Below are 52,689 nucleotides of genomic sequence, written 5' to 3' on the forward strand. Positions count from 1 at the left end.
TAAAGTTAGGAATAGACGGAAAACTGATACATTTCACAAGGAAGGAGTGGGATACATGAAACTCGGCATTAACACATTTTTCATCATGAAGTTCGGGTTTGAAGCAGGACTCAAATTTTGCCAAGATCTCGGGGTAAAGGCAGTTGAGGTGGATGCAACCGAATCCGACGTTAAGCGATACTGCGATGTGGACACGCTGGTGGTAAACGAAGGGGAACGTGACCGCTGGCTTGACATCTACGCCAGCCACGGTCTTGAAATCTATTCCTTCGCCGCGCACGGTGCGCCGCTGTCGCCGGACAAAGAGGTCGCCGCAGAGTATTCGCGCCAATTTCGGCAGGCGTGCGCACTGATGGAAAAGATTGGTGTCAGCCGTTTGGTGGTCGTTGCTGGAGTACCAGAGGGAGCGGAAGGGGACAAATCTCCGAATTGGATCGTCAACACCGATAAGGAAGGCTTTCCTGAAGCGCTCGAATGGCAGTGGGAGAAACGGTTGATCCCGTACTGGAAAGAGCATGGAAAAATGGCTGCGGATCACGGCGTGACGTTGTGCTTTGAGATGCAAATCCTCGATATGATCCATACACCGGCGAAACTGATGCGGCTGCGCGATGAAATCGGTCCCGTTGTCGCCTGCAACTTTGACATCTCGCACATGTGGGTACAGGGAATTGACCCCTTCGCAGCGATGCACTATCTTGGCGATCTCATCCAAAATGTCCATCTCAAGGACACGCTCATCCATGAACCCAACGCCCGACTCCACGGTCTTTTCGACTCAACAGATTCAATCTACCCTGAACAGCGCAGCTGGTCATTTACGCTGCCCGGCTGGGGTCACGATGATCAGACGTGGCGCGAGGTAATTACGACGCTTCGTCTTCTCGGATACGAAGGTATCCTCTCGCTTGAGATGGAAAGTGAATTCATCGAAATTGAGGAAGGTTTGAAAAAGACGGCGGCGTTTATCCAACCGATGGTGTTAGAGCAGCCGAAGGGGCCGTCGTGGTGGCAGGCTGAGGAATTGCATGAGCGTTGGAAGGCGGATCAGTCTTGAATTAATCATCGCTGATTTAGAAACATCCCCAAGGTAAAAATCATGGATACTGAAGTTTGGACACAAGTAATCGTGGTTGGGGCTGGCAACGCTGCCCTTTCAGCAGCAGTAGCGGCACGGGAGCGGGGCGCAGATGTCGTCGTGCTAGAGAAGGCACCGCGTCAACACCGAGGCGGAAACAGTGCGTTGACCGTGCACATGCGGTTTCCTTATGAGGGCATGGACGATTTGACACCGCTGCTGTCCGGCATATCTTCGGCAGACCTGAGCCGTATGGCTGACCGGATCGGCCGGTACACTTCCGCTGACTACTACGACGACATTATGAGCGTGACAGAAGGCAGGAGCGAGCCGGAACTCGCGGAGATTTTGGTCGCTGAAGCTGCTTCGGTTGTCCGGTGGATGAGTTCCTATGGACACACTTGGGTTCCAACTTATGCCAACCCGGTTTCTGCCAACGTGGTATCATTCAACGGTGGCGGCTATGGTCTCCAAGAACAGTGGTTTAGGACAGCTGAGCAGCAAGGGATATCTGTCCATTACGACACCAGCGCAATCGGTTTACTACAGGATTCCCAAGGCAGGGTGACAGGGGTACGGACGAAAACATCTCAGGGTCATCGTAACTTTCACGGTGGGGCGGTGGTTTTGGCTTGTGGCAGCTTTGAGTCAAGTCCGGAAATGCGCGCCCGGCACCTCGGTCCTGACTGGGAGAGGGTAAAACTGCGGGGCGTTCCCTACAACACCGGCGACGGACTCACTATGGCAATGGAGCGTGGGGCACTACCTTATGGGAGTTGGTCGAGTTGCCACGCCTCACCTCAGGATCTGAATCGTCCGCCCTTCGACGTTCCCGGCCCCGACATCAGAGGCGATTTCTGGAGTCGTTATTCCTATCCCTTCGGGATTATGGTCAATCTTGGCGGGCATCGATTCATAGACGAGGGCGAAACTTGGCGCGGACTTACTTATGCAAAGATTGGGAGAGCCATTCTCGCCCAACCGCAAGGTATAGCGCTCCAAATTTTTGATCGCAAACATCGAGAGTTGGAGGTTATCCGGGGGTACGAAAAAGCCACCGGCTTCGAGGCAAACACCCTAGAACATCTGGCACAACAGTTGGACATCTCAGACATCCCAGCATTCATCCACACTGTGCACAAATTTAACGCCACTGTCCAGCAGGGCGAATTTAACCCTTTTCACCTAGACGGGAAAAGTGCTGTCGGTATCACTCCACCTCGAAGTAACTGGGCGCTTCCCATAGACACGCCTCCCTTTGAGGGCTTTCCGGTGGTATGTGGGATGACATTCACTTTTGGCGGTCTGCGCATTACGTCCGAGGCACAGGTAGTCCACACCATGGGCTACCCCATTCCCGGTCTCTATGCTGCTGGCGAGATGGTGGGCGGACTGTGGCACGGAAATTACCCCTCCGGGGCCGGGATGATGGCCGGCACGGTTTTCGGGCGTATTTCTGGGACAAACGCTGCTGAGGAAGCACTTCAAACCAACAGATGAGCAAAACGCCCGATGATCACCGCCTTGGAACTCATTGCAACGTTGTCCATCTTCCTGGATCCGATGCGCTAAAGGGCCAACCGGATCCACCAACGACGTGGAACTCATCCTTTTTTCCACAGAGCCAGTAGAACATCTCCGCCACTCGTAACACCGACTGCCATTTCCGTGTCGCACCAGAAAAATAACTGTTGGTGTACGAGTAGTCGGCACCAGCGAAATCGAAGTTCGGATCTACAATCCAGTCCCGTCTGGGTGGGACCGTTCGCCAAAACTCCCACTTCAATAGGTTACGGGTTGACTGGTCAATCTTTTCGGATTGTCGATGCCAAATCGAATAGGCGGTAAAAAACACCGAACCCGCCGGTGCAACCGTTGCCGTTTGACCCGCCAAGTGACCGAAGTGATCCAGTTCCTCCCTTGCAACGGGGACGATGTGGGATCCCGGCAAAAACAGGGTCGGTCCCATCTCTTTGGTATTTGACTGAGGAATATAGAAAACTTGCAACAGATTGCATAATCGCTCAAATCCAGAACCGCCATCAACATGCCACTGTTTTGCTGGCATTGGTCCAACAAGACGATGGTTTGCCATCCAGTCCGGCAGCTGGACATTCTCTCCGAGCAGCGACCGCGCTGCGCCTGCGACCTCCGGATGCAACAGCACCTCCTTAATGTACCGTGGATCTCTAACTAACGCATTCGGGGTGGCATCTTCTTGGTCCAGATATTCGGTCACCCATCGGTTGGTTGCGTCTGGAATTACTCCTTCAAGCATGAAAATGCCCGTTTTACAAAAGTCGAGGACCATTTGGTCCGTCATTGTTGGCTTCACGCCGCTAGCTGCGCGCTGTATCTCAGGTGTCATTTGGTTTACTCCCATTTTTCGAGGATAAATTCACAGGTAATATGTGTGTCTTGGGTATGACCTACGGGTAACTGAACAGGAAACCGAATAACCCGCCAACCTTCGTTGATAGCGTCCAGCACGGTTTTGTACGGCCAATCGGCGTAATCGAACGGACCGTCGGAGACCGCTCCATCTGTGACCATTAGCATCCCAATCACTTCGGACGTGACTGCGGTGGTTGCAGTTTGCAGATACAGCAGATGCTGCAGTTTGGGCCTGTCGGTCGTTATCGCTGACCCCAAATCGCGCAGATGGGGCTCGGTTAATGTTCCTTGTCTCAACCGCTCGATACATTCCTCCAAGAGTTGTATGGCATTGGCACCCATAGTAGGATTCCTCCTGCATCAAATTAAAATCGACATTGCTGACAATGTAAATCGGGTAAACGTTCTCAGCAATGGATACTGCTTTGGACGCTGCTGCGCCATTTCGGTTCAACCCAATTTAGACTATTTCTTGACTTTCGGATGAGGTCATGCCAAAATAGATAATCAAAGGAATTTCCGCGATATCTCAGATCACAACGGCGATTGGAGAAACAAAATGTCAGAGGAAGATACTGTGAAAGGTATCTATGATGAAGCAATTGTGATAGACGCACTAAATGTCAGCAACTGGGAAAGTCCCGCTGTGTATCAAAGTTTGCATACCGGTGGAATCACGGCTATCAATGCAACCAGCGCTGTGTGGGAAAACTACCCACAGGCGATGGATAATATCGCAGCATGGTTGCGTCGGTTCAGAGAATACGATGAAATTTTGATTCCTGTCAAGACCGCAGACGACATCCTTCAAGCCAAGCAGGACGGGAAGGTGGGTATCATACTGGGGTGGCAGAACGCTTCCCCTATTGAGAATGATCTCTCTCGCCTTGACCTCTTTCATGCCCTCGGCGTTCGCATTATCCAGATTACCTATAATGAGCGGAACTTACTCGGCAATGGCTGCTATGAGCGCAGGGACGAAGGCCTGACTAATTTCGGCGTAGACGTTATCAAGGAGATGAACCGTCTGGGCATCCTGATTGACCTGTCGCACGTCGGCGATCGTACAACGGTAGAAGCGATTGAATTATCGGAGAAGCCGGTGGCGATTACTCATGCCAATGCCCGCGCCTTTGTCAACCATGTTCGGAACAAAACCGATGAGGCACTTTCGCTACTCGCTGAAAAGGGCGGTGTCATCGGAGCGAATGCGTTCCCTGCTTTCTTTGAAAACACATTCGACGCAACGCTCACGGATTATGTAGACGCTATAGATGACCTCGTGCAGCGTGTAGGAATTGATCATGTCGGAATTGGCACGGACTATACGCAAAATCAACCCAAGATGTTCTTTGATTGGATCTTTTCCCAGCAAGGAACAAAATATCAAGAACGCCCCATCGTCTATCCAGATCCGCTGATTCACCCTGAAGGAATGGAAACGCCCGACAAATTGTCAAACCTTGCAGCGGAATTGCTCAACCGCGGATACAGCGAGACGGACATAACCAGAATTTTGGGTAGCAATTGGCTCCGTCTGTTTCAGCAGGTGTGGGAGGTATAATCCTGTGGCTTATGTCAAAAGAAAGTGCAAAATGCAAATAGCGTGAGACGTAAAACGTGAAACGTGAAAACCATTGGTTCATTGATAAACTAGTGCGCTAATGAACTCAATCGGTTTCTGCTGCACGACTTCTTAACATGAGCCAATCCTGTTTTTCTTCTATTCTTCTACATCACACGAATTACTTATGAATTTATGTTTTGATAAAGGATTCATGTTGCAGTAAAGGAGTATACCATGCCCTCGATTGAAATTCTTGATACAGGCTGGATAGATAGACGCGATTCGGCGTTTCCCCAAGCCGTGCAATTGCCTAACGGCGACATCCTTTGTTCGTTCAATGTCGGAGGCGGTCCGAATGTTCATGGCGGCACAGATTGGGCGCGCTCCACCGATGGCGGTGCAACTTGGACGGTAGAAGGCACCATTTTGCCACTAACGAAAAATCCTGACACAACCAGCGCGCTCAAGCTGTCGCGCTCGGTCAATGGCGAAACTATTTTTGCGTACGGCTCACGAAGCTATCGCCAACCTGAAGAAAAGTTCGGTGAGGGACGCAACGAGCCAGTGCTCTGCCGATCCACTGATGGCGGACAGACTTGGTCTGCGCCACAAGTGGTCCCTATGCCAGCCGATTGTCCATTAGAGATTTCCCACGGGGTACTACCGCTCGCTTCTGGACGTATCCTGGCACCGGCAGCGACCCTTCCGTCCTCAGAGCGGCTGGGTGAGCAGGTTCTGTTGGCTATCTCCGATGACAACGGACAGACTTGGCAGCATACTGTAGCATTCCAAGACCCCGACGGGCAGCATGGCTACTTTGAACAGAAGTTCGCCGAGATCTCTCCGGACTATGTCATAGGTGTCTGCTGGACTGTGACGCTGGGCGATGTCGTTGATCTGCCGGATAGTTTCGTGCTTTCGCATGATGGCGGAGTCACGTGGAGCTCTCCACATTCGACAGGCATCCAAGGACAGACGATGACCCCAATCCCACTCGGCGATGACCGGCTGTTGGTATTGTACAATCGGCGTTATGGAGAGCAGGCTATCGTGATGTGTCTGGTAACGTTCACAGACGAGATGTGGACCCTCCACTACGAGGATATATTGTACGACGCAGGAACATCGCGTCAGCGACCGGAGGATATAGATTCCGGTGTGGAGGAACTGTATAGCTTCATGTTCGGTTTTCCGACAGCGATTCGGCTGCAGGATGGGACGTATCTGGCAACGCATTGGTGTCAGGAAGAGGGACCGTTCGGCGTCCGCTGGACGAAACTGCGAGTTGACTGGTGATTTAAGCAGCCCTAATTGACTAAACCTCTTCGAGGATTGCCCCTTCAATGCCTCGGTGATTGTCCGGATAATGGTGCCAGTAGGCGACCAATACCCGACCATCGTTGAGTTCTACCGACCAAGGATAACCACAGTCTGCGCTCAACCCCTTGTCTTCTATCACAAACTCAGGTGCCGTATCTAAATCACTTCCTTCCGGGTCTAATACCCTGCCGACGCAGCCGCGCTGTCCCTCCCATCGAGTACCTACGGTGAGGAAAATGCGGCCATCCCTTAATCCAAGCATGTGTCCCGGACTGCCGTGAATCATGGTTGGACGCCACGGCGACCATGTCTCTCCGTCGTCGTCAGAATAGACCAACACGAGGAGACGACCGACGAACGCTGGATCGTCTATGAAGGGACCTTCAAACCCCTGATCTCGAACGATGTCGGGTCCCAATCGTCCCGGATGACAACGAAAGAGTACCAAAATCCGGCCGCTCGGCGTCCTGTGGATCGTCGGCTCGCTGAAATGCGCAACCGGGTCTTCTGCAATCCGTCCGCCGTATTCCCACGTCTCACCCATGTCCTTCGACACGCGCATCATACCGAAATATCGAAATTCGCCGGTGGTGAGATCGGTTGCCTTGCTCGGCATCAGTAATCGTCCATCCGGCATTATCAACAAACCGCTGCGACTGACCCCTGAGTGCTGCGCGGGGTGCCCCCAGACTGCGTCAGGCAGCGGCGGAAAGCGTACAGGAGCGCTCCAAGTATGTCCATCGTCGCGTGATCGCACCCAGAACGGTTTGCCATGCTGCACGACCCAACTCCCGCCATGCTCTACCGCATCCTCAGCAGGAACCAACTCGGTACAAGATGAGTGTAGAAAGATACTTCCGTCCGGAAGGGTGTGGACGCCGCGGTCCATGACTCCGCCGCGGGGATCGACGGTTACAAGGTGTGGTCCACTCCAAGTTTGCCCTTCGTCCTCGGACCTGCATGCCTGCACATTGAACAGAGGGTGTTCATGATGGGAATACCCCAGATGTGTTGCTCTTTGGAATGTTATCAACAGGCTACCAGAGGAGGTGCGTGTCACAGTGGGGCTTAGGGCATACATACCCGATTCGTGATATATCGTCATGCGATCTACAACTTGCCAGCTCATGTGAATCTCCTTCCGCTTTCATCTTGCTGCCCACACAACGCCGCGCTGCGGGAACAGGATGTTTTTCTGTTTCTCAATAGGGGCGAACGGGTCAACGCCGTATTTTGTACGGTACTCCCGGTGCAGGCTTTCTTCGTATCCGGTGATTTCAGTCAGCGGCAAGTCAATCGGCTGCCCACCGGTCCGCGCAGACTCACGGATCGCGATAAGAATCTCTTGATCCGTGCGTCCGTTGACCGCACCGTATTCCGGCTCAACCCCTTCAACAATTGCCCGGTAGATACTATGCAGCTCCGTACCCCGTGCGACATCGTCCACATCCGCCAGTCCAAACGCTTTTAGCGGATTCTCCCAGATCACCGGCGGATCGGTGTCAACACGAGCATGGTCAACGATCTCCACACCATCCACCTCCGTTGTGACGGTCTGTATCGGATAGGTTTCTGCACCCGTATCTCGGTAGAGCAGCAGTTCGTTACCGACGATTGCCCCTTCCGTTCCATCGATTTCCCAATAGTTGCCCCGTCGCCGTGTCGGCATCTCGTAGACGAGCGAGGCATCGTTCTCAAACTCGACGACCCCGACCTCCCATGAACTACCGCCAATCTCTTTGGCGTGTCCAACGACGCGTACAGCTTGATTTTGCACAAGTGTCCGAATAGCATTCATACCGTGATACGATCCGGAGGTATACCAAAGATGCGCGTGGGTAATCTCGCCAATCAGACCTGCATCGACAATTTTGCGTTTGAGTCGCTCATGGGGCCAACGCCACACGTTTTCCGCGACCTCTAGCTTGACACCATATTGTCTGGCGGCATCAATCATACGATCTGCACAGGGGAGAGTTGTTGAAATCGGTGTCTCTGTGATGACATGAACGCCGTGGGACGCCGCAATCTCTGTGATGACGTGGTGTCCGTCGGGGCCCACTGTGATCAGGATCACATCCGGTGATTCCATCTCAATCAACGTCTCAATATCTGTATAGCCAGAGACCGACAGCCGTTGAGCTGTCTCCGTGGCACGCTCACTGTCAATGTCGCAGACGCCAACCAGTTGATAAATCGGTTCTAGCTTGGGGATGGTGCTCAGGTGGGCTCTTGCTCTGCCTCCCGTGCCGACTACGGCTATTTTTAACCTTTTCATGGTGAACTCCTTGGAACAACTTTGGAAATCCGCAAACGATGTCTATAGGATACTCATCAAACAGGAAAACAATCCTAGTAGATCGAGATTCATGTCTCGACACAAGAATGTCGATTTTGGAAAATTGACCTACAATATCGGTAGTCTTTTAGGAAATCGCCCTTCAAAACCTTAATTCTGCCGAGATAAAATCCGAAGCGAAATCAGGCTCATAGATGCGTGCATAATCAACCCGTATCCACCGCCAATCGAATCCCAATCCCAACGTCCACCACTGATCCGACCGGCCTCCCCGCACACGAACAAAGCGTTGTGCTGTCCACTCAATACCATAGTAAAGCCCTGTTTCGTTGAGGGGCCCTCGTGGCACCATAAGATCGACCGCAAACAGCAGATTTTTCCACTGATATGCGGTGCCAAGTGTCAGCCAGCGAATCCCACGCTCGCCCGGCAGGTGCCCCGCCAACAGTCCAAATCTGAGATCGGAACGTGGTTTGACAAGTAGAGCGAGATCGTAGGACGGGGAATGACCGAAAAATTGGTAATAATCGCTTGGGTGCTTACGTTTGAACTTCAGACTCGCACCAACTGCGACATACGGATGGATCTGGTGTGCGATCGAATAGTAGTTGAAGTCCGGTGTCCCCGATTCAACGCCGAGTGCAATCTTGTTGCCCCAGAATAGACCGTATCCACGATAAGCGTATCCGATCCCTTTCGGATCAAATCCGTAATCGGATCGATCGTGGAACTTATTAACACCAAAAAGCTTAACGCCCTGCCACTGAATCAATCCAGCGGGATTCCAAAACCCTGCCGTAGCGTCATCAGCGACAGCAGTAAACGCGTTGCCCATCCCCAAAGCCCGTGCTCCAACGTAGAGTGGACGGGCCGCTTCAAACGGAAACACTGAGGCGAAGACAGGGGACACAGCAAGGAATAACCCAAGGAACGTAAAGCGTGAAACGTAAAACGTAAAACTTAGGACATAGTGTGTTGAACCCTTGAACTTCATTGTTTCTGAATTCCTGTCTTTATTGCGCCTTTAGATCGAGACCGGATAACGACAGATCTGCCGCCTCCAACACATCTTCGACGGTAATCTCCTCCATACTTTCGCGAGCAATTATCGTGTGTGGCTTCCAGTGTGGTCCCCACTGCCGCGGATTCGACGCGCCAAATAGCGCAATCGTTGGGGTTTTAACCGCTGTGCTCATGTGCATTGGACCTGTATCGTTGCTGATATAGAGGCGACATTTTTGGAGTATCGCTCCGAGCTGCATCGGGGTAATTCCTGTCAGGATAACTGGTGAACAGGACATCAGATCTGCAACGTCGTGAGGCAGGGAGCCTTCCGCATCGCCGGCGGTGATAAAAATCTGGGCATCGTATTTCTGATGCAGTTCGTCCCCCACGTGTGCAAACCCCGCTTTCGACCAACGACGGGACTCAGACCCCGACCCAGGGTTTAACCCGATTAGGGGTCGATCCAAGGAAACACCGGCACTAGCGAGAAGATTGTCCGCCCACCTCTGTGCCGCTGGGTTCACAAACATCTCCGGCTCCTCGCTATCCGGCTCAATCCCAGCCCCGCGTACAACGTCAAGGTATCTAGCGGTCTCGTGCTGGTTAATGTTATTGGGAACAGCAACATGGAGCAAACGTCCTTTACCAGAGTTGGTTTCAAAGCCGATCCGAAATGGGATACGTGCAAGGAATGTGTGCATTACAAGGCGGAACGTCGGCTGAAGGATGACTACCATCTGAAATGATCTCTTGGCTATCCCGTAAATTAGCTTGGGAATCGACACGTTGTAAGTAATCACTTCGTCCAGATTCGGGTTTTCGGAAACGAGGTCTTCGCGCCCCGGGGCGACCATGTAAGCGATGTATGCCTCCGGAAAACGTCGCCGCAACGCTCGTATCACAGGGGTGGTTAGGAGTGTCTCGCCGAGGGGCCCCATGCGGAGGATTAGGATACGTCGGATCTGATCAAGATTGAATTGCTTGCTAGTTTGTTTATTCATTTCAGGACTTACGTCCTTCCGGGATTTGCTAGGGTGTGTATGTGGGGTGTGTCCGTAATCTCCGATAAGTGCCTAATCGTAGGGACGAAGTTTCCTCACCCAACGAGTTGGAAAACCCAACCCCTACGAGCTGCTATTAGGTTCTATATTTTAAGAATTAAGTATAAAATTCAATAACCAATTTCATTGAAAACTTTGATTCGCCTTCAACTTGCCCCATTTAGTGAGTTTGTGATGGCGCGGACTGACACTTGCTGGCTTTACCCCAATACAACACCAATCGGGAGAAAATCCATTGGCTTCATGGAGGCGGGTTAGCCGGAACACTTCCCGTGAATCTACTGTGATACGATAGAGATCCAACTTTCCCTCCTCTCTCTCGGATTGAAACACAATATGTTTTCCATCCGGCGACCAAGCGGAGTTGCGGCGATCCCCTTCGTCCTGAGTCACCTGCCTTTTATATCCATCGGCTAAACGCAGTGTGTGAAAGTGGCCATCCCATGAAGAATACAGGATATGCGTCCCATCCGGAGACCACGAGGGGACGCGTTCATGAATTTCCGGTGATTGGGTCAAATTGGTCAGATTCTCTCCCGAAACATCTATCACGAAAATGTCATCACGTCCGGGACGGTTGGAAAAGAAAGCGGTGCGGCTCCCATCCGGAGACCAAACTGGAAGGCCATCCTCTGTCTCCTGTAAATGTTGGGTACTTATCAGTAAACGCTGCCCGCTGCCATCGGCATTGATTATGAATGTTTCCGTGAATGGGTTTTTGCCCTGTGCTTTATCGCCGCGGTGGAAAACCGTAAACACAACCTGTCTCTCGTCCGGAGACCAACTCGGCTGAACCCCTTCAATACCTAGAGCGTGCTGATTGGTGCCGTCGGCGTTCATCGTCCATAACGCTCCCTTATGGCTGAAGATAATTTTACCGTCCGCCCCAGCAGCGGAGACTAGGGTTTCCGCTATCAACAGTAAGAAGATAGAAAAAACAAAATAGAATACCCCTTTGCCATGGACTATCTTAAACATGGTGATTCCCTCCTATTTAGAAGGACGTTCCAAGATTGACATGGATTTTCCCCTCCAAAGCGGAGCGTCCTTCGGCAAGTCCGTAATCCATTCGTAGCAGCCCGCCCTTTGACTCAAGCCGCATACCGAATCCGTACCCTACGCGGAGCGGGTCGAAGACGGTAGGTTGATCTACTTGGGTGACTGTCCCCAGATCGGTAAATACAAAGAACTGTGATGTGCGTCCAACCAACAGACGGTATTCGATGTTCGCATAGACGCGGCGGGGTCCGAAAAACCAGTCTTCGTCGTAACCGCGAAGTGTGTTGGCACCACCGAGATAAAAGAGCTCCGTTGGCGGGATGTTATCTCCCCACGCCGCCGCACCGTGTAAACCCAAGGCAATCACCTGCCGATGCCATGTCGGGAAGTATCCCCGCAGATCTATCCACAGTTTTCGCAGCTTGAAATCCCCTGTTGAAAACTCAAACGCTATACCGTCGAGCCGTCCGCGGGTTGGATTCAGAAAGTAATCCCTGCTATCGCGAGTCAGTCCCAAAGTCACACCGTATTTCACACCACTTTGTGATGTTGGATCTGCCATATCTGTGATCGGCAAATCGACGGGAGGGAAGGTGGCAGGGAGAAAGAGGTCGTTCGTGGGCAAACCGATCTGTTTATAGGAAAATCCTAGCGAACTTTCAAATAATCTTCGGAAACGGGCACTAACGGTCACAGCTGCGGCATTTTCATTTGACTCAGCATCGGTAAACTGGTTTCGCTGCTTTACCTGTGAGTATTCAACGCCGATTTTGATCGGCTTTCCAAACGCCCACGGTTCAACATAACCTATCCTTAACGTCCGAAGTAACCCAGATTTCCACAGAAAATTTACACCCCGCCCTGTGCCCAAAAGATTGGTTTCCGTCGCTTCAATCACGCCTGTCAGTTGTGGTGCACCTTCAAACTCTGTTGTTGGCGGGGCATAGCCGATGACACCGCTGAACCTGCCAGTTCGTGCCTCTGTCACCTTCGCATTAAAGATGATCTCCGCTGGCGTCTTACCCTCCTCAAGCAGGGAGGGACTGACCTCGTAAAAATAGCCGAGGTTCACCAAACGGTGGAAACTCTGATCGACTTTGCGCTGATCAAAAACGTCGCCTGCTTGCACAGGTAACTCGCGGAGGACTACTTCAGGCTTTGTTTTCTGTAGACCGGTCAGTTTCACCGCTCCGATCCGAACCTGATCGCCTTCACGAATTTGCAAACGCAGGTCAATCGTCCCTTGTTCCTCTGACAGATTGAAGTCGTTTGGCTCGATTTCCGTCTTGGGATAGCCGCGCTCGCTGTACAAGGTTAGAATCTTGTCGATCCCCCCCTCAAAGGCATCTTGACTGAAAGGTGCTCCTTTCCGCAAACCGAGCGTACGACGGAGGTCATTAGTCGAAAGTAGGTGGTTCCCTTCAACTGTGATCTCGCCTATGCGAGCCCGTGTTCCTTCGTGGATGTGGAGGTGGATCTGCACCTGATCGGGAGGGATGGTCGTAACTTTGGGTTCAATTGAGGCGAATACAAACCCGTCTTCACGGTATTTTTCCAGCATCCGATTGAAACCTTCAAGCATTTCCGCTTGAAGGTAGGGTTGTCCTGCATCAATACCGATTAGCTTGGATAGCTGCTTCCAATCAAGGCGATCAATCCCGTCAAAGGTGATCTGACGAATCAGGTAGGGATTTTCAGCGTTGTCAGAGGGTGTGGGAGCGAGCTGCTCTGAATCGCCAATTGCGAACGGGGAAAGGAGTAGGTAGAATAAAATGTGAAACGTGAAGAAAAATCGGTGAAATGGATTCACAACGACCTACCTCCCGCGTGGGCGGGGCAAGATGCCCCGCCTACCCACAAAACAGGCAGCATAGCGGGGGCAAGATTCCCTGTCTATCAGCAACTTTCATCAATCGGTGTGAATCCCAAGACGGTTTTGCGGTTCTCATCTGCCCCTCGATGCCAAAAGGTGGCTTTCACCGGCATCCCTATCTTTATCGTTTCAGGGTTAAGTGTGTCAACGCCTGCAATCTGTGCGACCACCCGCGGCCCCTCCACTAACTCGACCGCCCCTGAGCAGTATGGGTTGTTCCTATCATACCCCTCCGCGATCATCGCAGGGGGACCAATCGAGATACAGGTAAACGCGACCAGTCGCCCCTCTCCCTCTGTTTCCGCCCATTCCATCTCTGAGCCGTGGCATTTCGTACAGATGGCGCGTGGAGGAACGAAAAGCGCACCACACCCGGCGCACCGAGCCCCCATCAGTTTTTCTTCGTCCAAAAACCGCTCAAACTGGTAATCGCTTATCGGTCTGTCCGCCACGGTTATCTCCTCTCCAGAATGGTAAATGTACAGGTGCCGCCGGTTCCGCCCAAATTGTGAGCGGCACCGATACGCAGGTCTTCGATCGGCACGCCTCTGTCTTCTGCTTTGTACCTCAACTGCTCCCATACCTCTATTAACTGCGCCGCACCTGTTGCCCCGACCGGATGCCCCTTACATTTGAGTCCTCCGGATGTATTAATCGGCTTCTCGCCATCTAACTTTGTTAAACCGTCTGCCACCGCTTTGTACCCTTCACCCGGCTTAAAAAATCCGAGGTCTTCAATATGCAAGAGTTCTGCAATCGAAAAGCAGTCGTGCACCTCTGCAAACTGAATATCCGCCGGCACCAACCCGGACATTTCGTAAGCCTCGTTGGCGGCGTGTCGTGTCGCTTCAAAATATGTTAGATCATCGGCGGCATTAAGCCCCCGTCCACTTGCCTGACCAACCCCAGCGACATATAACGGGTCATCAGTAAAGTGCTTGGCAAGTTCTTCACCGACCAACAGGATGCACGCAGCGCCGTCGCTGATCGGGCAGCAATCGAAAAGGTGCATGGGCCAAGCAATCGCGGGATTGGCGATCGGGTCGCGCAGGAAGTCCTTCTCATCGCTCCAGTCTGGCACCGCACCCCCTTTCTCTTTCGCCCGTTTGACTTTTGACGCCATGAGATCACGGATTGTGGCTTTATACTGTGCTTTTGGATTCAACGGCGCGTTATCGTGACTCTTGATAGTAATGTCCATCAGGTTTTCGCGGGAGGCACCATATCTCTCAAAATATGCGGTCGCGATCGCTCCGAAAACCCCCGGAAACGTAAAGCCCGCCTTCCGCTCGTACGGGATTGCCGCCAGCGCTAACCCCTCGGCGACTGTCTCGGTGCTCCCTTTCGACATATCCTCAACGCCACCGACCAAGACCACATCATAGAAACCGGAGGCGATGGCGAAAACACCCTCCCGAAAAGCGAGTGCACTTGAAGCACAGGCACCCTCAATCCGTGTCGCCGGTTTAGGAACAAGCCCAAGGGAATCCGAGAGGATTGCGCCCCAATGGGACTGATGGGCAAAAAAGTCGTTTGTGAAATTGCCGATGTACAACGCATCAATGTCAGCCGGATCGAGTCCTTTATCCACAGAGCCGCTCATTTCCACAAAGGCTTCGGCAAATAGATCTTTCGAGTCCCGATCCTTGAACATATTGAACGCCGACATTCCCGCGCCGACCATTGCAACGCCGCGTGCCAATTTTCGTTTTGTATTCATCTCAATCTCCTTTGTACGTTATTATATTACTTGACTCGCTTTTCCTCTCCAATATTTTTCTCTCAACTCCCGCTTGAGGATTTTTCCGTAGTTATTCTTAGGCAGGTCCTCCACAAAATCAATTGATTTGGGTCGTTTGTAGCGGGCGATATGATCTGTGCAGAAGTTGATTAGCTCCATCTCTGTGACCTCTTTCTCAGCCGCAAGGGAGACGACCGCTTTTATCGACTCACCCCACGTTGGATCCGGAACACCGATAACGGCGACTTCTCGGACCGCTGGATGCTGGACGATGACCTCCTCAATTTCCCGCGGATAGACGTTTTCGCCGCCGCTGATAATGAGGTCCTTTGACCGATCCATCAGAAAGAGGTAGCCAGATTCATCGATATATCCTACGTCTCCGGTATGCAGCCATCCATTCCGCAGCGTCTCAGCGGTGGCTTCAGGATCTCGCCAGTACCCTTTCATCACCAGATCCGAGCGCGTAACGATTTCCCCCATCTCACCGGGTGAGAGTTCATTATCGTCGGGATCGACAATCTTCACTTCTACATCGGTACGCGGGATACCCGCTGATGCGAGTCGCTTCATCTGATCCGGATCCCCATCAAGGACGTGGTCATTGTGAGAAAGATAGGTGATGGTCATAGGAGATTCCGCCTGCCCATAAAGTTGGACGAGGCAGGGGCCTAGTTTTTCCATCGCCTGCATCAGATCCTCGACCAACATGGGCGCGCCGCCGTAGTTTAACGCCTTCAAGGAACTGTGATCGTATTTGTCTACCGCCGGGCTATCTGTCAATAGTTTGATCATGGTCGGCGCAGCGAACATATTTGTCACACGGTACGCCTCGATCGTTTTCAGCGTCTGCTCCGGATCAAAGGACTTTGCCTCCAGAATGATGTTAGCCGCCGCCTTGCCGACGTTAGGCAGGGCGTAGCATCCACTTCCGTGCGATAAGGGAGCAGCGTGGAGTGCAACGTCGTTGGGACCAAATCCCGGGCACATGTCAGCATAGAAATTCATCGTCATGCCGAGTAGATTACGGTGCGTCAGCATCGCGCCTTTGGGTTGACCCGTCGTACCGGAGGTATAAAAGAGCCACGCCACATCATCGGGCGCAACCTCCGCATCCTCAAAACGATCTGATTCGGCGGATAGCACGCTCTCGTAATTCAAAAACGGTTCCTGTGCTTCGGACACGCTGATAATACAACTGACTTGTGGAATGGCGCCACGGATGTCGCTGATTGCCTCGTTGAATTCAGGCGAGATGATCGCTACTTTGGCTTCGGAATGGTTGATGATAAAGGCAAACTCTCTGGGGTGTAGCCGGAAATTAATAGGTATAGTACCGCAACCCGCCTTGAAGCAAGCAAACATCGACTCCAACATTTCAGGACAGTTATACATCAACACCGCCACGTTATCCCCCTGCTGGACACCGAGGCGATTCAATCCGTTTGCCAGACGGTTGGCTCGCGCGTTAAATTCGGCATATGTAGATGCCTTGGAGCCATATGCAATTGCGAGGTTTTCAGGAAAACTTCGAGCAGATTTTGTCAGTAGGCTACCGATATTCATGACTGCCCCCGTCACTTTTTGCAATCAATCATCCTGCACCACTTCCAGCACAGATCCCGCGGTCACCTCATCGCGAGAGGCTTTGACTTCGATTTTATCTGTATCCGCCTGATTAAAAATTCTAACAACGACTACATCGCCCCCAACTTGGCATCGGATGGCGTTCCCAACCACTAGTACAGAGTCTGGATTCCATACAAACTCTAGGCGTTTGGCATAAGCCGCTAGAGCGGCGAGGATGGTTGCTTCAGCGCTGCCACCCTCAAGGAGGGTCGTGCGTCCAACGTGCGCGGCTTCGTTTGCTGCGCTCGCTAAACGATCCTGTTCGGATTCATGCGTCCGTTGGCTCTCCCGTTTTTCATTGCGTAACACCATATAGAAGATGGCACCCAACAGAATGACAAACCCAGCGGTAATGAACACCACAGTCAGTCGTGCTTCTTCCTTGCGAAGATCCTCGCGGTGATGTGGATAGAACGCATCGTGTGAGTACGCCAGATATACCGAAAGCGTTAAACAGAGCAGCATTATAAACGCAACAGCAAAACATAATTTTTTGGTCATCAAGTTGACTCCTCTGTGTCCCTCTATCATCGAAGAAAAAGATAAGAATAGGACGAAATTCAGTATATCATACTATGGCAAGAATAATCAATTGCAATGTGGAGGGCCTTTTCATGTCCTCCATTAAGTGGAAAGTGATAAATACGCTGTTGAAAGCCCTTGAGAGATATGCTATACTAACCGCGGGGAGGCAAGATCTGAGGAAACGAGGACAACCTGTGAACCCTTGGACAAAAGAACAAAGGGAAAAATACTTACGTGGCTGGGACCGGCAGACGACAATTGTCTTGCTTGGCGCGTCTGTACTATTGACATTATACCGCTTTATCGGACGCAGAAGGGTCTTTACTCAGTACTTTGGAAAGTTTTTCGTTCAGCATCCGCTCAAGAGAATTTTTCCGTACTTCTATTGGTTCTGGATGAGTGCGGTCACGCTGCTGTTGTTGCCAATCCTTGTGGTCAAATTCGGCATAAAGGACAAAGTCCGTGACTATGGCTTTCACTTGACTCACGGAAAGTTGGGTTGGGGATTTGTCCTCGGTGGCTGGCTACTCATGCTGCCACTGATTGTCCTAGTCCTACAAATTTTCCCTGCCTTCCAACAGAAATATCCGCTTTCCCCTATTGCTGGAACCAACTGGAAAGTGTTTATTGCGTACGAAATTTCTTACGGCGTTTACATGTTCTGTTGGGAGTTCTTTTTCCGTGGCTTTATGCTTTTCGGGTTGGAGAAACGGTTTGGCAATTATAGCATTCTCATTCAAACTATCCCGTTCGTTGTCAAGCACGGCACCAAGCCCTTTGCAGAAGCGATGGGTTCAGTTGTTGCGGGATTTGTGCTTGGCGTCCTCGCTCTGGAGACACGGTCATTTATCTACGGCGCAGCAATCCACTGGCTTGTCGCCATGTCGATGGATGTCCTCGCTCTCGCATGGAAATGAGAAGAGACGGTCAGTTACCCCACCCTGAAGGGATAGGGCTTGTTACCCGTTCCCCGGGACTTATTGGATTACGCGCTTCTGTCCCCGTCTGAGCAGGGGTTTCGGGGGTGTTAGTTACCACCGCACCTCCACGCAAGGCTACAGCGTGAAGCCCGGCAAATGCCTTAGATTCTCGCTTAAAATCTGGTAAAGCGGTGGCTTGTGTCGTCCATTTCACTGTTAGCCCGGCGGTTTCGTATGCTTCGATACGCCACGCAAGGGCTTGGTTGTAAAGAGAGCGCAATAATGCTAACCAGACGGTAAAGAACTTTCGTTGTTTCGTTGTAGGATAGGCGTGATATTCATAAGTCTTTTTCATAGTATTGTCCTTGCCCTTCATATCCGTTTCAGTGGATGTGTGTGGGAGATCCTAACGGGTGTTAGGGCTGAAACCCTTCCACGAAGGACAGGACAATTTTAACAGACTCACAATATGTTTCAAGCAAAAGAGAAGGCGGGATTTCCTCACACACTGGAGTGTGGGGGCTCCATCCCGAAGAATTCTGATGAAAGTTGTCACCGCACAAGAGATGCGTCAAATCGATCAGCAGACCATTGAGGAAATTGGTATTCCCGGTGCTGTGCTGATGGAACATGCGGGGACCGCTGTTGTCCGAGCGATCTGGAAACATTTTCCTAAATGCCGGCGTATCGTGGTTATCGTTGGCAAGGGAAATAATGGTGGCGATGGATTGGTCGTTGCTAGACAACTTGCACACGCCGGTCAACCGATTCAGATTTTTCTCGTTTCGCCTCCAGAGAGTTTCGCCGGTGATGCGTTAACCAACTTGCAAATTGCACAAAATTTGAATTTGCCAATCACCTCGGTTCTTGCTGAAGACACACTAGAAGCGGCGAAAAGCCAAATTGCGTCCGCCGATCTGATTGTGGATTCTATTTTCGGCACTGGGTTGCGGGGCGGCGTACACGGTTTTATTGGAGATGTCATTACCTATATCAACAAAACGGAACTTCCGGTGATAGCTATCGATCTCCCCTCTGGGTTGTCAGCAGATACCGGAATGGCGGAAGGCGCATGTATCCAAGCATCCTACACCGTCACCATGGGACTTCCCAAGCGGGGAAATCTTATCCATCCGGGTGCAACCTTCACAGGCAAACTTGAGGTTACCGACATCGGTTTTCCTGCGAGCGTTATTGACGCCCAAAGCATTGAGATTAATTGGACGCAACCGTCCGATGCGGCGCGACTCTTACCGCTGCGTCCGACACACTCCCATAAAGGCACCTACGGGCGTGTTTTTGTCGCCGCTGCGTCCACGGGTATGACCGGTGCTGCAGCCTTGACGAGCGCAGGCGCATTGCGCGTTGGAGCAGGCCTGGTAACGCTTGGGGCCCCAAAAAGTCTTAACGCGATTTTGGAGATGAAACTCACCGAAGTGATGACGCTTCCGCTGCCCGAAACAGCGGAGGGATCTTTGGCGTTGGACGCAAAATCACACATTATTGAAGCAGTTGAGCGGACCAAATCGGTTCTCGCGATTGGGCCTGGACTTTCACAACACTCCGAAACCGTTGCACTCGTTCACAGCTTAATCCGCGAAAGCGATGTCCCAACCGTGATCGACGCCGATGGGATAAACGCGCTTTCAAAATCGACAGAGATCCTTTCATCACTATCACCTCAAACAGTGCTCACGCCCCATCCGGGCGAAATGGCAAGACTCATCGGTAGAACCGTCGAAGCGTTGGAACGAGATCGGATTGGAATCGCCCAACGATTCGCACAGGCACACAACGTTACGCTCGTCCTCAAGGGGGCACCGACGGTCGTCGCACGTGGAAATGGAGACATATGGATTAATTCAACCGGAAATGCCGGTATGGCGACCGGTGGCATGGGAGATATACTAACAGGCCTTATTGCGGGGTTGATAGCACAAAAAGTTTCCCCCTTTGATGCGGCCGTGTTAGGTGTCTACCTTCACGGACTTGCAGGGGACATCGTCACCGAATCAATCGGAATGCACGGATTAATGGCGGGCGATGTATTGAATAACATCCCCAAAGCGATAAAACTGTGTGGTGCGCATCATCAAGCATAACAACCTAAAATCCGGTCGTCTGAAACGGGCGGAAATTTAACACACCCAAAAGAGAGGAGTAAACCGTGAAAATTATTACCCATCATTTTAGTGAAGAACAACTCGCAGCTGCTCAGGCAATCGCCCCTGATGTCACTTTCGTGACGCCGGCAACGGACGCGGAAATGCAACGTGAGATTGAGGATGCAGATGCCATTTTTGCCGGCGTAACACCCGAATTGATCCGTCGTGCCAAAAAACTCCGTTGGATTCAAACTGGAGGCGTTGGCGTTGAAGGTCTTAGATTTCCTGAGTTAATCAATAGTGATATCGTCCTTACAAACGCACGTGGCACAACCGCGGTCAACATTGCAGAGCATGTCATGGCGCTTATCCTCGCCTTCACACGCACACTGAATATTACGATTAAGCGGCAGATGGAGAAGGTGTGGGAAAGTCGTGCGAATATGCCGGTGCTTGAAATCGCAGGAGAAACCATCGGGATTCTCGGTCTTGGCAGTATCGGGCTACAGGTCGCCAAGCGTGCAACCGCTTTTGATATGCGTATCCTAGCCGTTGATCCAACGCAGACACAGAAGCCTGATTACGTCGAGTCACTCTGGAAGACCGATAGGCTGCACGACATGCTAAGTCAATCGGATTGGGTTGCCATCTGCTGTCCGCTAACGACCGAGACAGAGGGCATCATGGGTGCGGCTGAATTTCGCGCGATGAAGCCAACGGCATTCCTGATCAATATTGCGAGAGGAAAAATTGTCAATCAAGCCGAATTGGTTGAAGCTCTGCGCGCGAAAGAACTCGCCGGGGCCGGGCTTGACGCTTTGGAACCAGAACCACTCCCACAGGACAGTCCACTTTGGGAAATGGAAAATGTTATCGTCACACCGCATCACGCCGGTCAATCCCCGAAAGCACCCAATCGGGTCTTTGAACTCTTCTGTGAAAATCTCAAGCGTTTCGTTGCCGGTGAACCGTTGATCAATGTGGTTGATAAGACACGGTGGTATTAAGACGGCGAAGCCGAGAGGAAGACCCCTCTGATATGGAAAATGAAACATTACCAACAATTGCAATCACTACCGGCGATCCGGCTGGTATTGGTCCTGAAGTTGTCCTCAAGGCATTAGCAGATCGGGAGTTATTCAACACCGCTCGCTGGCTGGTCATCGGCGACGCCGCCATCCTAAGCATGGTGGGAAAGCAGATCGGTCTGGAGCCACCGAACTGTATCGTCCAAGATAGCGCACAAATCTCTGCCGAATGGTCCTGTGACAAAACGGCGCGGCAACTTGTCGAAACGGCACAGGTCTGTCTGCTAGATTTACGTCAACTAGAGCCTTCCCAGTTTGCTGTAGGAAAACTCAATGCCGTCTGTGGTCGTGCCGCCCTCGAATATGTCCGTATGGCAACGCAGCTTTGCCTTGATGGTCAGGCGGCTGCTATGGTTACTGCCCCTTTGAATAAAGAAGCGGTGTCCTTAACAGGGCAAAATTTCACGGGCCATACAGAATTTATCGCTGATTTATCCGAAGCAGCAGAGTCACGGATGTTGCTCGTCAACGATCGCCTCCGGGTCATTCACGTCTCCACCCACTGCTCGCTGCGGAATGCCTGTGAGTTAGACGCTCCTAGAATCCTACGTACCATTCAACTCGGTAACGAAGCACTTGAATCGCTCGGCTTTGACCAACCGAGAATTGCTGTGTGTGGTCTCAACCCGCATGCCGGCGAAAATGGTCTGTTTGGAACTGAGGATCTTGAACGAATCGTCCCTGCAATCCAAGCGGCTCAACATATGGGAATGGTGTGCGAGGGGCCGTTCCCTGCCGACACAATCTTCATACAGGCGGTCAGGGGTGCATATGACCTAGTGGTAGCGATGTACCATGATCAAGGACATGTGCCTATGAAGCTGCTAGACTTTGAAAACACCATCAACGTCTCCCTAGGGCTTCCCATTATTCGGACGTCCGTCGACCACGGCACAGCGTTCGATATCGCAGGAAAGAATCAGGCAGATCCCAGCAGTATGAAGGCAGCGATGAAACTAGCAGTGACGATATCCCAGAACCGGCGCAAAGAGGATTTCGCTTCTGTTTAGTCGCACTGTGACAGTAATAAGGAGCAAAAGACAGATGAAATCAACGCAGTCGATGCTATTTCGATATCTACTCCTGATGTTGATACTTTCAATCGTAGCGGCTACGATTGCGGCGGGGAGCGAACAGTCGCGTGAGGCAATTCAAAAAGATTACCGTAACGTCCTCAAGGAGAAGAAGCCCGAAAAACAGATAAAGAAACATCGAGACTTGGTCAACAAGTGGAAAGAGAAGGGCCATCTCGAAGATCTGATTTCCCTTTACGAAGCCGATGCAGAAACAGAACGCGCCAATGCAGGTCTACACTATGGTCTGGGTTACGCTTACGCCAACCAAGGGCGAATAGACACGACGCAAACTGCCCTTCTATTTGAAAAAGCTGCGAACCAATTTGAACAGACTATCTCGCTTGAGCCAACCCTGTCGCAGGCACATTTCAGCCTCGGCGCAATCTATCAAGAACAGAATAAGTTAGAACTCGCAGCCCAAGCGATGGAGGCGTGCTTGCAATTGAATCCCAAGTATTATCCCGCCTACTATCGGCTCGGTGAAATCCAACTCCAACAGGATGACCCCGGCGCTGCGCTTGAATCGTTTCAGGCAGTGCAGAAAATGAGCTCAAAATGGGCGCGTCCTTACTACGGAATTGGATTGGCTCACTTCAAACTTGGGAACGATGACGCTGCCAGAGAAGCATTGGAGGAAGCAATTAATCGCGATCCTAAATTTGCACCCGCTTATTTCAAACTTGGTCAAGTCCTCGCCAAGGATGGCTTTTTCGACGATGCATGGGGAGAATATGAGGCAGGACGGAAATACCAGCCTTACACCTCAGAAGATCTGTATGAACTTGGCACGATTTTCGTCCAATCAGGGAACCAAGCGGGAGCAACCGACATATTTCGGCGTATTATCGACAGCATAGATCCAAGGCACACCGCCGTGCTCCTCCAACTTGGTGAACTCTATTACGCCACCGGCGAGGAAGCGGCTGCAATTGAGCACTATAAGCAAGCGATCGAGACAGATCCGTCGCTCAAAAACTACTTCATGGAACAGCTAGCACCTTATCATGCCGGGTTGATGGGTAGGAGTGAGGCAAAATCTATCCTCAAGCGGTTTTTGGCGGTGCTCCCCGATGATCCACGGGCAACCTTCCATTACGCTCAAATCGAAGCTGACACGGGCAATCTAACTGCTGCTATCCAATACTATGAAAAGACCCTAGCGTTGATTGGCTCTAAGAAGACCCAACCGGATATCGAGTTCGCACCGGAGCACTTGCTAGACACCTATAGGTTTTTAGGAGACGCTTACTACCAACAGGAAAATCATGAACAGGCAAGAGCCTCCTATAGACGTACAATTGAACTGGATCCGGAGCTGGAACGGTATTTCTTTAGTCAGGGCAAATCCGTCTTCGATGCCGAGCAATTTGATTTGGCAGTTGAGCCTTTCAGCAAATTCCTTCTCATCTACCCGGAAGATGTCGAAGCGACATACCTGCTTGGACGCAGCTTCGAAGCATTGGGCGACACCGAAAATGCACTGCGCCTTTATGCCCGTATCCATGAACTTGATCGAAACCATACAGATGCCCTAATGCGTTCAGCGCAGATCTTTAAGTGGCAGAAAGAACCACAGAACGCGCTGACAATGCTGACAAAGTTAATAGCAATCGAACCAACGAATGCTGAGGCGTACTATCTCGCCGGCATATTGCACCTTGAATCAGGGGACTCTGAAGAAGCGCTCGATGCCTTCTTGGAAACCATCCGCCTGGATGTGAGTCGCCTTGATGCTCATTATCGAATCGCGGACCTGTATGAACAACGGGGGGATATTGATAACACCATCAAACGGTATGAGACAATAATCGGACTCGATTCATCTAGGGCGGATCCGTTCCTTCGCCTAGGCGCGTTCTATCTGCGACGAGGCGAGAAAGATCACGTTATCCGCGTGTATGAGCCGGGATTAGAGATTGAACCAAACCATCCCTATGCACAGTACAGCCTCGCAGTAATCTTTGAAGAACGCGAAGATATTCAGAAAGCAATCAAGCGCCTCGAACTCGCAAACCGATACGATGACAGCAATTATGATTGGCACTTCCGCTATGCCCGTCTGCTAGACCGCTACGCCCAAACATTGGAGGATTTCGACACCTATGCGGCAATGGCAGTAGAGGAATACAACAAAACCATCAGTCTAAAAACCGACTATGCACCAGCCTACCTATATCGCGGGTTAATCACTCGTCGCTACAAACAGATTGGTGACACACTCTACCGATATGGCCAGATCGTGAAGGATTTCAAAAGGGTAATCGCGTTAGAACCGAACAATTCTGATGGATACTACTACCTCGGCATGACGTACGTAGATTTGGATCAACGCGAGGAGGCCAAAGATATACTGCTGAAAACCCTTCAATTCAAGAAACAGTACAAAGAGGTATATCTGCAGCTTGGGTTGATTGCAGAATCGGAGGGTGACCATGCCAAAGCGATCAGTCACTTTGAGAAGGAATTGGCAATCAACCCTGAATCCGTCAGAGCCTATCAGCGGCTTGGCGATCTCTACAGCAGTTATAGCACCGACTTTGGGCGCGCTAAAGAAACATTGGAGAAAGCACTAGAGTTACAACCGAACCATGTTTCAACGCTGCTTAGCTACGCAAGTACACTTTACTATCTAGATCAGCTGGGTGCAGCGACCGAGCAGTTTGAAACGGTGATTCAGATAAATCCCAAGAATTTGACGGCAAATTATAATCTTGCCCTGATGTATGAATACACCGGCAAAACACAGCAAGCTATTAATCGATGGAAAAAATTCCTTGAACTCGACCCACCCGCCGAATGGAAAGAAGATGCTGAACAACACTTACGACAACTTCAACCGTAGACGGGGAGGGACTGTTCATTGGTTCAAAAGTTCATGAGTACATTAGTGAACTAATGAACCAATTTATTCGCTGCCATACCCACAACGGGCAGATGAACAATAACGAGATATGGAGGCAAAAATTCATGTCGAAATTACAGGTTGCCTTAATCGGCTGCGGTGGACGTGGTCTTGGGCACGCACGGGTGCTCCAAGAATTTGATGATGTAGACATGGTCGCTGTTTGTGATCCGATTGAAGCATCACGAAACGCCGCTGGCGATGAGTTCAATGCAGCGGGACGTTATGCTAGTGTCGATGAGATGCTAGAGGCCGAGTCGTTGGATGCGGTATTCGTTGCAACGCCGGCACATCTCAACGGGCAGGCAGCGTTACCTTGTCTAGAACGCGGTGTCAACACCCTGATGGAGAAACCGCCGGGGATGAGCGTCGCAGAAACAACCGCTTTGCGCGATGCCGCCGCCCGCACAGGCGCCAAAGGCATGGTCGGTTGGAATCGCCGTTTCCACCCCATAATCGTCAAAGCGCGAGAGATGGTCGAGGCACGCGGCGCTGTGACCCAACTTGTCGGGGAGTTCCACAAGAGTGTTACCGGATTCATAAAATCAGGTCGCTTCCCCGAACATCTGATGGACAATCTGTTTCTTGAAACTCCTATACACGCGCTCGATATCGTTCGCGCCATCGCAGGGGCGGAGGTAGAGGAAGTACATAGCGTCGTGCGTCGCACAATCTCCGATTACAAAGATGTCCACGCCGGACTCATCCTCTTTGAGAACGGTTGTGTTGCACACCTTGCCGCTAACTACACGACGGACGCCCGCCTCGAACGTTATGAGATTCACGGACGGGACATCTCCGCCTATCTCGAAGGGGTGTCGCAGGGAACTGTTTTTTGCGATGGCAAACAGCATCAGTTGACCGGCAGAGGCACTAGTGGTACAGAGGAGCAGAACCGATACTTCTTGGATTGTATCAAAGCAGACCGCCCGGTTTCACTCCCTGCAGCGAACCTGGATGAGGCGATTAAGACAATGGAGTTGGCGGAGGCCATTCTGTCCGGATTGCGATCCTAGTTCGGCTAAAGCGCGCGGACCCACCCCGACTTGTGGGAAAGCCAACAAAATGAGATTGCGTTCAGAGAGGGCTTATCGATGAGTCTCACCCAAGCACAGGTCCAAGCCTTTCACCAAAACGGCTATCTGGTAGTGGACAATGCTTTAAGCGACGAAGACCTGAATCCATTGATTGCGGACTTTGAGGAACTTATTGATACTATCGCCGACGAGCTATATGCCGAAGGAAAAATAAGGGAACGTCATAAAACTCAACCCTTCGAGCGGCGTATCGCTTGGCTGACCAAGGAGGCAGGCGATCCCTTGCAGGGACAGGTATCATTTCCGGTGAATCTTCGCCGCCCAATCTTCGACTTCCTGCATAACGCGAATCTACTAGATCTACTTGAATCACTTGTTGGTCCAGAGATTTACTGCAATCCAACGCATCATGTGCGTCCAAAATTACCAGAACCCCTGATGGACGAAGGGTTCGACAACTGGATCCAACAGTCGCCCTTCCATCAGGATGCCGCCGTGCTCCTGCCGGAGGCGGACGACACGCTCGTTGTGACGACGTGGATTCCGCTTATAGACGCGACCAAAGAAAATGGAACAATACACCTCTATCCGGGTCTACATCAGGGCGAGATTCGGAGGCATGTGCGGTGTCCCTATGGCTGGCAGATTGCGCCAGAGGTAATGCCCGAAGGTGGACCGGTGATGCTACCAGTAAAGAAGGGTGGGGTGATTTTCATCCACTGTCGAACTCCACACGGCTCACTTCCGAACCTGTCGGGTGAGGTTCGCTGGAGTTTAGATCTCCGCTGGCATGATGCGCGGAAACCGGGGGGTAGACCGCTGCCCGGAATTCAGGTACGCAGCGGGGAACATCCGGGGAAGGTAACGCGCGACCATCAAGCTTGGATAGACGCTTGGGAAGCGGCAAGAGCAGATTCGACACCGAGGAAGATGTATCGTTGGGAAGAATAGAGTAGCGACCATAGACACAGGTTTCCCGACCTGTGATCGCGGGCAGAGCCTGTCCTCAATGAAATCGGGGTGAGGAAACCTGCCCCAACAACAAAGGATTCATACTTTACATAAAGGAGAGATTTGATGAGCCAATCGTGGGCGCGTAGTGATAATGAGGTCCTTGCCACGCTGCAAGATGTTGTAGCGATTGAGAGCATAAACGCCAGTCTACCCGGCGGGGAGCGCGGTGAGGTTGGTATGGTTGAATATCTTGCCGATTTCTTCGATGCCGTAGATATCCCCTACGAGACAGACGAAGTGTTACCGGGGCGAAGCAATATCATCGCCACACTAGAAGGTGAGAATCCAGATCGTGTGTTACTATTTGAATGTCACATGGATACTGCTTCCGTCAGCGTTATGACTATACCACCTTATGAGCCGCATATCCGCGACGGTCTGCTCTACGGACGCGGTGCATGCGATACCAAAGCCGGCGGCGTGGCCATGATACACGCGATGAAGCGCTTCAAGGACGCGGGAATTAAACCCCCGTGCACCATCAAATACGCCGGTGCCGTAGATGAGGAGTACAGTTTTCAAGGCGCAATACGATTGGCAAAAACTGTCAAGGCGGATGCAGCAGTCGTCTCCGAACCAACCGAGTTGGAGGTCATCCGCGCACACAAAGGGTTGGCACGTTTCCACATCGTCGTCAAAGGGGTCGCTGCACATAGCGCCAAGCCGTATCTTGGTATCAATGCTATTTCAAAGATGACGCGACTGGTTCGGGCGATTGAGGAGGAAATCGCACCGACCTACGATTCCATGAGCCATCCACTCACCGGCAGTCCAACACTCAATATCGGCGTGATTTCCGGGGGCGTGCAGGTCAACTTTGTGCCAGACGAATGCATTATTGATATAGACCGTCGTGTCATCCCCGGCGAAACACCGGACGAAGCCCTTGTACCGTTTCAAGAACGGCTAGAGCGCGCCCAAGCCGCCGACCCTGACTTGGATGTCAGAATGGAAACACCGTATCTCAAGGATAACCCGATGGAAACACCCGAAGATGCACACATCGTGCAGGTCGCTGTCCGTGCGTGTGAATCCGTAATTGGGAAATCAGCGATCACAGGTGTTCCCTACGGTACTGACGCCAGCAAGTTCACCTCTGTTGGTATTCCATCGATTGTCTTTGGTCCCGGGAGCATTGATCAGGCACATGCCGCAGTTGAGTGGGTTGATTGTGAACAGGTCTTGAAAGCAGTTGACATCTACTATGAGATCATGACACGATTTTAAGCCTCGACCAATTCCCGTATTACTGATTTGACGGCTTCCTCAACCTCAGGCGCAAATGGTGCACTTTGCCTCCAGCGCTTGTAAGCGTTCGGCTCATAGCCACCCTCGACCAAGGCTTGTGCAGTCGGCACATAGGTCTGGCAACCCTGCGTGTAACCGAGCGTGAACGTTCGATCCGATCCTAGCAGTGACTGGGCATACAACCCGTACTCTAAGAAGAACTCACCCGAAAAAGTTATCAGGTGAACATCGCCAATGTCCCAGCGCGAGAAGGTATAGTTCACCGCTGTTGGGACACGGCGCTCCACCCCTTCCAACTGGATCTGTTGCACCCACTGACGCATCGCCAGTTGATAGCCTGCATGGTACAACGACTGCCCCGCTTTTTCTTCGTCGCTCGCCTGCGCGGATTTGACCGCTTGGGCGGCAATCTCATCAAGCGTCTGACACGATGGCGGCTTATTAAGTGGAAGCGGACGGTGTAGCCGTTGGGTGCGAATCGCATCCACCGAAACTGGGTCGCAAACCTTTAGAGCACCATCTACCGCATCCGCTAACAGACTCCCGCAGCGCAGCGCGTCAATAGGGGTGCCTTTCCTAAATCTGCCATCTCCGTCCGACAAGTTTGGACGTACATTTCCGAACATACCGGGTAGGTACAGTGCAACTGCCTGCCGGTATCGTGCTTCCAACGCCAGTTGGGTTTGTCCGGGATAATCCCCTGAAACCTCTGGACCTAACAGAATTGTCGGATGACAACAATAGCTGAAGAACACCCCCGCCAACGAACCATCTGCACGATGACATGCGAGAATTGGGACGCTTTTATCGACCACTCCATCCGGATTTGGACCCGATACGCACGTTCCTTCGGGAGTTATCAGGCGTCTGTTCACATTAAAATCACATCTCGACTTCCCGAACGAGAGCGTAGCAGGTTCCATGCGGGATAGCAGATCTCTTGCCAGTTCGGCCACGCGATCACACAGACCATCAAAGTAGGGGCTAAACCCACCAAACAGGTCAATTGGACACAAGATTGGCGCCGAGTGGCTGTGGCTGCCTGTGATCAGGATGCGCGTTGGTGGAATGCCGGTTGCGTTACCAATCACCTCCTCAAGTGCCGAGATCTCAGCGACTCCAAATCCCAATGCGTCTACTGCAAGGACGAGCACAGGCGTGTCGGCAGCCCGGATAATTCCAATCCGTGCATAGACATCGTCCAGAACCCCAGAGGGGATACCAAAGAAGAAATCTGGATACACGTCATTAATTGGCGGTGTTACCGAAACCTTTCCGAAAGCTGCCTCAATATCATTGAGAAGTTCAGTTTGCATTTTATCCTCGATTAGAATCGGTCTGTCCGCCACATAAACAGCTCACCGGCTGGGAAAAGTGCATCAAGCAGGCCGATTTCGTTGATCCTCAAACCGTTGGAAAACACGATCTGTTCGGCGCTAATATTTCCAAATAGGAGCTTCAGCAGCTGCGTTTGACTAACGCAGAGGTCGATCTCCGGCGACACGCTCTCGTGAGCGATACTGAGCGCCCCGTCCTCAATAACCAACATCTGTTCACCGGCTTCATAGCGCACGCGAATAGCACCTCTCCACGCCGAAAAGTCCGAATCCCTGAGCCTCATCTCCAACAACGGCTTAATCTTTCTCAATAGCGATCCAAAGTTGGTTATCAAAAACATAGCGTTGTTGTTCTCTCGCCTCCGAACGGAGCAACCCATCCCCTCAAACATTTTTCGACTCTGGGCGGGCGCTGGCGCACCGATTACCTGCACACCCGCCGCCTGCGCACGATGGAAGAAGCGGTAAAATAACGCAGTCATCGCCTGCTCCGCATCGGGTAGATAGCCAAATTCGCCTATTTCCCACTGCTTTGCTAGCAGATAGGCAACGGTTGTTCCGCCCTGTTTAGCAATCCAATACAACGACGGATCATATGTCCTCCACTTAGGTCGATTAGTCCAATACTCAGCATTTTTCACAAACGTACCTGTTCGATTGGCGTTAAAGTGATCGAAGATCGCTCGCAACATAGGCATATCTCGATCCGGTTCGCACAACTCAATAGTCACGTCAGGGGGCACTTCCCCAAGTGTCGGAGGCAGGGTCAGTTCCATACTGTAGGTGGGATGCATTACCCAGCCCGCCCTTGCGTAGTGCGATTGGACGCCGGTACCAAGAATCGAGAGATCATAGCCCGCTGCTTGCATATACCGGACGCTATCTCGCAGTACTCCCGATGAATACCCGGCGCGAAGATGGGATGGATCTGTGCCGACACTGCCGACACCGCCCATCCGCACAACGCAATTCCCGATACGCATGGGACGTTCAAAAATCTGTACAACACTAGCAGCCTTACCATCTACAAAGCAGGCACGTGTGTTATTGAGGTCAAACCATGGATCATGTTCGACAATATTTACGAAGAGATGTTGGATATGCTCTGAGCCCCCAAAAGCACGAATACTGCACTGAATCGTATCGTCAAGCTCAGTTGTATTATGCGGGGCACGATATTCAATATTAATAAATTTCTCCAAACACAGAAAGAGACGCCGATCCAATATAATCCAAGTTGCTATCTATTGAAGAGTGGGTATGTTGTATTTTTCTTGGAGCTATGTATTTGTGGCCTATTTACTGGACCCCCTCGGCTTGGATAGTAGGCCAGCTGGCCGATTAGATTCGGTCCAGCCACCATATGAATAGTTCACCTGCCGGGAAAAGTGCATTGAGCAAACCAACTTCGCGAATCTGCAAACCGTTGGAAAAAATCAGCTGCTCGGCGCTCATATTCCCAAATAGCAGTTTCAGCAGCTGCGTTTGACTGACATAGAGGTTGATTGCCGGCAATGCTCTGTTTTGCGCAATACTGATTCTTCCATCCTGAATAACCAATGTTCGTTCGTCGGCTTCGTAACAGATGCGAATAGCACCAGTCCACGCCGAAAGATCTGAAGCCCTGAGCCTCGCCTCCAACAGCGGTTTAACTTTTGTCAATAACGATTCAAAGTTGGTGATTAAAAACATAATATTACTCCGTTCGCGTCTCCGAACAGAGCACCCCATCGTCTCGAATATCTTTCGGCTCTCCGATGGTGCTAGTCCGTCGATTTCCTGAACGCCCTCCGCCCTCGCACAACGGAACAAGTGACAGAATAACGCAATCATCGCCTGCTCCGCATCTGCAAGATAGCCGAATTCAGCTATCCTCCATCGTTCAGCTTGCAGATAGGCAACGGTTGTTCCGCCCTGTTTAGCAACCCAATACAGCGATGGATCGTACGGCCTCCACGTCGGTCGGTTGCACCAGTATTCAGTGTTTCTTATAAAAGTCCCCGTTCGATTGGTATTAAACTGATCGAAAATCGCTTGCAACGCCGGCAGATCTCGATTAGGCTCATACTGTTCGATAGCCACATCAGCAGGCAATTCCCCAAGCGTTGGGGGTAGGGGCAGCTCCATGCTGTAGGTCGGATAGATTACCCAACCTGCCTTGGCATAATGCGATTGGATGCCTGTAGACAACATCGAGAGATCGTAACCCGCCGTTCGCATATACCGGACAGTGTCCCGTACCACCTTCGATGAATAGCCAGCGCGACGATGTACTGAAGGTGTACCGACGCTGCCGACTCCACCCATCCGCACGACACAATTCCCAATACGCATAGCGCGGTCAAAGACCTGTACAACGCTAGCAACCTTCCCGTCTATAAAGCAGGCACGCGTATTATTGAGATCAAGCCACGGATCCTGTTTGACAAAGTTTGTGAAGCGATATCGTCTATCCCCTAAGTCCCCGAAAGCACGAACACTGCAGTCAATTGTATCGTCAAGTTCAGTTTCGTTACGCGGCGCGCGATATTCAATGTCCATAAACTCCTCTAAGCACAGACGGAAACGCAAATCTAAGGTGATTTTTCATAGTCGTTGCAACCCAACCACCGTTTCAAAATGATAGGTCATCGGAAAGAGATCCACAAGGTCCAAGGACGCGACTTCATACTTCGCACTGAGTTTAGACAGATCACGAGCAAGGGTAGTGGGATCACAAGAGATGTATAGGATGTGCTGCGGAGCAATTCGATCGAGGGCTTCCAGATCTTCCGACCAACACCCGCCTCGTGGCGGATTGAGAAGCACTAAATCCGCCTTGACGCTGCCTAGCTTGGCAAGATGCCCAGCGCGGAAGTTTGCATTTGTAATATCGTTGGTCTTAGCGTTACTGGTCGCCAGCGCAACCGCCCCCCTTTGGAGGTCCAGTCCAAAGGCAGCTTTCGCAGTTTCGGCAACCGGCAACGTAAATACCCCAACACCACAATGTGCATCAATAGCCACGGTCGGGCGGTTCACTTGAGCGTGGCGCTGCACAATTCTGACAAGCTGTTCTAGTCCAGCGAGGTTGTTCTGAAAGAAGGTATCAGGGCCAACCTCGAAATATAGACCGCTGACGGTTTCGGATAGTGTTTCTCTGCCTGCAATCTGTACAGGCTGCCCTCGCACCCCGGTCTGAATATAGATCGAGTGGATCGCCGGATAGTTCTGCAAAACTCTGTCAGTGACTTTAAGGCGCGGTTTGTACCCCTTCGGAAAAATCAGGATAAGCATGACCTCGCCCGTTGTGGCAGAAGTCCGCAGTGTCAACTCAGCCGCCCGAAAGCACCGGAGATCTTTTATTAAATCGGCAATCTGCGACAGGGCTCGGTTGATTGCTGGCAGCGCGATCTCGCACCGGTCAATCGGAAGCATATCGTGGCTTCCTTCTTGCTTGAATCCGAATTCAACCTGAGGTCGGACCGCAGTGATAGCTAGACGGATGTGATTCCGATAGGCAAGCGGTTGAGGTGCGGGATGGCACATTATATCAGGCAGAGATGATAGTCCGCCAATTCGATTCAACGCCTCAATGAGCACTCGCTCCTTTGCATCAAGTTGGGCATCAACGTCGATATGCTGCCATTGGCAGCCACCGCACCCGGCATCAAAGTAGGAACAGGGTGCAGGACAACGATCTGCAGAGGGCGAGATGATTTCGTTAATTCGGGCGTGCAGATGCCGCTTCTTCACTTCAGTAATCTCGACTTGCGCCGTTTCACCCGGTCCCCCTCGGCGGACAAATGTGACAATCCCGTTAATGCGGCCGACAGCGGCTGCAGAATAGCTCAAATCGGTCAACTGAATTTCGTATCGATCGCCGATATACGGTTTTGTCATAGCAGTTAATCTCACAGCCAAGGCATGGCGGAACTTGCTCCATCGTAGTCCTGCTTAACACAGTTTGCCGACCACATGACTATTCAAGAGAATCACTTGGAATTAACTGATTCCTAGTTCTCCGCCGCCACAACCCAGCGGATCCCCTGATCGACCAGTGAGCGATACCCCGGATTGCCGTAGGCGAGTCCGTCGTGGCCGAGCTGGATGTATACAATTTGGGAATTACCGTATCGATGGGTCCAACCAATCACCGGGGCACTCTCCGGATGTTCTGCTCTGAGTAGAACATGTACGTCGGGATTGGCGTCGAAATTCCCGTACGTTTCATCTTCAATCTCGAAATCCTGCATCTCTTTCGTCGCCGGATGAGTGGGATCTGCAATCTGGATGGTGTACTGAACGTTGTGCTTCACCGTGCCTTTGCCTTCCTCCCACACGCCACCGACGATTCGGTCGAATTCATCCCAGTCTTGGAATGAAATCAGGGCGTGATGCAGATAGACAATCGGTTTACCACGATTTAGCAGTTCAAGGTATGCCGCCTGCTGATCAGTAGTGATTTCTTGCCACATATCGTAGAAAACGAGCGCATCGTAATTCTTTGCCGCTTCAACGTTCAAGTAATTGAACGCATCTGGAAAGACAACGGTATCATAACTGAAATTATCAAAACTATTGAACATCTCCCAAAACGGTTCTTGCTCAAAACCGTGTCCTCCGGTAATCACTAAAGCGTGGATGTTTGCGTCTGTCGCCATGGTCTATCCCCTGTTGTTTAAGTGACTATAGTGGACCTTAGAATTAATGAGACACTCCAAACCGGTGCGGTTTCCTAACCGCACCTACCGGGGGGCGAAAGTGTCTATTTATTTTATATATAGGGTATCATCCCGTTGGCATAAATTGAAATAGAAATTTTCCATAAAACAGAAACCGTGGTCTTCAGGAAAATCGGTTTCCGCGCATAATTTCTTAACATGCACAAAAGTTTGTGCAGTTTTGTTTGTATCCTACTTCTGCCTGTGTTATAATTTATGATGTTTAGATGCTGTTGAATCTTTCTACAATCCTCGACCCCTTTTAATCACGCTCAGCAAAAGAATAAACTGATGACAAAGCGACGGTTTTTCGATCTCGCCCTTCCGCTTTTTTTCATTCTATTTCTTCAACCAAACGCCCTCGCCCAAGACCACACCCAATGGGGTTTACCCGTCGGTGCCAAAGCCCGCCTCGGCAAAGGTCGAATCCTCGATATAGTGTATTCACCAGATGGCACCCAGCTCGCCGTAGCAAGTACCATCGGTATCTGGCTCTATGATGTCGACGCCGGCGCCGCAGTCACGCTGCTTAGGGGGCATACAGATTGGGTGCTTTCCGTAACTTTCTCTCCGGACGGAAAAACGCTTGCCAGTGGAAGTCTCGATGAGACAATACGGTTGTGGGAAACTTCCAACGCACAGCATAAAGCAACCCTCAATGGACATGGGCATGACGTGCGTTCTGTGGTGTTTTCCCCAGACGGCAAAACGCTTGCCAGCAGTGGCGGTTATGATGGGACGATCCGGCTGTGGGATATGGAGACTGGCAAAATCAGGACAACCCTTGAAGGACATGGTCACGATGTCAGTTCCGTAGCGTTTTCCCCAGACGGAAAGACGCTTGCCAGTGGGAGTTGGGACGAGATGATTCGGTTGTGGAATGCTGACACTGGAGAGCACCAGCAAACCCTCTTTGGGCATCAGGGAGCCGTTTATTCAGTGAACTTCTCCCCCGATGGAAAGATGCTTGTCAGTGGCAGCGAAGACGATACGATTCTATTGTGGGATATAGAGACCGCAAAGGTTAAAATGACCCTGACGGGACATACAGATTCCGTCTTCTCCGCGGCGTTTCTGCCGGATGGGCAGACGCTTGCCAGTGGGAGTTGGGATAATACGATTCGGTTCTGGAAGATCGCAACTGGAACAATCAAGATGACCCTTGAAGGGCATACCGATCGGGACAGTGCTGTGGCATTTTCCGCAGACGGCAAAACACTTGCCAGCAGTGGCGGTTATGATGGCATAATTCGGCTGTGGGACATGGAGACGGGAAAACTCAAGACAACTCTCGAAGGACATACGTATGATGTGCAATCAGTAGTGTTCTCTCCGGAGGGTAGCACGTTAGCGGGTAGGAGTCAAGACTCCATGATATTGATGGGAAAAACCAACACCGGAAAACACAGTACAGCCCTTTTGATCTCTACAATCCGGTTATGGAATGCTAATACAGGCAAACATAAAGCAACCCTTGGGGAGCATATAACTCGCATGCCCTGCGTAGTGTTCTCTCCAGATGGCAAGACATTTGCCACCGGCAGTGATGACCACACAATTCGACTGTGGAATGCCGACACCGGAGAACACAAAAATTCCCTTCAAGGCCATACAGACTGGGGCACTGCCGTGGCGTTTTCGCCGGATGGCAAAACGCTTGCTAGCGGGAGCGATGACTATACGATTCGGCTATGGAATGCTGACACCGGAGAAATCAAGGTGGTCCTTGAAGATCACACAGATCAGATTAGTTCTGTGATGTTTTCACCAGATGGCAAAACGCTTGCTAGTGGGAGCGATGACTATACGATTCGACTGTGGGATGTTGACACCGGGGAACAGAAGGCAACGCTTAAAGGACATACAGATCGGGTTACATGTGTAGTTTTCTTCCCAAAGGGTGACACGTTAGTAAGTATAAGCCAAGACCATACAATTCGGATGTGGGATGGTAGCACCGGGACACATAAGGCAACCCTTGCCGGAGAGACGGATTGGGTCACTCTCTTGGTGTGCGCTCCAGATGGCAAAACGCTTGCCGGTGGAGGGTACAGACACACAATTGGCTTGTGGGAGGCTGACACCGGAGAACTCAAAGCAACCTTTGATGGACACACAGATCATGTCTTTACCGTGGCATATTCTCCCAATGGCAGAACACTTGCTAGCGGAAGTTGGGACCATACAATTGGCTTGTGGGATACTAACACCGGAAAACACAAAGGCACCCTAGAGGGGCATACCGCCGGCGTTCATTCTGTTGCATTCTCGCCCGATGGAACGACGCTTGCTAGTGGAAGTGAAGACGGGACAATCCTACTCTGGCAGTTCAACTCCCCTACAGCAGACTTCACCGAGTAAACTGATCACAAACGATGCGTTTCTGCTTCACTCAATCGGCTCCGTACTTCGTTCCTTAAAACGTGCTGCCTGGTTCACGAGGTGCAGCAACTCATCGCTTCGCTCGTCACGGATTTGAGGCAGGAGCCCTTCGATGACCTGATTTACGGTCTCTAAACTACCCTCCTGCGCCCAGAAACTGTCTCGCAGGATTTCCGCGAATTCTGCAACCGCAGCAGCTAACTGGAACTCTGGAGACGTATCTTCAAACGCATCTGTCAGTTCTGCAGCGAAGATATCCTCGCTGATTTCTGTGACTTGACGCGTGTCCGGATCCTCGTGCCGTATAAAAACAGTTGCGAGTTGTCCCACCGTGCCCTCATGGAGTTTGATCTCGTAGAGTGCCGTCACACTGTGTCCTGAACCAATTTCCCCGCCATCCGCATCGTCATCCCGGAAATCATCATGATCGAGCCGCCGGTTTTCATAGCCGAGCAAACGAAAGCGACTGACGACCCGCGGGTTGAAATCGACCTGAACCTTGGCATCTCTGGCAATAACCTGCAAAGTGCCAGTCAGGTTCGCCACAAAGATTCGTTTTGCTTCGTAGAGGGTATCGACATAGGCGTAGCTGCCATTTCCCTTGTTGGCGAGTTGTTCCATCAGGATATCGTTGAAATTACCCATGCCGAAACCGATCGTTGTTAATGTTATTCCTTCTTCAACGTGGGCACGAATCTCTCTAAGAATGGAATCGTGACCCGTTTCCCCGACATTGGCAACGCCATCGGAACAAAGAATGACGCGGTTGATGCTACCGAACCGTGCATTTTTTAGAGCGAGATCGTATCCTATGCGAAGCCCTTCCTCGGCATTTGTTGCGCCTTCCGGTGCGAGTGAATCAATTGCCCATAAGATTTCCTCGCGCCCCTCAACGCCCGTGTGCGGGAGTAAGACCTTCGCACGCGAACCGTAAGTAACGATGCCTACCTCGTCACCGGGGCGGAGTTGGCCAACCAGAAGCCTCAACGATCGCTTCACCAATCCCAACCGGTTCTCCATTGCCATTGAGCCGGATACATCAATTACAAACGTCAATATCGCGTCCTTACGGTTCTCGGTTGGAACGACTCGTCCTTGAATGCCGATTCGTAGTAGTTGCAGTCGCTTGCCTTCGCCAAATTTGGATGGCGCGCCTTCAATATGGACTGCGAATGCATCATGTAACGGTGCCTCATAATCGTAATCAAAGGCGTTGACAAATTCCTCGACACGCACGGCTTCCGGTGGAGGTAGGAGACCATCTCGCAGATAGCGTCGCGTGACCGAGTAGGAGGCGGTATCCACATCCATACCGAACGTCGAAAAGTGGTCGTCCTCCGTATCAATAAAGGGGTTAGTGCCATAATCCTTAAAGAACACATCATCAAAGGCTGCACCGTTTGGGGGATTCAATCCCGGAGGGAAAGAGTCGAACGCCGAATCAGCGTAGCCGTAGGCATCACCAGACTCAGCGTAAGAAACGTCATCATCGTCATCGTCGTCACTAGCACCGCAACCCATGTAGATAAGGACCACAAGACTGCACACTGCCAAGACAATCAGAAGTTGACAGAGAGATATGAACTTTGCTTTCATTATGGAATAGTCTCCTTTCTTTTTGACATAAAGCACCCGAACGTAAGAGCTAACCCATTGTATTACTAGATTCTGTTGACGTTTCATCGCAACTAGACAATCAAGAGGGTACACAAACGCATGATCCTTCGTAGGGGTTGGATCTCCCAGCTCTTTGTCCACACGTCAGAGACCATTTGGGCTTCTGTAGGTCGATTTTCCAAAATCGACAATACCTAGAACATCGCGCTACAGTCCGGGTGTTTTGTCGAGATATGAATCTCGACCTACAATCTGCTCAACTGTATGGTTAGGGAGTCTCATTTTGCCTAGAACGAAGGGCGAGGGAACCTCGCCCCTACGATTACGGATAGCCTATAAATGCCAACACGTTCTAATGACTTACTCTATGATTAGTTAGCCATTTCATGGAAATTATTCAGTTTATTTTGATTTTCGTTAGATAGGTATGTGCTCAGGTCCGCTACTCCTTGCTTGAAAGGAACCCCTCAATCACGATGGTAAACTCCCCTCGTGGCGACGTTTCTTGGAATTTCTGGATCGCTTCGGTCACCGTGCATCGAACAACCTCCTCAAACTTTTTCGTCAGCTCCCGTGCAATGGAAACTCGCCGATCTCCGAATACCTCGAGCACATCTTGCATGAACGCAACTATCCGGTGCGGAGATTCGTAGAAGATGAGGGTTCGCTTTTCTTCACGCAGCTCTGTGAGTTGGCGCTTCCGTCTCCCCGATTTCGGCGAAAGAAAGCCTTCAAAGACGAAATTGTGCAGGGGCAGCCCTGCAATCGAAGCCGCCGCAATGCACGCTGAAGGGCCGGGAATCGGTATGATAGGGATATCTGCTTCGATGCACTGGATTAGCAGCCGATACCCCGGATCCGATATTGTCGGTGTGCCGGCATCGGATACAAGTGCGATTGACTCTCCCGCCTTCAACCGCGCGACTAACTTTTCGCCCTTCTGGATCTGGTTGCCTTCAAAATAGCTAGTGGTCGGCGTACCAATCTCGTAGTGGGCAAGTAAGCGGCGGGTGTGGCGGGTGTCCTCGGCAGCGATCAGATCAACCTCTTTGAGGGTCCGCAATGCGCGAAGCGTGATGTCTTCCAGATTGCCGATCGGCGTGCTCACAATGTATAGGATACCCTCTGTTGATTTGACATCGGTGGGTTGTGCCATTTTCATTTAAAAGTCTGCAAAAGAACCGTCGTCCTCGTGCCAGAACATCCCCCGCAACCGGTAGGTTTCGTCCCGAAATGCTTCGATGGCTTCATCTTCCATATCCACGCCTAGCCCTGGTGCTGTCGGCAGCTCGATAAATCCGTCCTTCAGGATTAGTGGCTCGTTAAACAACCCCTGTCCGCGATTGTGACCGCCTTCGCAAATAAGTAGGTTAGGTATAGTCGCTATCACGTGCACCGACGCTGCGACCCCGATAGGACCGGCTGCGTTGTGTGGGGCAATCGCCATGTTGTGAATCTCCGCCATCGTCGCAATCTTTTTTAACTCCATTATCCCGCCGGAGTGTCGAATATCGGGCTGCAAGATGGCGCACATCTCGCGCTCGATTACTTCTCGGAAACTCCACCGCGTCAGGTGGCGTTCCCCTGTCGCAATCGGTACTGTCGTTGACTGTGACAACGCCAACAGCGGTTCGTTGTTCTCTGGATGGCACGGTTCCTCGGCAAATAGTGGTCGTAGCGGTTCCAATTCTCTCACGAAGATCTGCGCCATCGTGGGACTGAAGCGGCGATGGAGATCGACGGCGATATCCACCTCGTCGCCCACCGCTTCGCGCACCGCTGCCACCCGCGCCACCATGGAATCAATTGCTTTCGGTGTATCCACAAAACGCACGGGACCTTGCGAACCGCCCATCTTCACTGCGCTGAAGCCTTTCTCAACTGCAGCTTTCGCGTTCTCCGCGCACTCCTGCGGCGTCGATCCTCCCGATGCCGTGTATACACGGACGCGTCGACGTACCGATCCGCCTAGCAGTTTCCAGACCGGCAACCCCACCGCTTTGCCGAATACATCCCACATCGCCATCTCGATTCCGCTTAGCGCACCGACCAGTACCGGCATACTCCGGCTGTAACTGGATCGGAACATGGCTTGCCAGTGGTCTTCGATTTGCAGGGGGTCCCTGCCTACCAGATACTCTGCCATATCGTCTACTGCTTGCGCAACTGGACGCCAATGTTCGTAGTTCATCGGTTCGCCGAAGCCGACTAAGCCTTCGTCGGTGAACATCTTCAGAACCATCGAGCGTCCTCGTATCGGAATCGTTTCAAACCCTGTTATTTTCATAGTGTTCTCCTGTGTGTCGCCAAGATTGAATAGAAGAAATCCTGTCGTACATGATAATACATCGGGGATGTGGTGTCAATGGTGGAAAGCGCAAAGCCCAAGACGCAACTGTTCTCAGTTTTCGATTGAAGGCTCTGCTCGCAATCGGATATAATATCGCAAGTTGCCGTCTATCTTATAGGATTTACGCAGTTGGTTCATAAGTCCCCCTGATTTTCCAAAGTCCCCCTGACAAGGGGGATTTAGAGGGTTGGGGATTTAGGGGGTTAAAAATAAAAAATCTCGCGCTGCGTGCTGAATTTGCACAAGTCCTGTCTTAGAAGAACTGATTTTTTAGCAATGGAGGAACACAATGAGTCAAGACGGATTAAGTCCTGAGATTTACAAACAAACACTGGACTTCCTGCGAATCGGCAATCGTGCTGTCAAAAGGGCACAGGAGGAAGATCGAAAAAAAGGCATCCCAAATGTCTACTCTTTTAATGGGCACATCTACTACGAACTACCAAATGGGGAATTGACGAAGGATAAAAAAATAATAGACGAACTGCTCTCAGCCGTTGAAAAGAAACTTCAAGGTAAACATTAGAAAAATCGCAATGTTCACTTCTGTATTGATGACTGCCGCGCTAATTGCAGGACTTTCCGCGATTTGGGCTGACAAGATTGGAACATTAACATGAAAGATTCAACGTTTATCACAAGAGTTGCCCTAAGAAATTATAAGAGTATTGCCTCATATGATGTGCAGCTGCGCCCCCTGATGTTCCTCGTGGGGCCCAACGGCACGGGCAAGAGCAATTTTCTGGATTCTCTGCGATTTGTCGCTGATGGGTTGAATTCATCACTAGACCACGCCATACGTGATCGAGGAGGAATTAACGATGTTTACTGCCGCTCTAGCGGACGTCCAAAGTATTTCAGTATTCGCCTAGATTTCACCTTGCCCGAAGGTTCCACCGGACACTACGCTTTTCGTATCGGTGACTTTTCACGTGGCAGGTACAAAGTTCAAACGGAGGAGTGCGTACTTCAAAGCGTACAGCAACCTACACAGGAAGATTACTTCTATGTTGAAAACGGTACTGTAACTAAAACCAATATGGAGGTGGCACCGGCTGCTGCGAAGGATCGACTTTACTTAGTCAACGCCTCCGGGCTGACAGAATTTCGCCCTGTCTACGAGGCGTTCTGCCGTATGGGATTTTATAGCCTCAATCTTGATAAAATCAAGGATCTCCAAGCACCCGACCCGGGTGACCTACTTACTCGTGACGGAAGCAACCTTGCAAGTGTTTTTAAGCAACTTTCACCGTCCGTGAAAGGACGCATTAAGGAATATCTAGCGGCGATTGTCCCCAGCGTGGATAAGATAGAAGCTAGAAAGTATGGACCTAAAGAGGGGTTAGTGTTCACGCAGGACGTTGCAAAAGCAACGGAGTCCCAACGATTTCTCGCAAATAATATGTCCGATGGCACCCTCCGCGCGTTGGGGATTCTTGTCGCGCTGTTTCAGGGGAACTACGATCCGAAAAAGCGTGTGCTGCTTGTGGGAATCGAAGAACCAGAGAGCGCACTTCACCCGGCAGCGGTGGGGGTGTTGCTTGATGCACTCCGGGAGGCTGCTGACAAGACACAGATCATTATCACCAGCCACAGTCCAGACCTCCTTGATAACAAGGAGCTTGATCCTGAGTCAATTCTCGCGGTTGAAGCACATGATGGCATCACGGTAATCGCCGGTATAGATGAAGCAGGAAGGTCCGCAGTGCACGATCGACTGTATACAGCTGGTGAACTCCTACGCATCGATCAACTACAACCCAATCTGGACTCCATTGATACTGCAAAGGTGAAATAACGCTGTTTGTTTAGTTTTAAGAACGGAAAATTCTAAACCGAATGCAAAAGAAGGGAAGTTGCAGATGATAGTCAGAATCAGCTGCATTGTTGAAGGACATGGCTAAGTAAAAGCTGTACCAACCCTGATTACACGAATCGCAGCAACCCTTTATCCAGAATTGGTGATTGTTATACCGGAACCTATCCGCACTTCCAGAAGTAAAATTGTTCGGAAAGGTGAACTTGAGCGAAGGGTAGAATTAGCAGCTCAAAAAATTAAAGGCCAAGGTGCTATATTAATTCTCATCGACAGCGACGATGACTGCCCGGCAAAACTGGGGCCTGAGCTAGTCTGTCGCGCGTCAGAGGCTCGTAGCGATCTGCCGATTGCTGTCGTCTTGGCAAAATGCGAATTTGAAGCATGGTTCCTCGCAGCAGCCGAGTCACTTCGTGGCTATAAAGGGTTAAAAAACGACCTAACCTCTCCCCATAATCCAGAGGAGATACGTGGTGCAAAAGAGTGGTTGGGGCAACGGATGGAGGGCAACAGAAAATATAGTCCAACAGCTGACCAACCCGCGCTCACAGCCAGTTTCGATCTTGATCAAGCGCGTTACGCAGATTCGTTCGATAAGTGCTATAGGGCTATCGCTCACCTCCTCGACGAATTACAAAAAGCAGGCAGTTCACTACCTGCAAAGTAAGTTTGTGGCGTTGAGATTCATATTCCATCGCCCAAAAATGAATTCCAACCAACAACGCGTAAAGAATCAACATATTAGTGTAATCAGTCCGGGGCACCTTCCACTCCACCCTGCTTGTTAGGTCAGTTCCCCACACCAAAACCCTTGACAAATTTACGATTTCATGCCATAATCTCCATGGAGCACCAAGCAATCCGCTCCGATTAACCCCGCCTTCAAATGAATAAGGAGGAATGACAATGAGTACCGACCAATCAGCAGCGAAACCGTATCGTGCTACCGCCTTTGCCGACTTCAAACCCGAACTCTCAGCACCCGGCGCCACACCAGAGCGTTTGGAACACCTGAAGGAGCACGGCTTCCTCATCATCAACGACTTTGAAGATAACCCGTGGATCCCGATTCTGCGCGACGCGGGTCGCCGTATCACTGAGGCGTGCGCACCTGCCAACGGCTACAGCGTAATCGACTGTTCAAAAGCCTACGTGCACCGCACAGGCGACGATGAACCGTGGGCAATTCGGGGTCTCATCCATCCCGCTTTCAAGGAGCCCTGCTTTGCTGAATTCCACGGTTCTCCAGAGTTCCTGAACTTCGTTTCCTCTTGGTGCGATGGACTCGGACCGGAAGATATGGTGATGGGTGGGATGCTGCTGTGGTGCAACCCCCGTCTGCGTGAGAACGGACCGAGTTGGCACCGAGACGTGACATGGTGGGGCACCGGGAAGTCATACTTTGCACAGCGCGAAGTCCGAGGCGATGGGCCCGAGGCGTATACCGAAGAGATTGAAAGAATCCGCTGGGCAGAGATTCAAGAAAGCAATGAGAAGTCCCCCACTGAACGGAACGGCGTGAGCATGTTCTTGGCGCTGGTGGACGACGAATGCCATGAGCTGATACCGGGTAGCCATACGCGATGGCGCACGCCGTATGAACACGATGTGCTGCTGCCACAAGCGATGAAGGATGCAGGTGTGCCGCACACGCCGAGTTGGAATGGTAAGGATCCATTACCGGGGCAAGTTGCAATAAGACTCAAACCGGGGCAAGCGCTCATTCGCAACGGTGCGACGATTCACACGGGGCACGCTGTCCCCGAACGTGAACGGAACACGTTGTCAATCGGTTGGTCGAAATGGTCGGGCGAGTCTACCGAGGAACCATCGGTGGCGGACGTGCGAAATGCGTGGCAGCTCGATCCTGTGGTGCGCGAAGCATTGCCCCACGAATGGATGAAGACCACATGGGACCGTTGGGCGGAAACACAGAAGTTGGGGGACACGCTTGAGGATCGGTACCCGGGGTTCGACATCAATCGGATCAAAGCTGGGGAGGTTATCGGCTGGCGGACTGAGTTGGAACGTCAAGCCGCAGCGGCAGGCGAAGCGTGGGAACCCTTCCAAACAGCGAAATAGAAACCGAAAAATGTAATCCTAAAGTTCGCCTCCACGTTTTATCCCTTGATGGAGGGAAATAGCTATGAAAGTTCTCATAAGCGGCTCAACGGGCCTCATTGGATCTGCACTGGTTACACTGCTCACCGAAGCGGGAGATGATGTTGTCCGGTTGGTTAGATCTGCACCAAGATCGGATGGATCGGAAGTCCACTGGGATCCAGAATCAGAACGGATTGATACCGTCGGCCTTGAAGGGATGGATGCGGTGGTCCATCTCGCCGGGGAGAATATCGGTTCGGGTAGATGGACCCGCAATAGAAAAGCACGGATCTTTGACAGCCGCGTCAAAGGGACCCGGTTGCTCTGCGAATCGCTCGTCAATCTCAACCACCCGCCACAGGTACTAGTATGTGCATCGGCTATCGGCTACTACGGCAGTCGTGGGGCGGAAGTTATGAATGAGGAAAGTGAGTCGGGTGCAGGTTTCTTAGCAGACGTGTGCAGAGAGTGGGAAATCGCCACAGAGTTCATCGGTCAGGCCGAAATCCGCGTCGTCAACCTCCGAATGGGCATCGTCCTGAGTCTGGCAGGGGGACCGTTGCAAAAGATGCTGCCTCCCTTCAAAATGGGAGTTGGCGGGATATTGGGTAATGGACGGCAGTATATGAGTTGGATCACGTTAGATGATGCTGTGACTGCTATCCACCACACACTGATGACGGATAGTTTAGAGGGACCAGTCAACAACGTCGCTCCCCACCCGGTCACCAACCGTGAATTTACAAAAGCACTCGGACGCGTTCTGAGGCGTCCGACCCTTTTTCCGTTGCCGAGCTTCGGGCTTCGCCTTATGTTCGGAGGGGAGATGGCGAATGAACTCTTTCTCTCTAGCACCCGCGTAGAGCCTGTCCGTCTCTTGGAAACCGGCTATACGTTTCAGTATCCTGAACTTGAGGGCGCCTTGCGGCACGTTCTCGGCTAACCTGCAACCTGCGAACGATAATTCGGCGCTATCTCCTGCCTTGGGAGGGGTCATTTCTGCCACCACCGACTGCTATGATCGCCGATGTTTGCTGCTGCGTATGGACAAGATTATAAAAAATCCCCTTCCGATGCATCAGTTCTTCGTGCGTACCCACCTCTGCAACCTTACCGTCATCCAACACAACGAGCCGATCCGCGTTGCGCAGGGTAGAGAGCCTGTGTGCAATCGCAAAAGTTGTTCTTCCCTTGACTAGCCGGGCGATAGCTGCCTGAATCTTTTTCTCCGTGGCACTGTCAAGGGAGGAGGTCGCCTCATCGAGGATCAGGATCTTCGGGTCGTGCAGAATCGCTCGGGCGATGGCGATCCGTTGCTTTTCGCCGCCGGAGAGTTGTCCCCCGCGCTCACCCACCTTTGTGTCATATCCATCTGGCTTGGCAGCGATGAACTCATGCGCTTCTGCCGCAATCGCCGCGTTGACGATCTCATCCAAGGTCGCCCCTGGCTTACCGTAACCGATGTTTTCAGCGATTGTGCCATCGAAGAGAAAAACGTCTTGATGGACCATGCCGATATGACGGCGTAGATCTTCCAACCGAATCTTCCGGATATCCACACCATCAATATCCAAGTGCCCGCGATTTACATCGTAGAACCGGCAAATCAGGTTAATCATGGTGCTTTTACCGACCCCAGATTTGCCTACCAATCCGATCATCTCGCCCGGTTTTACATCCATGTTAATGTCGTTGAGCACCGGTTTGCCTGGATCATAACCGAATGTAGCGTCCCTAAACGCCACCCGCCCTTCCATTTGGGGCATGGCGGTCGCCTCTGGATCCTCAGCTAACTCAGACCGTGTGTCCAAAATCTCGAAAATCCGCTCGGCACCGGCGAATGCACGGGACATAAAGTTATTGATTTGACTGAAGAACTGCAAAGGTTGATAAAGTTGGTAGAAATAACGGGTGAACGCTAGGAGTGTGCCGAATGTGAGTACCTCGTGTATAATATCCAGTCCGCCAAAGTACCAAATGAAGAACATCCCGAAACTGAGGACGAAATTCATCACGGCATAAAAGATGTGCCAGCTTCGTTCACCGGTAACACTCACAGACCAGAGTTCTTCGTTCCGCGCATTGAACCGCATTGCCTCCCGGTCCTCCTGTGCGAAGGCTTTTACGACTCGGATGCCGGAGATAGACTCATTCAGGTGTGAAGATAGCTGTGACCACTTGGCATGCCAACGGGGCCATATACGCCGCATGCGCCGCCAGATTAGCACACCTCCAAACAGAATCAACGGCACCGGGATTAGCGCACAGATAGTTAACTTCCAACTCAGATAGAGACACACGAAGAAAGTACCTATCAACATCAGCACGTTGCGCAACATGAAGGGCAGACCGAAAACCAAAAACATCTCCAGCCGATCAGCATCATTGGTAAATCTAGAGATTAGGCTACCTAGCTGCCGTTTGCTGTAGAATCGCAGCGGCATATACTGGACGTGCTGAAAGAGCTGCGTTCGGATATCTTTGCAGGTTCGGCTGGAAACATCGGACCTCAGTAAGCCACCCATAATCTCAAAGAGGAAAGTCACGAAGAGGATCCCGAAGAGTTTGGCTATGGGCAATCTCAGCATCTCAAAGCCTTCGGTCAGTGTGAGAGCGGAGTCTGCCATCGGCGTGAGAACCTGATCGATCATATCTCGAACAATCAGCGGTGAATATAGGTTGATTAAGGGGCTCGCCGCAACGAAGATCATGAGGATGACGACCTGGGACCGGTACGGAGCCAAGTAACTCAGGATTCGCTTCATTGTATCCCATGTCTTCACGCAAGCGAGGCAGATACCATCTTTCTCCGGCAGCAGCTGTCCGCACGTATCACACCGTGAGCGTTCCATCTCCGTCGGCAGCGTAGGCGGTTCCCCCTTGGTGAGCTGTTTGATCGCTTCGGCGACCTCAGCAAACTTGGGACTCAACGAGTTAGAGTAGTATAGATAGGTGGGTTCACCCCTTCCATGTTCCACCTCCAGGCGACCGGCCCCGATCAGCTCCTCAATCTTTGTTTCTGTAATGACTTTGAGCGGCACTTCCACAACGCCGTCGGCTCCCTCCGTAGGGATAACGAACAAGTGTTCGTCGGTTACCACCAGCCACTGTTCCCCAAAAGATCCGTCGCCAATTAGATCGGTCGCAACTTGAATATGTGTTTGTTCTTCCGGGGGTTTTATATTTTGGAGTTTGGTGTCTACCTCAGGAGGCAGCGTTTCGAGAAACGGTTTCATCCTTGTATGCAGTCTCCCCTAAGGGTGGAGGGTGCGGTGTAACTTGTGCAAAGTGACATACAAATTTCTCACATCTAGAGATAATTGAGAAAGCCGAGTTCCCGCTCCCGATCAATCCAGCGCTGACGTTTTTCGCTGCCTTCATGATTGGCAGCCCAATAGGTCATGATGTCACGATGCGTCTCAAACGGCAGCCCAGAATTATTCGGCTCTTTCACACTGTTGGAGGCTCGCTTTCGGGTTGCGGCCTCCTCTTCGGGTCCTTCGGGATTTTTATAATAAACAACTGTACACATCCGGCGGTCGACCGCACCGCCCCAACTCGCATGCCAACAACGCACATCAAATGCAACTACATCGCCCGGTTCCGATTCACAGATGTAAGCTGGGACATCGCAAATATCGAGTCCATAGCTGTCTAGATTGTCTCGCAGCTCGCTGTGTAGTGGATTCTTGTGCGATCCCGGAATCAGTCGCAATGCGCCGGTTTCTGCCCCGACTGGTTCAAGGTAGTAGGCAAATTTGACACCATAGCAATCCTCAGTCGGATCCACATAATGGTCGGGATGCCAGCGCGTGTGACCGACATAGCGATTGGCATCGGAAACGATACCAAGGGCATCTTCACCATACAGTTGTTCTGTCGGTTTATAAAAGCGGGGATCCTCAAGTAGCCCTCCGAAGAATGGAGTCTCAGGTCCCATGGTCCGTACCCAATGCCTATACGTCCCATCAAATGGAGCGTGACGGTAGGCGGAAGTTAAGGCGTGTTCAAACTCAGCGTTGATGGTTTTGATCTCCTTCGGGCTAAACAACTGACGGAAGATCAGGAATCCGAAGGTATTAAAGTGATTCACCTGTTGTTCTGTGAGCATAGTATACCTCCTGTGTCAAAGGATTTAGGGCAGCGTTCAGATCAGGAATGAAAAGCGATTCATATTCCTTGAATACCTACAGTTTCTGTCCTTGCCCGCGCGGTCAACATTTGTCACGCCGTTGTCTCAGGTTGAGGCGCGTCCAGATAGCCCAGTTTTCCCATCCGATCTATCCAGTGCTGACGCTTGGGGCTTTTTCGCGGATTTTCGAGCCAGTGCGGATGGTATTCGGGTCCAGGTGTATCAAAGGTATTCCGAGCGAGTGTCGCCCGGAGTTGTACATTTCCCGCCGCCGCTTTACGAGTCGCCTGCTCTTCCTCTGGAGTGTGAGGATTCTTGATAAATATAATAGAGACCATCCGCCGATCTGTCGAACCACCCCAACTAGCATGCCAGAGATGAAAGTCAAAGGCGACCACATCACCCGGCTCCGTCTCGCAGCTATAGGCTGGAACAGCACAGACATGGTCCGCAGATTCGCCTATATTCCGATGAACTTCATCGTGGAAGGGCCTCCGATGCGACCCTGGAATGAATCGTAGCGCACCGTCGTCCGCAGCCAAAGGTTGTAGATATATGGCAAACTTGAAACCGTTTAGCTGGAAGTCATCGGCGTCGGGATGCCAGCGTGTCTCGTTCACAAAGCTGCCGGCATTACAAGAAAGTCCAACAGCATCTTCACCGTAAAGTTGCTCCGCTGTGCTGTAGATGCGCGGGTCCTCTGGTAACCCGGCTAGGAAGGGGGTCTCGGGTCCCAAATTAGGCCAGCTCATATATGCAGGCTCATCATCGGGTGATGTATACCGTTTCGTAAACGAGAGTCTCAACTCAACTTCAGCGTTGATGGTATTTAGTTCGTCCGGATTCAACCACTGCCGCAAGATTACGAATCCATAGGTATTAAAGTGACTGACCTGTTGCTCTGTGAGCATGGTGTACCTCCTATCTCGAAAGGTTTTCGCTTATTCCTACTTCCCGTATGCGTGCCGGGGTGACACGTTAAACACGTACAGCGCTAGCTCAATTCAAACCACGATATTCGCCAGTCGATTGGGCACAACGATGAACTTCCGCACTGTTTTGCCTTCAATATGTTTCTGGATGCGTTCATCAGCAAGGGCAGCTTCCTCAACCTCCTCATTACTTGCATCAACAGTAAGCTGGATTCGGCTGCGTAATTTTCCGTTGACTTGGACAACGATGGTAACCTCTTCACGCTTGAGGACTTCTGGATCGTAGGTGGGCCAAGTTGCGTGAGCGATCAACTCCGCTTCTCCGAAATGGTCCCAGATATCTTCGGCGATGTGCGGCGCATAGGGCGCAAGCACTCGTAGGAACATCTTCATCGTTTCTTTCGGCACTGTCGCCGCCTGTGTCGCCGCATTGACAAATACCATCATATGACTGATCGCTGTATTCATCTTGTCGATCGATTCCGTATCCTCGGTGACATCCTTTATAGTCTGGTTTATCACCTTCCATAGCTCCGGATCGCTATCGACAGGCGCATCGGTCAGCTTACCGCTCAGCTCACCTGTATCTTCATCAATCGCCAGACGCCACACCCGCTGCAGGAATCGATAAACACCTTCCACGCCCCGCGTCTGCCACGGCGCACTGACACTCAGCGGACCAATAAAGAGTTCATAGAGACGCAGGGCATCCGCTCCATACGCGTCAATGACCTCCTCCGGCGTTACGACATTAAACCGAGACTTTGACATCTTTTCAATCTGTGTGTTCGTCCGCACTCCGGACGCTTTGACGAACCATTCTCCCTCCCGCTCCTCCACCTCACTCGGCGAGTAATATTTACCGTTATCATCCTGATAGGAATAGGCGAGGATCATGCCCTGATTAAAGAGTTTCTGAAACGGCTCTTTCGTGGAAACTAACCCACAATCGTACAGCACCTTGTGCCAAAAGCGTGCGTAGAGCAGATGCAGCACAGCGTGTTCCGCTCCACCCACATAAAGATCCACCGGCATCCAGTAACGCTCCGCCTCGGTCGACCACGCTTCGGCTGTGTTGTGCGCGTCCATATATCGCAGATAATACCAGCAGGATCCCGCCCACTGGGGCATTGTGTTTGTTTCCCGTATTCCTTTCCGTCCGTCCGGCAGCGTTATCATCAGCCAGTCATCTGAAGCACGCGCGAGGGGCGGTTTGCCATCGGGGGTCGGCTTATATTCATCGATAGGCGGTAATTCCACTGGAAGTTCGCTCTCAGGTACGGACATAATTGTCCCATCTTCTAACTGCACAGTGGGGAACGGTTCTCCCCAATAACGTTGACGGGAAAAAAGCCAATCGCGTAAGCGGTACTGTACCTGCACTTTCCCCTTCCTTTTATTTTCGAGCCATTCAGTCATCCGTGCTTTTGAATCTTGAATATTAAGTCCATTCAGGAAATCGCTGTTAATTGATGGACCGTCGCCGAGGTAAGGTTCGTCTCCGTGATCACTCGGCGGTTGCACCGTGCGAACAATTGGCAGATCAAACGTTTTGGCGAATTCCCAGTCGCGATCATCTTCAGCGGGCACCGCCATGATTGCACCTGTACCATACCCCATCAGTACGTAATCGGCAACCCAAATTGGGATTTCTTTGTCATTTGCTGGGTTGATTGCATAGGCTCCCGTAAACACGCCGGTCTTCTCCTTGGCGAGATCTGTTCGCTGCAAATCGGTTTTGTTCCTCGCCTCGTCAACGTAAGCCTGCACCTCTGACCTGTGCTCGTCTGTCGTGATCTGTTCAACCAACGGATGCTCCGGTGCAAAGACGCAGTACGTTGCGCCGAACAGTGTATCCGGTCGGGTTGTGAAAACGGTAAATGAAGCGTCCGTGTCTTTAATCACAAAATCTACATCTGCCCCCTCCGACCTTCCAATCCAATTCCGCTGCATCTCCTTGATACCTTCGGGCCAGTCCACATCTTCAATATCCTCTAGAAGCCGATCGGCATAAGCGGTAATCTTCAGCATCCACTGTCGCATCAGCCGCCGTTCAACAGGATCACCGGTTTCAACGTACTTCCCATCCTTAACCTCTTCATTAGACAGAACTGTTCCTAGCGCCGGACACCAGTTTACAGGCACATCCGCGAGGTACGCTAACCCTTTCTCATAAAGCTTGAGGAAAATCCACTGTGTCCATTTGTAGTAATCAGGTGCCGAGGTACTTACCTCCCTATCCCAATCATACGAGAAACCGATCTGTTTAATCTGCTGCCGAAATTTGTCGATGTTACGTTCCGTAACAATAGCAGGATGAATATTCTCTCGCTCGGCGGTGCGTTCAATGGTTAGCCCAAACGAATCCCAACCCATCGGGTGCAGTACATTATAGCCCTGCATACGCTTCATACGTGCCAGCACATCGGTAGCCGTGTA

Annotated in this window: 42 protein-coding genes and 1 pseudogene; 18 read left to right on the plus strand and 25 right to left on the minus strand. The window is 51.4% G+C overall.

Annotated features, from left to right (window positions below; all coding sequences use genetic code 11):
* Together J4G02_01565 and tcuA are read left to right on the plus strand one after the other, a co-directional pair.
* Positions 1–1,057, plus strand: a 1,057-nt coding sequence (locus J4G02_01565; protein ID MCE2393282.1) for a sugar phosphate isomerase/epimerase, incomplete at its 5' end; no start/stop codon positions are given.
* Between the two features lie 42 nt (positions 1,058–1,099).
* Positions 1,100–2,578 (plus strand): FAD-dependent tricarballylate dehydrogenase TcuA, encoded by a 1,479-nt coding sequence (tcuA, locus tag J4G02_01570; GenBank protein MCE2393283.1) that lies wholly within the window; start codon positions 1,100–1,102, stop codon positions 2,576–2,578.
* Between the two features lie 31 nt (positions 2,579–2,609).
* On the opposite strand, the gene J4G02_01575 is transcribed toward tcuA, so the two are convergent.
* Together J4G02_01575 and J4G02_01580 are read right to left on the minus strand one after the other, a co-directional pair.
* Positions 2,610–3,446 (minus strand): phytanoyl-CoA dioxygenase family protein, encoded by an 837-nt coding sequence (locus J4G02_01575; protein MCE2393284.1) that lies wholly within the window; start codon positions 3,444–3,446, stop codon positions 2,610–2,612.
* A gap of 5 nt (positions 3,447–3,451) precedes the next feature.
* Positions 3,452–3,814: a hypothetical protein gene (locus J4G02_01580; protein MCE2393285.1), complete on the minus strand. Its 363-nt coding sequence runs from the start codon at positions 3,812–3,814 to the stop codon at positions 3,452–3,454.
* Positions 3,815–4,031: 217 nt separating this feature from the next.
* On the opposite strand from J4G02_01580, the gene J4G02_01585 reads away from it, so the two are divergent.
* Together J4G02_01585 and J4G02_01590 are read left to right on the plus strand one after the other, a co-directional pair.
* A complete protein-coding gene (locus tag J4G02_01585; GenBank protein ID MCE2393286.1) occupies positions 4,032–5,036 on the plus strand; it encodes a dipeptidase in 1,005 nt (334 codons plus the stop codon).
* A gap of 237 nt (positions 5,037–5,273) precedes the next feature.
* A complete protein-coding gene (locus tag J4G02_01590) occupies positions 5,274–6,335 on the plus strand; it encodes an exo-alpha-sialidase (GenBank protein MCE2393287.1) in 1,062 nt (353 codons plus the stop codon).
* Positions 6,336–6,354: 19 nt separating this feature from the next.
* Here J4G02_01590 and J4G02_01595 read toward each other — a convergent pair whose 3' ends face one another.
* The 10 genes from J4G02_01595 to J4G02_01640 form a co-directional block, all read right to left on the minus strand.
* Positions 6,355–7,488 (minus strand): exo-alpha-sialidase, encoded by a 1,134-nt coding sequence (locus J4G02_01595; protein ID MCE2393288.1) that lies wholly within the window; start codon positions 7,486–7,488, stop codon positions 6,355–6,357.
* Between the two features lie 18 nt (positions 7,489–7,506).
* Positions 7,507–8,637 (minus strand): Gfo/Idh/MocA family oxidoreductase, encoded by a 1,131-nt coding sequence (locus J4G02_01600; protein ID MCE2393289.1) that lies wholly within the window; start codon positions 8,635–8,637, stop codon positions 7,507–7,509.
* 163 nt (positions 8,638–8,800) lie between these two features.
* Entirely contained in the window at positions 8,801–9,652 is an 852-nt protein-coding gene (locus tag J4G02_01605) for a hypothetical protein (protein MCE2393290.1), read from the minus strand.
* 19 nt (positions 9,653–9,671) lie between these two features.
* A complete protein-coding gene (locus tag J4G02_01610; protein ID MCE2393291.1) occupies positions 9,672–10,664 on the minus strand; it encodes a glycosyltransferase family 9 protein in 993 nt (330 codons plus the stop codon).
* A 183-nt stretch (positions 10,665–10,847) separates the two neighbouring features.
* The gene (locus J4G02_01615) at positions 10,848–11,702 is read right to left on the minus strand and encodes a PD40 domain-containing protein (protein MCE2393292.1); all 855 of its coding nucleotides are present in this window, start codon (positions 11,700–11,702) and stop codon (positions 10,848–10,850) included.
* Between the two features lie 16 nt (positions 11,703–11,718).
* A complete protein-coding gene (locus J4G02_01620; GenBank protein ID MCE2393293.1) occupies positions 11,719–13,533 on the minus strand; it encodes a BamA/TamA family outer membrane protein in 1,815 nt (604 codons plus the stop codon).
* Between the two features lie 86 nt (positions 13,534–13,619).
* Positions 13,620–14,048: a Zn-ribbon domain-containing OB-fold protein gene (locus tag J4G02_01625; protein ID MCE2393294.1), complete on the minus strand. Its 429-nt coding sequence runs from the start codon at positions 14,046–14,048 to the stop codon at positions 13,620–13,622.
* 2 nt (positions 14,049–14,050) lie between these two features.
* Positions 14,051–15,316, minus strand: coding sequence for a hypothetical protein (locus tag J4G02_01630; GenBank protein ID MCE2393295.1), 1,266 nt, complete (start codon positions 15,314–15,316; stop codon positions 14,051–14,053).
* A 21-nt stretch (positions 15,317–15,337) separates the two neighbouring features.
* Entirely contained in the window at positions 15,338–16,903 is a 1,566-nt protein-coding gene (locus J4G02_01635) for a long-chain-fatty-acid--CoA ligase (GenBank protein ID MCE2393296.1), read from the minus strand.
* Between the two features lie 24 nt (positions 16,904–16,927).
* Positions 16,928–17,467: a hypothetical protein gene (locus tag J4G02_01640; GenBank protein ID MCE2393297.1), complete on the minus strand. Its 540-nt coding sequence runs from the start codon at positions 17,465–17,467 to the stop codon at positions 16,928–16,930.
* A gap of 113 nt (positions 17,468–17,580) precedes the next feature.
* Here J4G02_01640 and J4G02_01645 point away from each other — a divergent pair, with 113 nt between their 5' ends.
* A complete protein-coding gene (locus tag J4G02_01645) occupies positions 17,581–18,408 on the plus strand; it encodes a CPBP family intramembrane metalloprotease (GenBank protein ID MCE2393298.1) in 828 nt (275 codons plus the stop codon).
* A gap of 130 nt (positions 18,409–18,538) precedes the next feature.
* Here the strand turns inward: J4G02_01645 and J4G02_01650 are convergent.
* Positions 18,539–18,766 (minus strand): annotated as a pseudogene (locus tag J4G02_01650) (helix-turn-helix domain-containing protein).
* Between the two features lie 187 nt (positions 18,767–18,953).
* On the opposite strand from J4G02_01650, the gene J4G02_01655 reads away from it, so the two are divergent.
* The 7 genes from J4G02_01655 (at position 18,954) to J4G02_01685 (ending at position 28,860) form a co-directional block, all read left to right on the plus strand.
* A complete protein-coding gene (locus J4G02_01655) occupies positions 18,954–20,513 on the plus strand; it encodes an NAD(P)H-hydrate dehydratase (GenBank protein MCE2393299.1) in 1,560 nt (519 codons plus the stop codon).
* A 65-nt stretch (positions 20,514–20,578) separates the two neighbouring features.
* Positions 20,579–21,523, plus strand: coding sequence for a D-2-hydroxyacid dehydrogenase (locus J4G02_01660; GenBank protein ID MCE2393300.1), 945 nt, complete (start codon positions 20,579–20,581; stop codon positions 21,521–21,523).
* Between the two features lie 32 nt (positions 21,524–21,555).
* Positions 21,556–22,614, plus strand: coding sequence for a 4-hydroxythreonine-4-phosphate dehydrogenase PdxA (gene pdxA, locus J4G02_01665; protein ID MCE2393301.1), 1,059 nt, complete (start codon positions 21,556–21,558; stop codon positions 22,612–22,614).
* Positions 22,615–22,648: 34 nt separating this feature from the next.
* Entirely contained in the window at positions 22,649–25,522 is a 2,874-nt protein-coding gene (locus J4G02_01670) for a tetratricopeptide repeat protein (GenBank protein MCE2393302.1), read from the plus strand.
* Between the two features lie 125 nt (positions 25,523–25,647).
* Entirely contained in the window at positions 25,648–26,598 is a 951-nt protein-coding gene (locus J4G02_01675) for a Gfo/Idh/MocA family oxidoreductase (protein MCE2393303.1), read from the plus strand.
* A 78-nt stretch (positions 26,599–26,676) separates the two neighbouring features.
* Positions 26,677–27,570 carry a phytanoyl-CoA dioxygenase family protein gene (locus tag J4G02_01680; protein MCE2393304.1) on the plus strand — a complete coding sequence of 298 codons (894 nt, stop codon included), beginning with the start codon at positions 26,677–26,679 and terminating at the stop codon, positions 27,568–27,570.
* A gap of 126 nt (positions 27,571–27,696) precedes the next feature.
* Entirely contained in the window at positions 27,697–28,860 is a 1,164-nt protein-coding gene (locus J4G02_01685; protein MCE2393305.1) for a M20 family metallopeptidase, read from the plus strand.
* On the opposite strand, the gene J4G02_01690 is transcribed toward J4G02_01685, so the two are convergent.
* The 5 genes from J4G02_01690 to J4G02_01710 all read right to left on the minus strand — a co-directional run bounded on the left by J4G02_01690 (position 28,857) and on the right by J4G02_01710 (position 34,858).
* A complete protein-coding gene (locus tag J4G02_01690; protein MCE2393306.1) occupies positions 28,857–30,197 on the minus strand; it encodes a hypothetical protein in 1,341 nt (446 codons plus the stop codon). The genes J4G02_01685 and J4G02_01690 overlap by 4 nt on opposite strands.
* An 11-nt stretch (positions 30,198–30,208) precedes the next feature.
* On the minus strand, positions 30,209–31,420 hold the full coding sequence (locus J4G02_01695; protein ID MCE2393307.1) for a GNAT family N-acetyltransferase: 1,212 nt from the start codon (positions 31,418–31,420) through the stop codon (positions 30,209–30,211).
* Between the two features lie 139 nt (positions 31,421–31,559).
* Positions 31,560–32,759: a GNAT family N-acetyltransferase gene (locus J4G02_01700; GenBank protein ID MCE2393308.1), complete on the minus strand. Its 1,200-nt coding sequence runs from the start codon at positions 32,757–32,759 to the stop codon at positions 31,560–31,562.
* Positions 32,760–32,804: 45 nt separating this feature from the next.
* On the minus strand, positions 32,805–34,097 hold the full coding sequence (gene rlmD / locus J4G02_01705; GenBank protein MCE2393309.1) for a 23S rRNA (uracil(1939)-C(5))-methyltransferase RlmD: 1,293 nt from the start codon (positions 34,095–34,097) through the stop codon (positions 32,805–32,807).
* A 113-nt stretch (positions 34,098–34,210) separates the two neighbouring features.
* Complete coding sequence (locus J4G02_01710; GenBank protein MCE2393310.1) at positions 34,211–34,858, minus strand: ThuA domain-containing protein; 648 nt, start codon at positions 34,856–34,858, stop codon at positions 34,211–34,213.
* 351 nt (positions 34,859–35,209) lie between these two features.
* Between J4G02_01710 and J4G02_01715 the strand changes: the two genes are divergently transcribed.
* The gene (locus tag J4G02_01715; protein MCE2393311.1) at positions 35,210–37,279 is read left to right on the plus strand and encodes a WD40 repeat domain-containing protein; all 2,070 of its coding nucleotides are present in this window, start codon (positions 35,210–35,212) and stop codon (positions 37,277–37,279) included.
* Between the two features lie 27 nt (positions 37,280–37,306).
* On the opposite strand, the gene J4G02_01720 is transcribed toward J4G02_01715, so the two are convergent.
* The 3 genes from J4G02_01720 to dgoD all read right to left on the minus strand — a co-directional run bounded on the left by J4G02_01720 (position 37,307) and on the right by dgoD (position 41,204).
* On the minus strand, positions 37,307–38,983 hold the full coding sequence (locus J4G02_01720; GenBank protein ID MCE2393312.1) for a von Willebrand factor type A domain-containing protein: 1,677 nt from the start codon (positions 38,981–38,983) through the stop codon (positions 37,307–37,309).
* 376 nt (positions 38,984–39,359) lie between these two features.
* Entirely contained in the window at positions 39,360–40,079 is a 720-nt protein-coding gene (gene rsmI / locus J4G02_01725) for a 16S rRNA (cytidine(1402)-2'-O)-methyltransferase (GenBank protein ID MCE2393313.1), read from the minus strand.
* The gene (gene dgoD / locus J4G02_01730) at positions 40,080–41,204 is read right to left on the minus strand and encodes a galactonate dehydratase (protein ID MCE2393314.1); all 1,125 of its coding nucleotides are present in this window, start codon (positions 41,202–41,204) and stop codon (positions 40,080–40,082) included. It abuts the gene before it with no gap.
* Positions 41,205–41,556: 352 nt separating this feature from the next.
* Here dgoD and J4G02_01735 point away from each other — a divergent pair, with 352 nt between their 5' ends.
* From J4G02_01735 to J4G02_01755, 5 genes are all read left to right on the plus strand, one after another.
* The gene (locus J4G02_01735; GenBank protein MCE2393315.1) at positions 41,557–41,793 is read left to right on the plus strand and encodes a hypothetical protein; all 237 of its coding nucleotides are present in this window, start codon (positions 41,557–41,559) and stop codon (positions 41,791–41,793) included.
* 90 nt (positions 41,794–41,883) lie between these two features.
* On the plus strand, positions 41,884–43,065 hold the full coding sequence (locus tag J4G02_01740; protein MCE2393316.1) for an AAA family ATPase: 1,182 nt from the start codon (positions 41,884–41,886) through the stop codon (positions 43,063–43,065).
* A gap of 163 nt (positions 43,066–43,228) precedes the next feature.
* Positions 43,229–43,750 carry a DUF4276 family protein gene (locus J4G02_01745; protein MCE2393317.1) on the plus strand — a complete coding sequence of 174 codons (522 nt, stop codon included), beginning with the start codon at positions 43,229–43,231 and terminating at the stop codon, positions 43,748–43,750.
* Positions 43,751–43,989: 239 nt separating this feature from the next.
* Positions 43,990–45,165 carry a hypothetical protein gene (locus J4G02_01750; GenBank protein ID MCE2393318.1) on the plus strand — a complete coding sequence of 392 codons (1,176 nt, stop codon included), beginning with the start codon at positions 43,990–43,992 and terminating at the stop codon, positions 45,163–45,165.
* A 64-nt stretch (positions 45,166–45,229) separates the two neighbouring features.
* A complete protein-coding gene (locus tag J4G02_01755; protein MCE2393319.1) occupies positions 45,230–46,129 on the plus strand; it encodes a TIGR01777 family oxidoreductase in 900 nt (299 codons plus the stop codon).
* A gap of 28 nt (positions 46,130–46,157) precedes the next feature.
* Here J4G02_01755 and J4G02_01760 read toward each other — a convergent pair whose 3' ends face one another.
* From J4G02_01760 to leuS, 4 genes are all read right to left on the minus strand, one after another.
* Entirely contained in the window at positions 46,158–48,422 is a 2,265-nt protein-coding gene (locus J4G02_01760) for an ABC transporter ATP-binding protein (protein MCE2393320.1), read from the minus strand.
* Between the two features lie 74 nt (positions 48,423–48,496).
* Positions 48,497–49,297, minus strand: coding sequence for a phytanoyl-CoA dioxygenase family protein (locus J4G02_01765; protein ID MCE2393321.1), 801 nt, complete (start codon positions 49,295–49,297; stop codon positions 48,497–48,499).
* Positions 49,298–49,410: 113 nt separating this feature from the next.
* Positions 49,411–50,229 (minus strand): phytanoyl-CoA dioxygenase family protein, encoded by an 819-nt coding sequence (locus J4G02_01770; GenBank protein ID MCE2393322.1) that lies wholly within the window; start codon positions 50,227–50,229, stop codon positions 49,411–49,413.
* A gap of 93 nt (positions 50,230–50,322) precedes the next feature.
* A partial coding sequence (gene leuS, locus J4G02_01775) for a leucine--tRNA ligase (protein ID MCE2393323.1) occupies positions 50,323–52,689 on the minus strand: 2,367 nt, incomplete at its 5' end.

Source organism: Candidatus Poribacteria bacterium (assembly GCA_021295755.1).
Classification (GTDB): Bacteria; Poribacteria; WGA-4E; order WGA-4E; family PCPOR2b; genus PCPOR2b.

Bases quoted from the DNA above. Each gene is read 5' to 3' on its own strand.
- tcuA (MCE2393283.1), top strand. From the start codon at position 1,100: ATGGATACTGAAGTTTGGACACAAGTAATCGTGGTTGGGGCTGGCAAC.
- J4G02_01575 (MCE2393284.1), bottom strand. From the start codon at position 3,446: ATGACACCTGAGATACAGCGCGCAGCTAGCGGCGTGAAGCCAACAATG.
- J4G02_01580 (MCE2393285.1), bottom strand. From the start codon at position 3,814: ATGGGTGCCAATGCCATACAACTCTTGGAGGAATGTATCGAGCGGTTG.
- J4G02_01585 (MCE2393286.1), top strand. From the start codon at position 4,032: ATGTCAGAGGAAGATACTGTGAAAGGTATCTATGATGAAGCAATTGTG.
- J4G02_01590 (MCE2393287.1), top strand. From the start codon at position 5,274: ATGCCCTCGATTGAAATTCTTGATACAGGCTGGATAGATAGACGCGAT.
- J4G02_01595 (MCE2393288.1), bottom strand. From the start codon at position 7,488: ATGAGCTGGCAAGTTGTAGATCGCATGACGATATATCACGAATCGGGT.
- J4G02_01600 (MCE2393289.1), bottom strand. From the start codon at position 8,637: ATGAAAAGGTTAAAAATAGCCGTAGTCGGCACGGGAGGCAGAGCAAGA.
- J4G02_01605 (MCE2393290.1), bottom strand. From the start codon at position 9,652: ATGAAGTTCAAGGGTTCAACACACTATGTCCTAAGTTTTACGTTTTAC.
- J4G02_01610 (MCE2393291.1), bottom strand. From the start codon at position 10,664: ATGAATAAACAAACTAGCAAGCAATTCAATCTTGATCAGATCCGACGT.
- J4G02_01615 (MCE2393292.1), bottom strand. From the start codon at position 11,702: ATGTTTAAGATAGTCCATGGCAAAGGGGTATTCTATTTTGTTTTTTCT.
- J4G02_01630 (MCE2393295.1), bottom strand. From the start codon at position 15,316: ATGAATACAAAACGAAAATTGGCACGCGGCGTTGCAATGGTCGGCGCG.
- J4G02_01635 (MCE2393296.1), bottom strand. From the start codon at position 16,903: ATGAATATCGGTAGCCTACTGACAAAATCTGCTCGAAGTTTTCCTGAA.
- J4G02_01640 (MCE2393297.1), bottom strand. From the start codon at position 17,467: ATGACCAAAAAATTATGTTTTGCTGTTGCGTTTATAATGCTGCTCTGT.
- J4G02_01645 (MCE2393298.1), top strand. From the start codon at position 17,581: ATGTCCTCCATTAAGTGGAAAGTGATAAATACGCTGTTGAAAGCCCTT.
- J4G02_01655 (MCE2393299.1), top strand. From the start codon at position 18,954: ATGAAAGTTGTCACCGCACAAGAGATGCGTCAAATCGATCAGCAGACC.
- pdxA (MCE2393301.1), top strand. From the start codon at position 21,556: ATGGAAAATGAAACATTACCAACAATTGCAATCACTACCGGCGATCCG.
- J4G02_01670 (MCE2393302.1), top strand. From the start codon at position 22,649: ATGAAATCAACGCAGTCGATGCTATTTCGATATCTACTCCTGATGTTG.
- J4G02_01675 (MCE2393303.1), top strand. From the start codon at position 25,648: ATGTCGAAATTACAGGTTGCCTTAATCGGCTGCGGTGGACGTGGTCTT.
- J4G02_01680 (MCE2393304.1), top strand. From the start codon at position 26,677: ATGAGTCTCACCCAAGCACAGGTCCAAGCCTTTCACCAAAACGGCTAT.
- J4G02_01685 (MCE2393305.1), top strand. From the start codon at position 27,697: ATGAGCCAATCGTGGGCGCGTAGTGATAATGAGGTCCTTGCCACGCTG.
- J4G02_01690 (MCE2393306.1), bottom strand. From the start codon at position 30,197: ATGCAAACTGAACTTCTCAATGATATTGAGGCAGCTTTCGGAAAGGTT.
- J4G02_01700 (MCE2393308.1), bottom strand. From the start codon at position 32,759: ATGGACATTGAATATCGCGCGCCGCGTAACGAAACTGAACTTGACGAT.
- rlmD (MCE2393309.1), bottom strand. From the start codon at position 34,097: ATGACAAAACCGTATATCGGCGATCGATACGAAATTCAGTTGACCGAT.
- J4G02_01710 (MCE2393310.1), bottom strand. From the start codon at position 34,858: ATGGCGACAGACGCAAACATCCACGCTTTAGTGATTACCGGAGGACAC.
- J4G02_01715 (MCE2393311.1), top strand. From the start codon at position 35,210: ATGACAAAGCGACGGTTTTTCGATCTCGCCCTTCCGCTTTTTTTCATT.
- J4G02_01720 (MCE2393312.1), bottom strand. From the start codon at position 38,983: ATGAAACGTCAACAGAATCTAGTAATACAATGGGTTAGCTCTTACGTT.
- rsmI (MCE2393313.1), bottom strand. From the start codon at position 40,079: ATGAAAATGGCACAACCCACCGATGTCAAATCAACAGAGGGTATCCTA.
- dgoD (MCE2393314.1), bottom strand. From the start codon at position 41,204: ATGAAAATAACAGGGTTTGAAACGATTCCGATACGAGGACGCTCGATG.
- J4G02_01735 (MCE2393315.1), top strand. From the start codon at position 41,557: ATGAGTCAAGACGGATTAAGTCCTGAGATTTACAAACAAACACTGGAC.
- J4G02_01740 (MCE2393316.1), top strand. From the start codon at position 41,884: ATGAAAGATTCAACGTTTATCACAAGAGTTGCCCTAAGAAATTATAAG.
- J4G02_01750 (MCE2393318.1), top strand. From the start codon at position 43,990: ATGAGTACCGACCAATCAGCAGCGAAACCGTATCGTGCTACCGCCTTT.
- J4G02_01755 (MCE2393319.1), top strand. From the start codon at position 45,230: ATGAAAGTTCTCATAAGCGGCTCAACGGGCCTCATTGGATCTGCACTG.
- J4G02_01760 (MCE2393320.1), bottom strand. From the start codon at position 48,422: ATGAAACCGTTTCTCGAAACGCTGCCTCCTGAGGTAGACACCAAACTC.
- J4G02_01765 (MCE2393321.1), bottom strand. From the start codon at position 49,297: ATGCTCACAGAACAACAGGTGAATCACTTTAATACCTTCGGATTCCTG.
- J4G02_01770 (MCE2393322.1), bottom strand. From the start codon at position 50,229: ATGCTCACAGAGCAACAGGTCAGTCACTTTAATACCTATGGATTCGTA.